This window comes from Microbacterium sp. ZW3a, from assembly GCF_057167165.1.
Genome location: NZ_CM169903.1, coordinates 565,485 through 623,155, shown reverse-complemented (window position 1 = coordinate 623,155; position 57,671 = coordinate 565,485). Strand labels below are relative to the sequence as shown.

At 69.8% G+C, this 57,671-nt stretch carries 45 protein-coding genes, 1 tRNA gene and 3 pseudogenes (2 of these 49 cut by a window edge); 23 read left to right on the top strand and 26 right to left on the bottom strand.

All coding sequences use genetic code 11. From position 1 onward, the window contains the following. Both nirB and ACU6WY_RS02950 read right to left on the bottom strand, forming a co-directional pair. On the bottom strand, nt 1-2,253 hold the 5' portion of the coding sequence (gene nirB, locus ACU6WY_RS02955; RefSeq protein WP_483820973.1) for a nitrite reductase large subunit NirB. 327 nt of this gene lie to the left of the window's left edge; 2,253 of the gene's 2,580 nt are visible here — the first part of the coding sequence; the start codon lies at nt 2,251-2,253; its stop codon lies beyond the left edge, outside the window. A 198-nt stretch (nt 2,254-2,451) separates the two neighbouring features. Further along, nucleotides 2,452-2,889 carry a nitroreductase family deazaflavin-dependent oxidoreductase gene (locus tag ACU6WY_RS02950; protein WP_483820972.1) on the bottom strand — a complete coding sequence of 146 codons (438 nt, stop codon included), beginning with the start codon at nt 2,887-2,889 and terminating at the stop codon, nt 2,452-2,454. A 64-nt stretch (nt 2,890-2,953) separates the two neighbouring features. Here ACU6WY_RS02950 and ACU6WY_RS02945 point away from each other — a divergent pair. Next, nucleotides 2,954-4,398, top strand: a pseudogene (locus ACU6WY_RS02945) (NCS2 family permease). A gap of 230 nt (nt 4,399-4,628) precedes the next feature. On the opposite strand, the gene sucD reads toward ACU6WY_RS02945, so the two are convergent. From sucD to ACU6WY_RS02910, 7 genes and pseudogenes are all read right to left on the bottom strand, one after another. Next, complete coding sequence (gene sucD, locus ACU6WY_RS02940; protein ID WP_292901435.1) at nt 4,629-5,531, bottom strand: succinate--CoA ligase subunit alpha; 903 nt, start codon at nt 5,529-5,531, stop codon at nt 4,629-4,631. 30 nt (nt 5,532-5,561) lie between these two features. Next, entirely contained in the window at nt 5,562-6,725 is a 1,164-nt protein-coding gene (gene sucC, locus ACU6WY_RS02935; RefSeq protein WP_483820971.1) for an ADP-forming succinate--CoA ligase subunit beta, read from the bottom strand. 144 nt (nt 6,726-6,869) lie between these two features. Next, nucleotides 6,870-7,172: a putative quinol monooxygenase gene (locus ACU6WY_RS02930; RefSeq protein ID WP_483820970.1), complete on the bottom strand. Its 303-nt coding sequence runs from the start codon at nt 7,170-7,172 to the stop codon at nt 6,870-6,872. Beyond that, nucleotides 7,169-7,651, bottom strand: a complete 483-nt coding sequence (locus tag ACU6WY_RS02925; protein WP_483820969.1) for a nucleoside deaminase — start codon at nt 7,649-7,651, stop codon at nt 7,169-7,171. The genes ACU6WY_RS02930 and ACU6WY_RS02925 overlap by 4 nt, the downstream gene beginning before the upstream one ends. 62 nt (nt 7,652-7,713) lie before the next feature. Continuing rightward, nucleotides 7,714-8,337 (bottom strand): GyrI-like domain-containing protein, encoded by a 624-nt coding sequence (locus ACU6WY_RS02920; protein ID WP_483820968.1) that lies wholly within the window; start codon nt 8,335-8,337, stop codon nt 7,714-7,716. 44 nt (nt 8,338-8,381) lie between these two features. Continuing rightward, nucleotides 8,382-9,314: an alpha/beta hydrolase gene (locus ACU6WY_RS02915; protein ID WP_483820967.1), complete on the bottom strand. Its 933-nt coding sequence runs from the start codon at nt 9,312-9,314 to the stop codon at nt 8,382-8,384. A 67-nt stretch (nt 9,315-9,381) separates the two neighbouring features. Beyond that, nucleotides 9,382-9,807, bottom strand: a pseudogene (locus ACU6WY_RS02910) (molybdopterin-dependent oxidoreductase); the annotation flags it as partial. A gap of 142 nt (nt 9,808-9,949) precedes the next feature. Here ACU6WY_RS02910 and ACU6WY_RS02905 point away from each other — a divergent pair. The 10 genes from ACU6WY_RS02905 to ACU6WY_RS02860 all read left to right on the top strand — a co-directional run bounded on the left by ACU6WY_RS02905 (nt 9,950) and on the right by ACU6WY_RS02860 (nt 23,618). Next, a complete protein-coding gene (locus tag ACU6WY_RS02905; protein WP_483820966.1) occupies nt 9,950-10,237 on the top strand; it encodes a DUF1653 domain-containing protein in 288 nt (95 codons plus the stop codon). Nucleotides 10,238-10,437: 200 nt separating this feature from the next. Beyond that, nucleotides 10,438-12,846 (top strand): P-loop ATPase, Sll1717 family, encoded by a 2,409-nt coding sequence (locus ACU6WY_RS02900; protein WP_483820965.1) that lies wholly within the window; start codon nt 10,438-10,440, stop codon nt 12,844-12,846. Between the two features lie 249 nt (nt 12,847-13,095). After that, the gene (locus ACU6WY_RS02895) at nt 13,096-14,535 is read left to right on the top strand and encodes an MFS transporter (protein WP_483820964.1); all 1,440 of its coding nucleotides are present in this window, start codon (nt 13,096-13,098) and stop codon (nt 14,533-14,535) included. A gap of 5 nt (nt 14,536-14,540) precedes the next feature. Beyond that, on the top strand, nt 14,541-16,625 hold the full coding sequence (locus ACU6WY_RS02890) for a molybdopterin oxidoreductase family protein (protein WP_483820963.1): 2,085 nt from the start codon (nt 14,541-14,543) through the stop codon (nt 16,623-16,625). Next, a complete protein-coding gene (locus ACU6WY_RS02885) occupies nt 16,618-18,189 on the top strand; it encodes an FAD-dependent oxidoreductase (protein ID WP_483820962.1) in 1,572 nt (523 codons plus the stop codon). Before ACU6WY_RS02890 ends, ACU6WY_RS02885 begins: the two co-directional genes overlap by 8 nt. A 59-nt stretch (nt 18,190-18,248) precedes the next feature. Continuing rightward, entirely contained in the window at nt 18,249-18,881 is a 633-nt protein-coding gene (locus ACU6WY_RS02880; protein ID WP_483820961.1) for a LysE family translocator, read from the top strand. A 258-nt stretch (nt 18,882-19,139) separates the two neighbouring features. Then, a complete protein-coding gene (locus ACU6WY_RS02875) occupies nt 19,140-19,808 on the top strand; it encodes a TetR/AcrR family transcriptional regulator (RefSeq protein ID WP_483820960.1) in 669 nt (222 codons plus the stop codon). Between the two features lie 142 nt (nt 19,809-19,950). Next, the gene (locus ACU6WY_RS02870) at nt 19,951-21,192 is read left to right on the top strand and encodes an acyl-CoA dehydrogenase family protein (RefSeq protein ID WP_483820959.1); all 1,242 of its coding nucleotides are present in this window, start codon (nt 19,951-19,953) and stop codon (nt 21,190-21,192) included. A 197-nt stretch (nt 21,193-21,389) separates the two neighbouring features. Next, nucleotides 21,390-22,571, top strand: coding sequence for an AI-2E family transporter (locus ACU6WY_RS02865; RefSeq protein WP_483820958.1), 1,182 nt, complete (start codon nt 21,390-21,392; stop codon nt 22,569-22,571). Nucleotides 22,572-22,574: 3 nt separating this feature from the next. Further along, nucleotides 22,575-23,618, top strand: a complete 1,044-nt coding sequence (locus ACU6WY_RS02860) for an ATP-dependent DNA ligase (RefSeq protein WP_483820957.1) — start codon at nt 22,575-22,577, stop codon at nt 23,616-23,618. Between the two features lie 109 nt (nt 23,619-23,727). Here ACU6WY_RS02860 and ligD (ACU6WY_RS02855) read toward each other — a convergent pair whose 3' ends face one another. Then, on the bottom strand, nt 23,728-24,753 hold the full coding sequence (ligD, locus tag ACU6WY_RS02855; RefSeq protein ID WP_483820956.1) for a non-homologous end-joining DNA ligase: 1,026 nt from the start codon (nt 24,751-24,753) through the stop codon (nt 23,728-23,730). Between the two features lie 123 nt (nt 24,754-24,876). On the opposite strand from ligD (ACU6WY_RS02855), the gene ACU6WY_RS02850 reads away from it, so the two are divergent. Further along, complete coding sequence (locus ACU6WY_RS02850; RefSeq protein WP_483820955.1) at nt 24,877-25,503, top strand: DUF1684 domain-containing protein; 627 nt, start codon at nt 24,877-24,879, stop codon at nt 25,501-25,503. A 394-nt stretch (nt 25,504-25,897) separates the two neighbouring features. On the opposite strand, the gene ACU6WY_RS02845 is transcribed toward ACU6WY_RS02850, so the two are convergent. From ACU6WY_RS02845 to ACU6WY_RS02835, 3 genes are all read right to left on the bottom strand, one after another. Beyond that, entirely contained in the window at nt 25,898-26,950 is a 1,053-nt protein-coding gene (locus ACU6WY_RS02845) for an SseB family protein (RefSeq protein WP_483820954.1), read from the bottom strand. 49 nt (nt 26,951-26,999) lie between these two features. Beyond that, nucleotides 27,000-29,435 (bottom strand): ATP-dependent helicase, encoded by a 2,436-nt coding sequence (locus ACU6WY_RS02840; protein ID WP_483820953.1) that lies wholly within the window; start codon nt 29,433-29,435, stop codon nt 27,000-27,002. A gap of 91 nt (nt 29,436-29,526) precedes the next feature. Beyond that, nucleotides 29,527-33,219 carry a lamin tail domain-containing protein gene (locus ACU6WY_RS02835; RefSeq protein WP_483820952.1) on the bottom strand — a complete coding sequence of 1,231 codons (3,693 nt, stop codon included), beginning with the start codon at nt 33,217-33,219 and terminating at the stop codon, nt 29,527-29,529. A gap of 115 nt (nt 33,220-33,334) precedes the next feature. Here ACU6WY_RS02835 and ACU6WY_RS02830 point away from each other — a divergent pair, with 115 nt between their 5' ends. Further along, entirely contained in the window at nt 33,335-33,742 is a 408-nt protein-coding gene (locus ACU6WY_RS02830; RefSeq protein WP_483820951.1) for a YccF domain-containing protein, read from the top strand. A gap of 4 nt (nt 33,743-33,746) precedes the next feature. Here ACU6WY_RS02830 and ACU6WY_RS02825 read toward each other — a convergent pair whose 3' ends face one another. Continuing rightward, a complete protein-coding gene (locus ACU6WY_RS02825; RefSeq protein WP_483820950.1) occupies nt 33,747-34,676 on the bottom strand; it encodes a hypothetical protein in 930 nt (309 codons plus the stop codon). An 81-nt stretch (nt 34,677-34,757) separates the two neighbouring features. After that, nucleotides 34,758-35,126 (bottom strand): VOC family protein, encoded by a 369-nt coding sequence (locus ACU6WY_RS02820; protein ID WP_483820949.1) that lies wholly within the window; start codon nt 35,124-35,126, stop codon nt 34,758-34,760. A gap of 54 nt (nt 35,127-35,180) precedes the next feature. Here ACU6WY_RS02820 and ACU6WY_RS02815 point away from each other — a divergent pair, with 54 nt between their 5' ends. Genes ACU6WY_RS02815 through ACU6WY_RS02800 form a run of 4 tightly spaced genes read left to right on the top strand, consistent with a single transcriptional unit; the run spans nt 35,181 to nt 38,497 of the window. Then, complete coding sequence (locus ACU6WY_RS02815; RefSeq protein WP_483820948.1) at nt 35,181-35,618, top strand: MarR family winged helix-turn-helix transcriptional regulator; 438 nt, start codon at nt 35,181-35,183, stop codon at nt 35,616-35,618. 26 nt (nt 35,619-35,644) lie between these two features. Then, entirely contained in the window at nt 35,645-36,553 is a 909-nt protein-coding gene (locus tag ACU6WY_RS02810) for a DMT family transporter (RefSeq protein WP_483820947.1), read from the top strand. A 7-nt stretch (nt 36,554-36,560) separates the two neighbouring features. After that, nucleotides 36,561-37,280: a GntR family transcriptional regulator gene (locus tag ACU6WY_RS02805; protein ID WP_483820946.1), complete on the top strand. Its 720-nt coding sequence runs from the start codon at nt 36,561-36,563 to the stop codon at nt 37,278-37,280. Nucleotides 37,281-37,327: 47 nt separating this feature from the next. Then, entirely contained in the window at nt 37,328-38,497 is a 1,170-nt protein-coding gene (locus ACU6WY_RS02800) for a Mur ligase family protein (RefSeq protein WP_483820945.1), read from the top strand. 18 nt (nt 38,498-38,515) lie between these two features. Here ACU6WY_RS02800 and ACU6WY_RS02795 read toward each other — a convergent pair whose 3' ends face one another. Continuing rightward, a complete protein-coding gene (locus ACU6WY_RS02795; RefSeq protein WP_292901379.1) occupies nt 38,516-38,692 on the bottom strand; it encodes a hypothetical protein in 177 nt (58 codons plus the stop codon). Nucleotides 38,693-38,877: 185 nt separating this feature from the next. Here ACU6WY_RS02795 and ACU6WY_RS02790 point away from each other — a divergent pair. Beyond that, a tRNA-Met gene (locus ACU6WY_RS02790) sits at nt 38,878-38,953 on the top strand. Between the two features lie 108 nt (nt 38,954-39,061). On the opposite strand, the gene ykgO is transcribed toward ACU6WY_RS02790, so the two are convergent. Next, on the bottom strand, nt 39,062-39,184 hold the full coding sequence (gene ykgO, locus ACU6WY_RS02785; RefSeq protein ID WP_077050572.1) for a type B 50S ribosomal protein L36: 123 nt from the start codon (nt 39,182-39,184) through the stop codon (nt 39,062-39,064). A gap of 78 nt (nt 39,185-39,262) precedes the next feature. Between ykgO and ACU6WY_RS02780 the strand changes: the two genes are divergently transcribed. The 3 genes and pseudogenes from ACU6WY_RS02780 to ACU6WY_RS02770 all read left to right on the top strand — a co-directional run bounded on the left by ACU6WY_RS02780 (nt 39,263) and on the right by ACU6WY_RS02770 (nt 41,348). Continuing rightward, on the top strand, nt 39,263-40,264 hold the full coding sequence (locus ACU6WY_RS02780) for a GTP-binding protein (protein ID WP_483820944.1): 1,002 nt from the start codon (nt 39,263-39,265) through the stop codon (nt 40,262-40,264). Between the two features lie 51 nt (nt 40,265-40,315). Beyond that, nucleotides 40,316-40,519 carry a hypothetical protein gene (locus ACU6WY_RS02775; protein WP_483820943.1) on the top strand — a complete coding sequence of 68 codons (204 nt, stop codon included), beginning with the start codon at nt 40,316-40,318 and terminating at the stop codon, nt 40,517-40,519. An 11-nt stretch (nt 40,520-40,530) separates the two neighbouring features. Then, a pseudogene (locus ACU6WY_RS02770) lies at nt 40,531-41,348 on the top strand (DUF72 domain-containing protein). Between the two features lie 84 nt (nt 41,349-41,432). On the opposite strand, the gene ACU6WY_RS02765 reads toward ACU6WY_RS02770, so the two are convergent. Genes ACU6WY_RS02765 through ACU6WY_RS02750 form a run of 4 tightly spaced genes read right to left on the bottom strand, consistent with a single transcriptional unit; the run spans nt 41,433 to nt 45,501 of the window. After that, nucleotides 41,433-42,512, bottom strand: a complete 1,080-nt coding sequence (locus tag ACU6WY_RS02765) for an ABC transporter permease (protein ID WP_483820942.1) — start codon at nt 42,510-42,512, stop codon at nt 41,433-41,435. Beyond that, nucleotides 42,509-43,486 carry an ABC transporter ATP-binding protein gene (locus tag ACU6WY_RS02760; RefSeq protein WP_483820941.1) on the bottom strand — a complete coding sequence of 326 codons (978 nt, stop codon included), beginning with the start codon at nt 43,484-43,486 and terminating at the stop codon, nt 42,509-42,511. The genes ACU6WY_RS02765 and ACU6WY_RS02760 overlap by 4 nt, the downstream gene beginning before the upstream one ends. A 44-nt stretch (nt 43,487-43,530) precedes the next feature. Further along, nucleotides 43,531-44,457, bottom strand: a complete 927-nt coding sequence (locus tag ACU6WY_RS02755; protein WP_483820940.1) for an NAD(P)/FAD-dependent oxidoreductase — start codon at nt 44,455-44,457, stop codon at nt 43,531-43,533. 51 nt (nt 44,458-44,508) lie between these two features. Next, a complete protein-coding gene (locus tag ACU6WY_RS02750) occupies nt 44,509-45,501 on the bottom strand; it encodes a glycerophosphodiester phosphodiesterase family protein (RefSeq protein WP_483820939.1) in 993 nt (330 codons plus the stop codon). Nucleotides 45,502-45,645: 144 nt separating this feature from the next. On the opposite strand from ACU6WY_RS02750, the gene ACU6WY_RS02745 reads away from it, so the two are divergent. Next, nucleotides 45,646-46,524, top strand: a complete 879-nt coding sequence (locus ACU6WY_RS02745) for a Bax inhibitor-1/YccA family protein (protein ID WP_292901360.1) — start codon at nt 45,646-45,648, stop codon at nt 46,522-46,524. A gap of 217 nt (nt 46,525-46,741) precedes the next feature. Then, nucleotides 46,742-47,965: a non-homologous end-joining DNA ligase gene (gene ligD / locus ACU6WY_RS02740; protein WP_483820938.1), complete on the top strand. Its 1,224-nt coding sequence runs from the start codon at nt 46,742-46,744 to the stop codon at nt 47,963-47,965. A 119-nt stretch (nt 47,966-48,084) separates the two neighbouring features. Here ligD (ACU6WY_RS02740) and ACU6WY_RS02735 read toward each other — a convergent pair whose 3' ends face one another. From ACU6WY_RS02735 to ACU6WY_RS02715, 5 genes are all read right to left on the bottom strand, one after another. Further along, nucleotides 48,085-49,440, bottom strand: coding sequence for a glycosyltransferase (locus ACU6WY_RS02735; protein WP_483820937.1), 1,356 nt, complete (start codon nt 49,438-49,440; stop codon nt 48,085-48,087). 75 nt (nt 49,441-49,515) lie between these two features. Further along, entirely contained in the window at nt 49,516-51,096 is a 1,581-nt protein-coding gene (guaA, locus tag ACU6WY_RS02730; RefSeq protein WP_483820936.1) for a glutamine-hydrolyzing GMP synthase, read from the bottom strand. Continuing rightward, nucleotides 51,093-51,614: a DUF3817 domain-containing protein gene (locus ACU6WY_RS02725; protein ID WP_483820935.1), complete on the bottom strand. Its 522-nt coding sequence runs from the start codon at nt 51,612-51,614 to the stop codon at nt 51,093-51,095. Before ACU6WY_RS02725 ends, guaA begins: the two co-directional genes overlap by 4 nt. A gap of 95 nt (nt 51,615-51,709) precedes the next feature. Further along, on the bottom strand, nt 51,710-56,773 hold the full coding sequence (locus ACU6WY_RS02720; protein ID WP_483820934.1) for a metallophosphoesterase: 5,064 nt from the start codon (nt 56,771-56,773) through the stop codon (nt 51,710-51,712). A gap of 2 nt (nt 56,774-56,775) precedes the next feature. Then, on the bottom strand, nt 56,776-57,671 hold the final stretch of the coding sequence (locus tag ACU6WY_RS02715) for a purple acid phosphatase family protein (RefSeq protein ID WP_483820933.1). 1,177 nt of this gene lie beyond the right edge of the window; only the last 896 of its 2,073 coding nucleotides appear in the window; its start codon lies off the right edge, out of view; the stop codon is at nt 56,776-56,778.

The window sequence follows — 57,671 nt, the reverse complement described above, 5'->3', positions numbered from 1 at the left end:
TCGGTCGGCGGTGCGGATGTAGAACATCAGGAAGCGATCGATCGCCCGGAGCAGCCCGTCGTCGTCGAGGCCCTCGGCGAACAGCACCGCGTGCCGCGGGGTGAAGCCACCGTTGCCGCCGACGTAGAGGTTCCACCCGGCTTCGGTCGCGATCACGCCGATGTCCTTGCCGCGGGCCTCGGCACACTCCCGCGCGCAGCCCGAGACGCCGAACTTCAGTTTGTGGGGTGACCGCAGGCCGCGATAGCGCAACTCCAGGTGCACGGCCATGCCGACCGAGTCCTGAACGCCGTAGCGGCACCAGGTCGACCCGACGCACGATTTCACCGTGCGCAGCGATTTGCCGTACGCGTGCCCCGACTCGAACCCCGCATCGACGAGGCGCCGCCAGATGTCCGGCAGCTGGTCGAGGCGGGCGCCGAAGAGATCGATGCGCTGTCCGCCGGTGATCTTCGTGTACAAACCGAAATCACGAGCGACCTCGCCGATCACGACGAGCCCCTCCGGGGTGATCTCGCCGCCCGGGATCCGCGGGACGACGCTATAGCTCCCGTCGCGTTGGATGTTGGCCATGACGTGGTCGTTGGTGTCCTGCATCGTCGCGAGCTCGCCCTCGAGCACGTGCTCCGAGTACAGACTCGCCAGGATGCTCGCGAGCGCGGGCTTGCAGATGTCGCACCCTCGGCCGCGGCCGAAGCGTTCCGAGATCGCGGTGAAGGTGCGCAGACCCGAAATGCGCACAGCATCGAAGAGCTGCGCGCGGGTGAACGTGAAGTGCTCGCACAGCCCGTTCGAGACCTCCTTACCGGAGGCCGCGAGCTCGGTCGCGACGAGCTTCTTCACCAGCGTGAAGCAGGAGCCGCACGCGGCCCCCGCCTTCGTGCAGGCCTTGACCTCGGTGGCATCCAGACACTCGAGTTCGGTCACGGCGGCACGCACGGTGCCGGCGGTGACCCCGTTGCAGGAGCAGACGATGGCATCCGCGGGCAGATCGCCCTGCGGTGCCGGGGCGAGACCCTCCGGCATGAGGTACGCGGCGGGGTCGCCGCCGAGGGCGCGACCCACCAGCGGACGCAGCGAGGTGTACGCCGAGGCGTCGCCGACCAGGATGCCACCGAGCAGCGTCTGCGCGTCGTCGCTGAGCACGAGCTTCTTGTACACCCCCGCTACCGGGTCGGCGTACACGACGTCGAGGGCGTCCGGCGTCTCGGCGAAGGCGTCACCGAAACTCGCGACGTCGACCCCCGAGAGCTTGAGCTTCGCGGACGTGTCGAATCCGGAGAAGGCCGCTTCGCCGCCGAGAAGCCGCGTCGCGGCGACCTCGGCCATCGCGTAGCCGGGTGCGACGAGGCCGATGCACTGCCCCTCGAAGCTCGCCACCTCGCCGATCGCGAGGATCGACGGGTCGGAGGTGTCGCAGCCCTCGTCGATCACGACGCCACCGCGGGGGTCGACCCGCAACTCCGCGCAGCGGGCCAGCTCATCGCGGGGTCGGACACCGACCGTGAACACGACGATGTCGACGGCCTCCCACGTGCCGTCACGCAGCTCCAGACCGTACACGGCGCCGGAGGCATCGGCATCCACCCGGGTCGTCACCGACGATGTGCGCACCTCGATGCCGCGCGCCTCGATGAGCCGTTGGAGCGCCTTCGCTCCGCCGAGGTCGAGCTGCGCCGACATGAGCCGCTCGTTCGACTGCAGCACGAACGGTGCGACGCCCTCGGACTGCAGCGCTCCCGCGGCCTCGAGGCCGAGCAGACCACCGCCGACGACGGCGCCCCGGAGCGGGCGGCCGAGCTGCGCGGAGCGCTGGGCGATCCAGTCGCGCATCGCCGCGACATCGTCGAGCGTGCGGTAGACGAAGCAGCCGGGGTGGTCGAAGCCGTCGAGCGCGAGCCGCGCGGCGAACGATCCCGTCGCGAGCACGAGACGGTCGTACGGGTGGACGGCACCGGATGCCACGGTGACGGTGCGCGCGGCACGGTCGATCTCCGTCACCCGCGCACCGGTCTCGACCCGCACCCGCTCGTGATCGAGCACGGTGGGGTCGAGCGCAAGGTCGTCGGGCGTCTTCCCGCCGAAGAACCCCGTGAGGCCGACGCGATCGTAGGGTCCGCGCGGCTCGTCGCCGAGCACGGTCACCGACCAACGGGCGTCGGTGTCGCGGCCGACGAGGCTCTCGACGAAGCGGTGGGCGACCATGCCCGCGCCGACCACCACGACGGAGCCGGATGACGCGGGGTGGAGCATGTCGTCACCGTACGCGGCGGACTTTGCGCGCCGGTCAGCGTCACGTTTCGTTCCGGTTGCGGGGTGCGAGGGGGCCATGCCCCGACGTTAGGCAGCGGAGGTTTCCCCGGGAGTCCCAGCCGCGTTACCCCCCGGGAACGTTTCTCTCACCGCGAGCCTCGGCCCGTGTGAGGTTTACCGGTGCCGTCGCGCGAGTGGTTACGCCACGGGCTCGAGCACGAAGATCTCGATACGGCGCTCGGTCTTGCGCTGGTACTCCTCGTAGTCGGGCCACACCGCGACGGCGCGGGCCCACCACTCGTCGCGCTCGGCGCCCTCGGCCTGGTGCGCGTCGTACTCGCGCTTGTCGTCGCCGTCCTGCAGCGCGACGCGCGGGTTCTTCACGAGGTTGTAGAACCAGGCCGGGTGCTCGGGAGCCCCACCCTTGGATGCCACGACGAGGTAGCGACCGTCGTGCTCGACGCGCATGAGAGCCGTCTTGCGCAGGCCCCCCGTTTTTGCTCCGACGGTGGTGAGGACGATGATGGGAACGCCCCGCAGTTCCGCGGCCTCCTGGCCACCCGTGGCCTCGAAGGTCTCGGCCTGCGTACGGGCCCATTCGCTGGTACTGGGCAGATACTCTCCTGAGAGCGACATGTCCCCCACGATAGGCCCGCTCACCCCTCCCCGGCACCGCCCTTCCCCATTTTCTGGAGCCCCTATGAGCACGCCCGCTCCCGAGACCACCACCGCACCGAAGAACGCGCTCGACCGCTTCTTCGAGATCACCGCCCGCGGCTCGTCCGTCGGCGCGGAGGTCCGCGGCGGCGTGGTGACGTTCGTGACGATGGCCTACATCGTCATCCTGAACCCGATCATCCTGTCGGGGACCCCGACGTCGTCGGCAACGCGCTCGGCTTCCCGCAGGTCGCCGCGGTCACCGCGCTCACCGCGGGCGTCATGACGATGCTGTTCGGCCTGGTCACCCGCCTGCCGTTCGCGTTCGCCGCGGGCCTCGGTATCAACTCGTTCCTCGCGGTCGGCATCGTCGGGGGCGTCACGTGGCCCGAGGCGATGGGCCTCGTCGTCATCAACGGCCTCATCATCGTGCTGTTGGCGGTCACCGGCCTTCGCCGCATGATCTTCGAGGCCGTGCCCATGGCGCTCAAGACCGCGATCACCGTCGGCATCGGCCTCTTCATCGCCTTCATCGGCTTCGTCGACAGCGGGCTCGTCACCGCGACCGGGCTGTCGTCTCCCCCGGTGGGCCTGGGTGTTCAGGGCTCGATCGCGACGATCCCGACGGCGCTGTTCGTGCTCACGCTGCTCATCACCGCCGTCCTCATGGTGCGCAAGGTCAAGGCGGCTCTGCTCATCGGCCTCCTCAGCGGCACCGTCATCGCGGTCATCGTCGAGGCCGTGGCCCGCCTCGGCGCCCGTTCCGCCGAGAACCCCGGCGGGTGGGGCCTCAGCGTCCCGACCGTGCCGTCGCAGTGGGTCGGTCTCCCCGACCTGTCGCTCGTCGGCCAGGTCGACCTGTTCGGCTCGTTCGAACGTATCGGCGTGCTCGCCGCGCTGATGCTGGTCTTCACGCTCGTCTTCACCAACTTCTTCGACGCCATGGGCACGATGACCGGCCTCTCCCGCGAGGCGGGCCTCGCCGCCCCCGACGGCACCTTCCCGCGCCTGCGCTCGGCGCTGGTGATCGAGGGCATCGGCGCCGTCGCCGGCGGCGCGACCTCGTCGTCGTCGAACACCGTGTTCATCGAGTCGGGCTCGGGCATCGGTGAGGGCGCCCGCACGGGCCTCGCGAACGTCGTGACCGGGGCGCTGTTCCTGCTGGCGATGTTCTTCACGCCACTGACCAGCATCGTGCCCACCGAGATCGCCGCCGCCGCGCTGGTGATCGTCGGCGCGCTCATGATGGGCCAGATCCGTCACGTCGACCTCAGCGACCTGTCGGTGCTGATCCCGGTGTTCCTGACGGTGACGGTCATGCCGCTCACCTACTCGATCGCCAACGGCATCGGCGCGGGCTTCGTCAGCTGGGTCGTCATCCAGGCGCTGTCCGGTCGCGCGCGCCGCGTGAGCCCCCTGCTGTGGATCGTCGCCGCCGGCTTCGTCGTGTTCTTCGCCCGCGGCCCCGTGGAGTCGCTGCTCAGCTGAGCCTCGCGCTGCCCAGGGGCCCGGATGCCACGGCATCCGGGCCCCTTCGCGTTGCGGGCGCTCGCGACGTGAGTGTCCAAGACACGCCGCGTGCGCCGGGCTCGATACGGCGTGTCCTGGACAGTCGACGCGGGAACCGCCGCCCGCGCTGCCGCAACAGCGTGAGTGTCCACCCCACGAAACGGAAAGGGCCCGGATGCCATGGCATCCGGGCCCTCGAACGAGAGCGCTTAGAGGCTCTCGATGATCTCGCGCATCAGGGCGGCGGTCTCGGACGGCGTCTTGCCGACCTTCACGCCGGCGGCCTCGAGGGCCTCCTTCTTCGCCTGGGCGGTGCCCGCCGAGCCGGACACGATGGCGCCGGCGTGGCCCATGGTCTTGCCCTCGGGAGCGGTGAAGCCCGCGACGTACCCGACGACCGGCTTGGTGACGTTGGCCTCGATGAACGCGGCTGCGCGCTCTTCGGCGTCGCCACCGATCTCGCCGATCATGACGATCGCCTTGGTCTCGGGGTCAGCCTCGAACGCGGCGAGCGCATCGATGTGCGTGGTGCCGATGACCGGGTCGCCACCGATGCCAATGGCGGTCGAGAAGCCGAGGTCGCGCAGCTCGAACATCATCTGGTAGGTCAGGGTGCCCGACTTCGACACGAGGCCGATGGGTCCCTTGCCGGTGATGTTCGCGGGCGTGATGCCCACGAGCGCCTCGCCGGGCGTGATGATGCCGGGGCAGTTCGGGCCGATGATGCGGGTCTTCTCGCCCTTCGACTTCGCGTACGCCCACGCCTCGGCGGTGTCGCCGACGGGCACGCCCTCGGTGATCACGACGAGCAGCGGGATCTCGGCGTCGATGGCCTCGACCATCGCATCCTTCGTGAAGGCGGGGGGCACGAACGCGATCGACACGTCGGCGCCGGTCTCGCGCATGGCCTCTTCGACCGAGGCGTAGACGGGAAGCTCGACGTCGTTGCCGGCGGCATCCTTGTGCGAGACCGTGGTGCCGGCCTTGCGGGCGTTCACGCCACCGACGACCTGGGTGCCGGCCTTGAGCATGAGCGCGGTGTGCTTGGTGCCTTCGCCGCCGGTGATGCCCTGGACGATGACCTTGGAGTCCTTGTTGAGGTAGATCGACATAGTCCTAGTTCCTTGTTCCGATGTCGCGGCTCAGGCGTGGGCCAGTTCGGCGGCCTTGTCGGCGCCCTCGTCCATACCGGCGGCGAGGGTGACGAGCGGGTGGTTGGCGGCGGCGAGGATCTCGCGGCCCTCCTCGACCTGGTTGCCGTCGAGGCGCACGACGAGGGGCTTGGTGGCAGTGTCACCGAGGATCTCGAGGGCCTTCACGATGCCCTCGGCCACGGCGACGCACGAGGTGATGCCACCGAAGACGTTGACGAAGACGCTCTTGACCTGCTCGTCGCCGAGGATGACGTCGAGACCGGCGGCCATGACGGTCGCCGAGGCGCCGCCACCGATGTCGAGGAAGTTGGCGGGCTTGACGCCACCGTGCTTCTCGCCGGCGTAGGCGACGACGTCGAGGGTCGACATGACCAGGCCCGCGCCGTTGCCGATGATGCCAACCTGGCCGTCGAGCTTGACGTAGTTCAGGTCGTGCTGCTTGGCCTTGGCCTCGAGCGGGTCGGCCGCGTCTTTGTCTTCGAGCGCCTCGTGGTCGGGGTGGCGGAAGCCAGCGTTCTCGTCGAGCGAGACCTTGCCGTCGAGGGCGATGATGTCGCCGTCTTCGCCCTGGATGAGCGGGTTCACCTCGACGAGGGTGGCGTCCTCGCCCTTGTAGACGTTGAAGAGCTTGACAAAGACGTCGGCGACCTTGGGGGCCAGCTCGTCGTCGAACTTCGCGGCCTTGGCGATCTCGAGAGCCTTTTCGGGCGTGATGCCCTCGATCGGGTCGACCTCGATGCGGGCGAGGGCCTCGGGCCGCTCGACGGCGAGCTCTTCGATCTCCATGCCGCCCTCGACGCTGGACAGCGACAGGTAGGAGCGGTTGGCGCGGTCCAGCAGCACCGAGAAGTAGAACTCCTTGGCGATGCGGGCGCCCGCGGCGACCATGACGCGCTTGACGACGTGGCCCTTGATGTCGAGACCGAGGATGGCCTGCGCCGCCTCGAAGGCCTCGTCGGGGTTCTTGGCGACCTTCACGCCGCCGGCCTTGCCGCGGCCTCCGGTCTTGACCTGAGCCTTGACGACGACGACACCACCGAGCTTCTCCGCGGCTGCCTTCGCCTCCTCAGGGGTGTCGGCGATGATGCCGGCGAGCACCGGCACCTCGTACTTCTCGAACAGATCACGTGCCTGGTACTCGTACAGATCCACGGACAATCCTTCGCTGGGCGATCGGTGGTGGGAGGAGGCGAATCTCTCGATATCAAGAGATCTCACCGAGGGTCCACCCTACTAGACGGGGCTGAACGGCCCGGACGCGTCTGGCTCCGGTCATGCCGTGCTGGATGCACCGGCCTACAGAACCGAGGCGGAGTGGCTCAACGCGAGCGGTTGCCGCAGATAGGCGTCCTCATCGGGGAACGTCACCGCGTCGGTGCGCCAGCCCTCCCCCGCGTACGCGACGAGCGCCGCTTCGTTGACCCACTCACTGACGTACTGCACGCGGCGCGGATCGGCGAGGTCGACGAGCACCGCGTGACGGACCAGCCCCTCGTACCGGTCGGGGAACGACGAGACGAGATCGCGCAGGCGAGTGAGGAACTCCTCCTCTAGTCCGTCGCGCACGTGCGCCTCGGAAACGCGGACGATCACGCTCACCCCCAGAACCCGCGGTGCGGCTCGGCGGCCTCGTCTTCGAGGTGCGGACCCGACACAACCACCCGCTGACTCCCACGGGCGAACACTTCGCGCGACGGCAGGTCGAGTTCGCGGCCGTCCTCGCCCGACTCCGCGAGGGCGATGAGCCCGGTGCCCGACAGGGCGTAGACCATGCGTCCGATCCCCGCCCAGAACATCGCGCCCGCACACATCGCACAGGGCTCGCACGACGTATAGAGAGTGGATGCCGACAACTCGGTGGCATCCAGTTCGCGCCCGGCGAGGCGCACGAGGTTCGTCTCGGCGTGGGCCGTCACGTCGCGGTCGGTGAGCACCGTGTTCTCGGCCTCGAGCACCCGACCGTCGGCCGTCACGAGGATCGCGCCGAAAGGGTGGTTTCCTCGCTCGCGCGCGCTGACCGAGAGCGCGATCGCGCGGCGCAGGTGGGCGAGTTCGGTCGCGTCGAGGTCGTCTGTCATGTGTCGATGATCGCAGGGTGCCCCGCGTGGCACCGCTCCGAACGGGGTCGCCGGGCCGCTGTCTACGCGCGTTTGGTGACGGGTTGACGTAGAAGAGTGCGGAGCTTGTCGGGGGCGACTTTGCGGACGTCGCTGAAGTAGATCTCGTGGTGCTTCCCGCTCAGGCTGAGCCCCTGACCGGGGATGAACTCATCGTGCATCTTTTCCAGCACGTCTGCTTCATCGTCGAAGGAACCGATGTGCAGCGTCTGCACGCACACCTCCTCGGCGAGAGTCTCGATCCGAACGTCGTCCACCCGATCAACCGGTCCTTTGGCTTTGACGACGTCAACGGCTGCGTGGAACATCGTCTCGTCGATCCACTCGGGAACCATGAGCATCATGGTCCAGTCCCACTGCGATTTGTCTCTGGCCACGGTGAAGGCATCCATGTCCTCCGCCCACCACAGGCCTTCAAGCGGGGGCACCACGTAGTCGCGGCCGAGGTCGCGTTTGCTCGCGAACTTCAGCTTGTACGCCACGGGGTAAAGCGCCTGCAGAGCCTGCGTGTAGGCGGGTGAGGTGTTGGGGTCGCCGTGCCCGTCGATCATGAGGTACCGCATCTCGGGGATCTCAAGGACCCTGAACTCGCCGACCCTGGCCTGATAACTGTCGAGTGCCTTCTTAAAATCGATCTTCTCCGTCATGTTGCACCTTCACTCTCCGCGCGCCACGATCGCACCCATGCCGTTCACCGCCGTGGCTCATGTCCGGTGCCGGCGGGCTGATCGGCAGCGCCCGCGACGACGGCGTCGAGGTCGCTGACCGCGTCCGCGAGGTCCTCCGCGAACCGCAGCGCGATGTCGGAGTGCGTCGCCGTCGGCAGCTCGCGGAGGAGCGACCCCTCGGGCAGCGCGGCCTCGTACATGCGACGCAGGGCGTCGAGCTGCAGGCGGAGGTCGTCGGCGCTCCGGAACTGTGCCTGCAGGGGGTCGATCGCCCCGGCTTGGAGCACGATCGTCGGCGCGGCGAAGGGGCCGGTGCCGAGCTCGTCGAGGATCTCGGTGAAGTTCGCCCCCTCTCGTGGTCCGGTCCGCAGGTCGTCGGCGCGGTGACGTTCGCGAACGTGCCGGCGGATCTCGGGCGGAAGATCGGCGGTGACCGCGTCTCTCCACCGACGAGCGGCGGCACGGTGCTCGTCGGTGACGACGACGGTCGACGAGGCGTTGACCGCGATTCGAAGCTGATCGGGCATCGCCTCGTTCCACGCGCCGTGAACGGGGTCGAGCAGAACCATGCCGGCAACGCGACCGGGATACAACTGAGCGAAGCGCTGCGCATAGGCGCCGCCGAGGGAGTGACCTACCAGGACGACGGAACCCTCCACCCTCAGCGCACGGAGGAGACCCTCGAGTTCTTCGGCGACGGCGGCCGCGGTCCGCGGAAGGGCGACGGAGGAACTCCACCCCGTGCCGCCCCGGTCGTAGATGACGCCGGCTCGGGATCGCGCGATGCGGTCGTAGGCGCGCCACAGATCGAGGCCGACATCGCCCGACCCGGGGAGGAAGACCACGCAGGGGCCGGGCCCTTCCCGCATGTCCACCCACAGACGGCGCCCGTCCACCTCGACGAACCGGCCGAGCGGCGGCGGTGCCGCGGTTTCGATGAGCGCCTCGGGGTCCACGCTTTCACCGTAGTGAACGTGCACCGGCGGGTCCTGCGATCTTTAGCCGAAGGCGGTGGCACAGCTAGCCCGAGCTGTAGAAGCCGTGGGTGAGCGGGCCCTTCTCCTGCAAGAGGCGCTCGCTGCGCTCGACGATGCGCGACATCGCGGTGTCCCAGTCGGTTTCGACCAGCTCGCCGTTCTCGCGGATCAGCGGGCGGGTGAGTCGGTCGGGGTTCGCCATGCCCTGCCAGCTGCCGAACAACCCCTTGGGGCCGAGGTGCCCGTGGTTGACGATGTCGGCCGCGTGGCCGCGGACGCCGACCATCCGCCCGTCCTTGATCGCGATGTCGGTGGCGCAGCCGTTGCTGCAGAGGACGCGGGCCGACTGCACCCAGCGATCGCCGTCCTCGGTGAGTCCGTCGGCGAGCTTCAGGTCGACGCGGACCGGCCACCGCTCCCATCGCGCGAACGGAGTGCGCGTGCCCCAGATGTGCTCGATGCGATCAACCATGATCGTTCCCTCCCTGCGGTCCGCGCGAGAACGTACGGCGGAGGATCGCGATCACCGAGAGCCTCGACAGGGGGTCTGCGCAGTGCCAAGGTTCGCCCGGCTGCCAGACTCGGTGAGGTTCACGTTGAGTGAGGAAGAGGGCGTGGTGGAGATCGAACCCGGCATCTACGAGCACTTCAAAGGCCAGCGATACGAGGTGTTCGGAATCGCGAAGCACTCGGAGACCGAGGAGGTCTTCGTGTCGTACCGCAAGCTCTACGGCGACTACTCGTACTGGGTGCGACCGGTGGAGATGTTCCTGGGGGAGGTTGAGCGGGACGGGTACGCGGGGCCGCGGTTTCGGCGGGTTGAGCAAGCGGTGATGGGCCCCAACACGTGGAGTCGTCGTGCAGACACCGAAGCCGTAGGTCCGGGCACACGCGAGCCGTGATCGCGGGACGAGTTCCTCACCCTCCCGCGACGCAGTTCCCGTCCCCTGCCGGATTGAGTGGCGCGTTTCAAACCCGTACAAACCACGGGTGGCCGGTGGCGAGCCGACGCAATCGCCCGCGCAAGGACATGTATGCCGGTAGGCAACTTCGGGGCAAAATGTGAGGACGCTGCGCCCTCGAGGGACGCTAATCTTCCAAGATGCTCGACGAGACTTCGACGTCCTGGTTTTTCGCCTACGGCGGCCGACCGCCGCTCCGATCCGACACCATGCGCGGCGCAGCAGAGCGAGTGACACGTGGTGGCGGCAAGGCCCAAACGTGGGAGAAATTGCGTATCCAGGGGAAAATCCTCATTGACGAGATTACTACCCGAATTGACGCAAATGACGGCCTAATAGCCGAAATTAGCGATCTGAACTCGAACGTTCTATTCGAGGCGGGATACGCGATCGCACGCGGTAAACACGTATGGTTCGCCTTCGACGAGACGGACGGAGATGCAGCAAAGAATTGGAAGGAGCTGGGGATCCTCGCGACCGTGGGGCGCGTGGACTACTCTGGAAGTTCGGATTCTTTGGCCAGCCAATGCCTGACGGACGACCCGCTACGCACTGAGAGTAGTCCCATACTCGGAAGACTCCTCGCTGGCGCCCAGGCTCGACGCCCAGACGCTATATTCGCCCCAGCTTTGCCGTCAAGAATTCAGCCCGCTGTCACTCTCGAAGCGTTCCTTGAACGCCAGTCCAGTATTCGATTACTCGGGGCCGGAGATGACCTGGGTATGGCACCCCTCGACTTTTACGTCAAAGAGATATACAGGTCCTCCGCCGCAATCTTCCACCTGCTGGCGGACCGCCGTGTCCGCGCTCGGGAACACAACGCCCGGGCAAGCTTGATGGCTGGGATCGCCCACGGCTTCGAATTGCCGGTCTTGATGGTGGTCGAGGAGGGGTTCGAGTCGCCTCTCGATTACCGCGACATGCTCCTCACCTATGGACGGACGTCCGAGCTGGTCGACCATGTGCGCGCCTGGCTAGATACCCTACCGAAACAAACCGGCAATAACAAGCGCTTAGGGCGTCTCGCGCTCGATATAGAGCTACCCATTCACAGCTTCGGCCAGTTCGTTGCCGAATACGAGCGTGAGCAGTTGAACGAGTACTTCGTGGAAACTAGCGAGTTTCGAACCATTCTCGCGGGCGATGCCAAGGTCTTCGTCGGACGAAAAGGGACGGGGAAGACCGCGACGATGAGTCAAGCAGTCGAAGAGCTAAGACGCGATCGCCGCAACCTGGTCGTGCCTGTGAAGCCGTCTGCTTACGAACTCGCAGCCCTCATAGGCCTTGTGGAGAATCTCGGCGGCGCTGGACACGCCGAATACTTGATGGTCAGTCTCTGGAGTTACCTCCTGCATACCGAAATCGCTGTGCGTGCCGTGAAGCACGCAAGCGAGAAGCCAGCAGGAACCGGCACTGGCTCCGAGCTGCAGGCGCTCGTGGCCGAACTCGCTGAACTGGGCACGGATACCGAAGACGACCTATCGACGAGACTTGAGCATGCACTCGAGCGACTCGCAGCCGATTCTCCGCGAGAGGGAGAGAGCGAGCAGGCCTATGTTGCTCGCATGCTCCGGCTGAGCCGTCTCGGTCAGCTTCGCAGGCTCGTATTGTCCGTCATTAAGGACTTCAATCGAGTGGCGGTCTTGATCGACAATCTCGACAAGACTTGGGAGAAGGGGAGCAACTATGCAGTGATGGCAAAATTCATCCTCGCTCTATTGAGCTCCATCGGCCGCATCGAAGCCGACTTCAGTAAGCCGCCGGCCGGGCTTTCACCAGCCAAAGTGACGCTAAGCATATTTCTACGAACAGACATCTACGACGCAATCTCGCGATTTGCTCGAGAACCCGACAAGGTGGGCATCCTTAGCGTCCGTTGGCAAGATCCCGAATTGCTCGTGCGGGTATTGGAAGAGCGCTATGTGGCTAATCGAGCACTTCCTGCGAAGGCGCCTTCTTTTGACATGTGGGCTGAGATATTCGACGAGGAGGTTCGAGGCCTGCCAACCCGTGACTACTTCTTGTGGCGCACCTTGTCACGACCTCGCGACTTCATCTATTTCGCAAACGCTGCATTAACAACGGCGATCAACAGGAAGCATGCGAAGATTTCAGCAGCTGACGTCGCGTTTGCTGAAAAGCAGTACTCCAGATTTGCTATTGAAGCTCTGCTCGTCGAGAGCGACGCCGAAGATTTCGACCTGGAGGAATTCCTGTACGAATTCGCTGGTTTGGACAGCACGATTGCAGAGGATGAACTAGATGACCTTCTCGAAAGCGCAGAGCAACCTGAGGCTGTAAAGCGATGGCTCGTGCGCACATCGTTCATCGGCGTTGAAGTGCGCCCGGGAGAATTTATTCACGTTGAGGGAGAAACTGACGCCCGCAGGCAAGTGAAGGTCGCACAGCGCTTCGCGGCACGCCAGGGCGACAAGGTTCGTTATCGAGTCCATCCAGCGTTCAGACCCTTCCTCGAGGTCCGGGACGATGATCTTCACAATGGAGATGTGCGGGATGTCACATTCGACGCTCCCACAGCCGACGGCTGACCTCCGAAGATGACGAGACCACTGCCGCACGATTTTGACGCCGCAGTCGGCCGACGTCCGTTCGAATGTCAGACTTTCTCGACGTCACTGAGCTCCGACACGGCGATGCCCCCCCTGGCCCATGTAACGCCCACGTAAACTCCCCCTCTCCCCCGCCCCCTCCCCCGGTGAGCACATCGTTACCCCGCCGCCCCATCCGACGCCATCCCGGGTAACGCCTCCTGCCTACGCTGGCGACACGTCCCGCCCATGCGGGGCGCTGCACCTCCCCCGCTTCGCCCACCGGAGGATTCCGTGACCGTCACCGACCCGCGTCCCGAAACCGCGACGCCGCCCGCGGCCGCAACCGCGTCAGACGCTGCAAGCCTGAAACACCGCCCCGGCCGCTGGATCGACAACTGGAACCCCGAGAACCCCGCGCAGTGGAACACCGTGGGCAAGACCATCGCCGCCCGTAACCTGCGGTGGTCGATCTTCGCCGAGTTCCTCGGGTTCGTCGTCTGGCAGCTGTGGTCGGTCGTCGTCGTCTCGCTCCCCGCCGCCGGCTTCCAGCTCTCGACCGGTGAGATCTTCTGGCTCATCTCCATGCCGAGCCTCGTCGGCGCGACGCTGCGCATCCCCTACACCTTCATGGTTCCGCGCTTCGGCGGCCGCAACTGGACGATCGTTTCGGCCGGGCTCCTCCTCATCCCGAGCATTGGGCTCGCCATCGCGGTATCGAACCCCGCAACGCCGTTCGGCGTCCTCCTCCTCATCGCCGCCCTCGCCGGCTTCGGCGGTGGCAACTTCGCCAGCTCCATGGCGAACATCACGTTCTTCTACCCGGCCGCGCAGAAGGGCTGGGCGCTCGGACTCAACGCCGCCGGCGGCAACCTCGGCGCCTCGGTCGCGCAGTTCGTCGTGCCGATCGTGATCACCGTCGGCGCCGCAGCGACGCTCAACCTGCCGCTCGCGGGCCTCATCTGGGTGCCGCTGATCATCGTCGCCATGGTCGGCGCCTACCTGCGCATGGACAATCTCTCCACCGCGAAGGCCGACATCGCGGCATCCCTCGCCGCTCTCAAAGAGCCGCACCTGTGGATCCTCTCCGTCCTCTACATCGGCACCTTCGGCTCGTTCATCGGCTTCGCGGGCGTCTTCCCGAAGCTGCTGGCCGACACGTTCCCCGACTTCAAGGGAATCGCGATCGGCACGGCCACCGTCACTCTCGCCTTCCTCGGCGCCCTCGTCGGGTCGCTCGCCCGCCCCTACGGCGGCAAGCTCGCTGACCGCTTCGGCGGCACCGTCATCACCATCGGCGCGTTCACGGCGATGGGTCTCGGCATCCTGAGCGTGATCCTCACCCTGCCGCTGCAGAACTTCGCGATCTTCCTCCTCTGCTTCCTAGTGCTGTTCGCCGCCGCGGGGGTCGGCAACGGCTCGACGTACCGCATGATCCCGACGGTGTTCGCCCTCCGCGCGAAGGACGGCGTCGGCGCGCAGCGCAAGGCAGCCGCCGCTCTCGGCCTCATCTCGGCGATCGGCGCGTACGGCGGCTTCTTCATCCCGCAGCTGCTCGGCCTGTCGAAGACGTCGTTCGGCTCGTACACCCCCGCCCTCACCTGGTTCATCGGCGCCTACGTCGTCTTCCTCGCGATCACCGCGGGCGTCTACCTCACCATGTCGAAGAAGACCGGCACCCGCATCTGATGTCCATGAGCTCCGCCGACACCCACTGCCCGTACTGCGCGCTGCAGTGCGCCATGACTGTCACCCACGAAGGTGCGACGACGGTCACGGGCCGCGACTTCCCCACCAACCGGGGAGGGCTGTGCGCCAAGGGCTGGACGTCGGCGGAGCTCTTGGCATCCCCCCAAAGACTCCGGATGCCACTGCGCAAAGGCTCCGACGGAACCTTCGCCGAAGTCACGTGGGACGAGGCTCTGGATGCCGTCGCCGCGTCGTTCCGCGAGACCAAGGCGACCCACGGCCCCGACGCCAACGCGATCTTCGGGGGCGGAGGCCTGACGAACGAGAAGGCCTACCAGCTCGGCAAGTTCGCTCGCGTCGCGCTCGGCACCTCGCGCATCGACTACAACGGCCGGTTCTGCATGTCGTCGGCGGCGGCGGCATCCAACCGGGCCTTCGGGATGGATCGGGGCCTCCCCTTTCCGGTGACCGACCTCGACGACGCCGACACGATCCTGCTTCTCGGCTCGAACGTCGCAGCGACCATGCCGCCGTTCCTCGCGCACCTCGCCGGGGCCCGCGCGAAGGGCGGTCTGATCGTCGTCGACCCGCGCCGCTCAGCCACCGCGCGCCTCACCGAGGACGGCGCCGGCACCCACCTGCAGCCCGCGCCCGGCACCGACCTGCCCCTGCTGCTGGGCCTCACGCACCTCGCGATCGCCGAGGGCTTGGCCGACCGCGCCTATATAGATGAGCGCACGACCGGGTTCGACGCCGTGCGGCGCAGCGTCGCCCCGTGGTGGCCCGAGCGCACCTCCGCCACCACCGGCGTTCCGGTCGCGCAGTTGCGCGAGACCGTCCGGCGCCTCGCCGCGGCCGGGACGTACATCCTCACCGGGCGCGGTGTCGAGCAACATGTCGACGGCACCGCGACCGCGACCGCCGCGATCAACCTCGCCCTCGTGCTCGGCCTCGTCGGTCGTGAGGGCTCGGGCTACGGCACGCTCACCGGGCAGGGCAACGGCCAGGGCGGCCGCGAGCACGGACAGAAGGCCGACCAGCTGCCCGGCTATCGCTCGATCCGTGACCCCGAAGCCCGCCGGCACGTCGCCGCGGTGTGGGGCGTGGATGCCGACGACCTCCCGGATGCCGGCATCCCGGCGACCGCTCTGCTCGGGGAACTGGGCGGGCCGGTGAAGACGCTGCTGGTCGCGGGGTCGAACGTCGTGGTGTCGGCGCCCGATGTCGAGGCCGTGCGGGCGCGGCTGGACGCCCTCGACACCCTCATCGTGTGCGACTTCTTCCTCTCGGAGACCGCCGCGATGGCGCACATCGTGCTTCCGGTGCTGCAGTGGGCCGAAGAGGAGGGCACGATGACCTCCCTCGAAGGCCGCGTCATCCGCCGCCGCCGGGCGCTGCCCGGACCCGAGGGTGCCCGCAGCGAGCTGTGGATCCTGTCCGAGATCGCGCGGCGCCTGGGCGCGGCATCCACCTGGTCGACCGACCCGGCCGACGTGTTCGACGAGCTCGCCCGCGCGTCGGAGGGCGGCATCGCCGACTACTCGGGACTGTCACACGCGCTGCTCGATACCGGCGTCGAGGCCTACTGGCCGTACCGCGACCGCAGTACCCCGCGACCCTTCATCAACCGCTTCGCGCACGCCGACGGCCGCGCGCGTCTCGTGCCGGTGGATGCCACTCCCCCGGCGCCCACCGACGGCGGCGGCGAGCTGACCCTCATCACCGGCCGCTACCTGCAGCAGTACCAGTCGGGCACGCAGACCCGACGGGTTGCCGAGCTCAATGGGGCTCGCCCCGAAGCGCGCCTGGAGATTCATCCGGCCACGGCGGCGGGGCTCGGCATCCGGGAGGGCACCCTCGTGGCGGTATCGAACGAGCGCGGGACGGTGCGGGCACGGGCGAGTGTGACGACCGACATCCGTCACGACACCGTCTTTCTGCCGTTCCACTACGCCGGCGACGAGTGCGCGAATAAGCTCACCGACAGCGTCGTCGACCCGACCTCGGCGATGCCGGAGTTCAAGCGCACGCGCGTGCGGATCGCCGCCGCCGTCGACGCCCCACCGATCGAGGAGGTCGCGCGTGTCTGAACGTGTGGTGCTGGTGGGGTACGGCCCCGTAGGAGCCCGGCTGATCGACGGCCTGCTCCCCGCGGTGCGCGACGGTCGTCTCGACCTGACCGTCGTCGGTGCCGAAGCCGACGACGTCTACAACCGTGTGCTGCTCGCCGAGTACGCCGTCGGCCGCGCCGATCGCGAACGCCTCGACCTTGCCGACCGCCGGGTCGCCAAAGAGGCCGGCGTGCGATTCCTCCTCGGCACGACCGTGGTCGGCGTCGACCGCGACACCCGCATCGTGCGCACCCACGACGGCGAAGAGATGCCGTACGACCGGCTCGTCCTCGCGACCGGGGCCCGCGCGAACGTCCCGACCCTCGCGGGAATGGAGCGCGCGCGGCGTGACCGCGCGGCGCGACCCGGGGCACCTCTCGAGCTCGACAGGGGGTCGATTCCCCTCCCCCGCGGCGTCGTGGCGCTGCGCGACCTTGCCGACGCGGAGCGCGTGCGCGCCGCCGTCGAGGCGGGCCAGCGGATCGTCGTTCTCGGCGCCGGAGTGCTCGGTATGGAGTTGGCCCTGGCCGCCGCCGAAGCGGGCGCCGACGTGGTCGTGGCCTACCACTCCGCAGCCCCCATGAACCGCACGCTCGACGAGAACGGGGGGCGCGTGCTCGCCGCCGCGGCGCGGGCCGCGGGCGTCGAGATGGTGCATCACGCGCGCACCGAGAGCCTCGTGCAGCGGTACGACGATCACGGCCGCGCCTGGTTCGACGGCCTCATCTGCGCCGACGGGAAGGTGCTCTCGGGCGATCTGCTCGTGCTCTCGTGCGGCGTTTCGGCGCGCACCGAGGTGGCGTCGCTGGCCGGACTAGCGACCTCCGCCGGGGTGTTGGTCGACGCGACCTCGCGCTCGTGGACCGACCCGCACGTGTACGCGATCGGCGACTGCGCGCACGTCGCCGATCCCTCCGACGCCGACACCCACGGTCGCGTCGCCGGTGGTCCGAGCGGACTGATCGGACCCGGCTGGCGACAGGCCGACCAACTCGCGGCGCTGCTGTCGGGCGACGGCGTCGCTCCCCCGGCATCCGAACGCCCCGGCGTCGTCATGCTCAAGGCCGACGGCATCGACGTCGTGGCCGGGGGTGCCGTCGACGCCGATCCCTTCGCCCCCGCCCACACACCCGGATGCCACGCCCCCCAGGTCACGCTCTGGGCCGACCCCGCGCGCGGGGCCTACGTCAAACTCGTCACGGTCGACGGGGTGCTCACCGGCTTCGTCGCGGTGGGGATGCCGCGCACCGGCGCCGAGCTGACGCTGCTGTTCGAGCGCGGATCGGAGCTGCCCGCCGACCGGTCGAGTCTGCTGCGCCTGGATGCCCCCGACCTCGGCGCCGCGATCGTCGGCGATCCCTTCGCCGCGGACGCCACCGTCTGCTGGTGCAACGGCGTCAGCGCCGGGGCGATCCGCGAGGCCGTCGCCGCCGGAGAGCCGACGGTCGCCTGCGTCAAGGCGGCCACGCGCGCCGGAACGGGTTGCGGCGGCTGTGTGGGGCGCATCACCGAGCTGCTCGCGCGGGAGGGCGTGCCCGCGTAGCGGCGACCACCCCGCACCCCCGTGATGCCCGCGAAACGCAGCGGATATACGCTTCGGACATGCCTCCGATCGAGAACCTCGTGGCGTTCGTCGCCGCGTCGGTCGTCATCATCGTCATCCCGGGTCCGAGCGTGCTGTTCGTCATCGGCCGGTCGATCGCCCTCGGCCGCCGGGCGGGCGTGCTCAGTGTCGTGGGAAACACGCTCGGGACCGCCCCCGCGGTGATCGCGGTGGCCTTCGGCGTCGGCGCGATCGTCGCGTCGTCGATCGTGGCCTTCACCGTGCTGAAGATCGCCGGCGCGATCTACCTCGTGTGGCTCGGCATCCAGGCCATTCGCCACAGGAACGCCCATGTGACGGGGGCGATGGCGCGGCCCACCTCGTCGTGGACGCTCCTGCGGCAGGGCTTCGTCGTGGGTCTCACCAATCCCAAGACCATCGCGTTCTTCGTGGCCGTGCTGCCACAGTTCGTTGCCCCGCAGGCGGGGGCGGTGTGGCTGCAGATGCTGCTGCTCGGGCTGACGTTCCTGGTGCTCGGCCTCATCGGCGACAGCACCTGGGCTCTCGCCGCCGGGACGGCGCGCGCCTGGTTCGCCCGGTCACCGAAGCGCATCTCGGCGCTCTCGGGCACGGGCGGCGTCATGATGATCGGCCTGGGCGGCGCGCTCGCGCTCAGCGGCGCGAAGAGCTGAGGCGCCTGCTGCGCGCTCGGCGCTGAAGGGCCGGGTCGCTGTGGCCGGTGCCGCCGCGCGACCGCACAACTCCTGCACATCGCGCCCCCTCCGCGCGACGGCGGCCTCCGCAACGCCGCCCTGCAGGAGTTGTGCCCGCTGCCTCCTCGGCATCCGCGCGCGGCACCGAGTGGCATCCGCTCATCTGCCTGGTTCGTCTCGCCGTTCCGCGGAAGACTCCACTCCACGACCACGAACCGGCGCGGATAGGCTCGGCTCGTGACCGACGCCCCCGCCCCTCCCGGCCGCACCGCCGTTGTGGCCGCCGCGATCGCGCTGTTCGCCGAGCGCGGGTACGACCAAACCTCGGTCGAGCAGATCGCCCAGGCTGCGGGAGTGTCGCGGTCGACCTTCTTCCGGCAGTTCGGCGGCAAAGAAGATGTGGTCTTCGCCGACCACGAGGTGCTGCTCGACGAGACCCGCACGTTCCTGGCGCAGCCGCACGACGACCCGTGGGCCGCGGTGTGCGACGCGTCGATGCGGGTGTTCCGCCACTTCTCGGCCGACCCCGAGCTGGCTCGCCGCCGCTACGCGATCGTGCGCGAGGTGCCGGTGTTGCGCGATCGCGAGATCGTCACGGTGTTCCGGTACGAGCGACTCTTCGACGAGTACCTCCGCGAGGCGCTCCCCGGCCTCGACCCCCTGGATGCCGTCGGCTTCGCCGCCCTCGTCACCGCCGTACACAACCACGTGCTGCGCCGCCTCATGCGGGGCGGGCGGGTGCCGGCATCCACTCTTCGGCGTGCTCTCGACGACGTGCTGCGCCGGTACGGCGTGCACCCCGACGGCGATGACGCCGCGGGCGACGACCTCATCGTCGCGGCGTTCCCCCGCCGGATGCCGGCGGCCGAGGTCACGCGGCGCCTGCGCGCGAGTCTGCCGCAGTAGCCCGGCGCCCGACTCCCCCCGAGTGTCCAAGACACGCCGTTCGCCGCTCCGGCCATGCGGCGTGTCTTGGACACTCGGCCTTCAAGGGGAGAAGATGCGGAGACCGTGACACTGGGTGCCACCATGGGCGATACTGGGAACCATGAGCACCGATGCCCAGCCCCGCACGCTCCCCGGCGAGCGCGTCGCGCACTACGACCTCCTCGGCCGACGCGACACCGACTACTACGGCGTGTTCGTCGACATCCCCGACACCGACCGTGCCGCGTGGAATCGCGCGAAGGCGTTCATCGACGAAGTCGGCACCCGCATGCAGGCCGAGTGGGATGCCGCGACCTACCCCGTCGAGCTGGTGGCACGCATGGGCGAGCTTGAGCTGTTCACCGACGGCATCGAGCACCCCGCCCTTCCGGCGTCCTCTCCCCTGGCCGCGGGCCTGGTCAACATGGAGGTCTCGCGCGGTGACGGCTCCCTCGCCACCGCCCTCGCGGTGCAGGGCGGCCTGGCCCTCCGCACCCTCGCGATGTACGGCTCGCCCGAGCAGCAGGCGCGGTGGCTGAAACCCCTCGCCGCCGGCACGGTGCTCGGCGCGTTCGCCCTCACCGAGCCCGACCACGGCTCCGACTCCGTCTCCCTCGAGACCACGGCGACCCGCACCGACGACGGCTGGGTGCTGTCGGGCACGAAGAAGTGGATCGGCAACGGCGCCTCGGGCGGCATCACGTTCGTCTGGGCGCGAGTGGATGCCGAGGGCGACGACGACCACGACAAGGTGCGCTGCTTCTTGGTCGAACAGGACACCCCGGGATACACGGGCACCGTCATCACCGGCAAGGTGTCGCTGCGTGGCATCCATCAGGCCCACATCGCACTCGACGACGTACGGCTGCCGGCCGACGCCGTGCTCCCCGGTAGCCACACCTTCAAGGATGCGTCGACCGTGCTGTACGCCACACGCTCGGGCGTCGCGTGGTCGGCGCTGGGGCACGCGACCGCCTGCTACGAGGCGGCGCGGACATATGCCGCCGAGCGCATGCAGTTCGGAAAGCCCCTCGCGAAGTTCCAAATGGTGCAGGAACGCCTCGCGCAGATGCTCGACGAACTCACCGCGATGCAGCTCTACTGCCGGCGCCTCGCCGACCTCGAGACCTCCGGCGGCCTGCGCCCCACGCAGGCGTCGCTGGCGAAGTACCACAACACCCGTGCCGCGCGCCGGGTGGCGGCCATCGCTCGCGACCTGCTCGGGGGCAACGGCATCCTGCTCGAAAACGGCGTCATGCAGCACATGGCCGACATCGAGGCGATTCACACGTACGAGGGCACCGAGAGCGTGCAGGCACTGCTTCTCGGCCGCGACATCACCGGCATGAGCGCGTTCGTCTGATCCCGGATGCCGTGACCCGGCGCGGGCGTGGCGCTGGGGGCGGCCGAGGGGCGGGATGCCACGGCCCGGCGCGGGCGTGACACTGGGGGCAGCCGCGGGGCGAGGGTGCGGGATGCCACGGGCTCGGGCCCTAATCCGCCTCGGGGATGCGCGCAACCCGCGCGCGCGATGTCGGGAGTCCCCGGTACCGTCGTCGCATGAGCCTGTTCTCCCGCCGCCCCGCGCATCGAGACGCCGTGGCGTCGGCGATCACCCAGACCGAGCAGTCGCCGCCGCACAGCCTGTGGTCCGACGGGTTCGGCAAGCTGGCCGTCCGCGCCGTGCAGATCATCGTCGTGGTGCTGCTCGTCGGCGGGCTCATCTGGGGCATTCAGCAGGTGACGCTCGTCATCATCCCGCTGATCCTGGCGCTGATCTTCGCGTCGGCGTTCGGCCCGGTGACCATGTGGATGCGCCATAAGGGCGTGCCGGCTGTCATCGCGACGCTGTTGACGCTGCTCGCCGTGGTCGCCGTGCTGGGTGGCTTGGGGTGGCTCGTCGTCAACGCCGTCATCGACCAGTGGGACTACCTGGTCTCCCAGGCGGTCGAGGGCTTCCAGCAGGCGCAGGACTGGTATCACACGCTGCCGTTCGCGATCTCGTCCGATCAGGTCAACTCCGCCCTGCAGGGCATCGGCGACTTCGTCACGAGCGCGCAGTTCGGCACGGGAGCGCTCGCCGGCGTCAGCGCCGTCGCCTCGTTCGTCACCGGATTCGTGCTCATGGTCGTCATCCTGTTCTTCTTCCTGAAGGACGGCCCGAGCATGTGGGAATTCGTCCTGCGTCCCTTCCGTGGGAGCGACTACGACCGCGCCCGCCGTATCGGCGACAAGACGGTGACGGTGCTCGGTTCCTACGTTCGCGGCACGGCTTCGGTGGCGGCGGTCGATGCGATCGGGATCGGCGTGGGTCTCGCGATCCTCCAGGTGCCCCTCGCCCTCCCGCTCGCGGTGCTCGTCTTCCTGCTGGCGTTCATCCCCATCGTGGGTGCGGTGGTCGCCGGCATCCTGGCCGCTCTCGTGGCCCTCGTGACGAACGGATGGGTCGTTGCCCTCATCGTCGTCGGCATCGTCGTGCTCGTGAACCAGCTCGAGGGCAACTTCCTCCAGCCCGTACTCATGGGCCGGTCGATGCAGCTGCACTCGTTCGTCGTGCTGGTGGTCCTCGCCGGTGGCACCGCGATCGGTGGCATCCTGGGCACTCTTCTCGCCGTGCCACTCACCGCGGTGGCGTGGGGCATCGTCTCGGTGTGGAACGGCCCCGATGAGCCCGCGAGGTGGGCGCGCCGCAAGAAGCGGTCGGCCCCCGTGCCGCTCTCCGGACACGAGAGCACCGACTGATCCATGGCGTACGACATCCCCGCGCCGATGCTGGCGAAATCCGTTCCCGCGGTCCCCGAGCCCGGAAAGGTCGAGGGTGGGCTGTCGTACGAGCCGAAGTGGGACGGCTTCCGGGCGCTGGTGTCGTTCGATGGCACCGACGTCGAGATCGGCAGTCGCGGCGCGAAGCCGCTCACGCGCTACTTTCCCGAGCTCGTCGAGGCCTTCGCGCGGCTCCTCCCCGAACCGTGCCTGATCGACGGTGAGGTGGTCGTCGCGCGCGGCGACGCCGGGGCACAGCGCCTCGACTGGGAGGCCTTGTCGCAGCGCATCCACCCCGCGGCATCCCGGGTGACACTCCTGTCGGAGCAGACCCCGGCCATGTTCATCGCGTTCGACCTGCTCGCCCGCGGCGACCGCGATCTGCAGGGCGAGCCCTTCGCCGAACGTCGAGCGCAACTGGTCGATCTGCTCGCCTCGGTGCCGCACCCCGTGCACGTCACGCGCACCACCGACGACCCCGATCTCGCGCGCCGCTGGCTGGCCGAGTTCGAGGGCGCGGGGCTTGACGGCGTCGTCGCCAAGCCGCTCGCGCAGCCCTACGCCCCGGGCAGACGCACCATGTTCAAGATCAAGCACGCGCGCACCGCCGACGTGCTGGCGCTCGGCTATCGCATCCACAAGTCGGGGCAGGGGGTCGGCTCCCTCCTCGTCGGCCTCTACGACGACGAGGGGCAGCTGCACGGCGTCGGCGGGGTGTCAGCCTGGACCGACAAGCGCCGCCTCGAACTCATCGACGAACTCGCCCCACTGGTCGAGAGGGATGCCGACGGAGACGCAGTCGTCGGCGAGACCGACCGCTCGAGGTTCTCGGCGTCCAAAGATGTCTCGTTCGTGCGGCTGCGTCCCGAGCGGGTGCTCGAGGTGCGGTACGACCAGCTCGAGGGCATGAGGTTCCGGCACACCGTGCAGTTCGAGCGCTGGCGGCCCGACCGCGACGCGCGCTCCTGCACGTTCGAGCAGCTCGAGACCGTCGGCGCCTACGACCTGGGCGACGTCCTGGACTGACGGCGGGCGGGCCGGCTCCGCCGCCCCGCCGCACGGCGCACCGCCCCTTGCCGGGCCGCAGCGTCACAGCCCCGCCGCCACTCCCCCGCCGAGGCCTCCCCGCGCCGTGCTACTCCGCCGTGTTCTTCGCCCGCGACGGCTGCACGCGCGGCGGCTCCCCCGGCATCTTGGGGAACTCGGGCGGGAACGGCAGCTCCCCGAGGCCGTCGTCGAGGTCACGCTGCCACCACTCCAGCAGCGTGTCGATGCGTCCGGGCGCGGCGGCGAACTCCGCCCACGGGTCGCCGAGGGAGGCCAGACGCTCCGGCACACTGCGAACGGTGAACGCGAGCGGGTCGACGTCGTGGAGTTCCTCCCACGTGACCGGGGTCGACACGGTCGCGGTCGGAAGCGCTCGCGGCGAGTACGCCCCCGCCATGGTGCGGTCGCGGTTGGCCTGGTTGAAGTCGACGAAGATGCGCTGACCGCGCTCTTCCTTCCACCAGTTGGTCGTCACGGCATCCGGCATCCGTCGTTCCAACTCACGCCCGGCGGCGATCACCGCGTGCCGCACGTCGAGGAACTCATGCGTCGGCTCGATGGGGCAGAACACGTGCAGCCCGCGGTTGCCGCTCGTCTTGATCCAGGGCTCGAGGCCCGCCTCACGGAGCACGTCGCGTAGGGCGTGCGCGGCGGTCACGGCCTCGGCGAACCCCGTGCCCGGCTGCGGGTCGAGGTCGATGCGCAACTCGACGGGATGATCGGGGTCGCTCGCGAGCGACGCCCACGGGTGGAAGACCACCGTGTTCATCTGCGCGGCCCAGACCGCCGACCCGATCTCGGTGAGGACGAGCTGTGGATGCCGCCGCCCGCTGTTGTACGTCACGGTCACCGCCTCGACGAACGAGGGTGCCCCCTTCGGCGGGTTCTTCGAGAAGAAGCTCTCGCCGCCGACCCCGTCGGGGAACCGCTCGAGCGACACCGGCCGGTTGCCGTTCGCCGCGAGGAACGGCCCGGCCACGGCGATGAAGTACTCGGCCAGCTCACGCTTGGTGATCCCCACCTCGGGCCACAGCACGCGGTCGGGGTTAGACACGCCGATCTCACGATCGCCGTCGGGGCCGGGCACGGTCAGCGTGATGCGCGGGGATGCCATGGGGCGACGTTACCGCCGGAGGCCTACTGTGTCTGCCCGTTGCGGTGCGGGGCCTCGGTGGCATCTCATCCGCGGCGGCGCCAGCCCCGGCCCGCGGCCGGCGGCCGTGTCTAGGCTCGACTCATGACCACCGCCGCAGCCCGCACCGCCCTCGACATCGCCGACTGGCGCCGCCGCGTGTTCGCCCTCTACGACGCGGTCCGTCAGGCCGATGACCCCGAAGACGCGCACGAGCTCTGGCGCATCGAGCGCGACGCGCTGTTCGCTGATCACCCGGCCACTCCCCTGCTGCCCGAACAGCGTGCGGTGTTCGAGGGGCTGCCCCTCGCGCCGTACGACGCGGCGTGGCGGTTCGAGGTGCCCCTGCTCGATGCGGACGAGGCGTCGTTCGTCGCGACCACCGGCACCGACGGCGAAGTCGGCTTCGAGCGCATCGGCCGCGTCGAACTTCCCGACACCGGCTCCCTCGACGTGTGGCGACTCACGTCGTACGGGGGCGGCCTGTTCATTCCCGTGCGCGACGCGTCGGCCGGACGCCCCGGCGGCACCTACGGCGGCGGCCGCTACCTGCTCGACACGATCAAGGGCGCCGACCTCGGCCCGGGCTCCGCACCCGACTCGCTCGTGCTCGACTTCAACTTCGCCTACAACCCGTCGTGCGCCTACGACCCCGCGTGGGCGTGCCCCCTGGCCCCGGCCGGCAACGTGCTGCCGGTCGCGGTTCCGGTCGGCGAGCTGTACGGGGTGTAGTTCGGGGGCACCCCGGCGCCGCCGCCACCGCACGGCCGCAGACGCGCCGCTGCGCCCCCACCGCACGGCTGCGCGTGCGAAACTCCGGAGAAATCCGCCGTACTGGCTACGGAACAGCGCGACAGCCCTGCTCGATACCGAAAACTCCGGAGTTTGGCACACAGAACCACAGAGACCGCGGGCCACTTTCGGAGCCGCGCCCCACGCCCGACGCGTCGCCCCGGGACCAGCGGGGCGCGCCGAACTCCGGAGAAACCCGTCGATCCAACCTCAAACAGCCCCGAATGCGCGACCCGGGGCCGAAAACTCCGGAGTTCGGCACACGAAACGACACGCTGAGCGACCCGCCACACCGACCCCAGCCGGCTCATTCGCCGGCCGAGTCCGCCGCCGCCTACTCGGCGAGCGCGATCAGCCCCGCCAGCTCGTCGCGCGACACGCGGATCCACGGGCCCGCGGGGTCGACGAGCAGGCCGGTGATCCCGGCGTCGCCGGCGAGCGCCTTCGCGAGCTGCTCCTTCTTCAACGGCACGGGCTGGTCGCCGCGGCCGAGCGCGAGCAGCTCGAGCGGGTGCGAGAACACCTCGAGGAAGCGCTCACCCGTGGCCGACCGCGACTCGGCGACGCCGACGGGCCCGCCATCTTCGGTGCGGTTGACGGCGATCCACAGCGGAACGTCGGCGAGGATCGCCTCGACGATCGTGGATGCCGTGGTCTCACTGCGCTTCTCGGTGAGGGCGGTCTTGATGCGGAGTTCGGGGTCGGCCTCGGAGACCATGCGCTCCAGCAGAGCGGAGGGCATCACCGCGCGCTTGTCGCCCGACGCCTGGTCGAGCACGATGCCGACGTAGGGGCCGCCGAGCACGTGCCGCAGAAGCGCCATGACCGGCTGGCCCATGGCCGAGGTGTCGCGGTCGCCGTCGGCCTCCACACTCTTCGTCAGCGCCTGCCCACTGCTGTAGGCGAGCACGAGCTGCTCGGTGCCGCGCGTCGCGATCGCGAGAGGGAGGTCTTTGCCCTCGGCCATGAGCGCGCGGGCGTCGCCCTTGACTCGCAGGAAGACGTGCCCCTGCAGCAGCTGGCGCGCGATGTTCAGCAGCTGCTCGGGCTGAGGCTGGCCTTCGATCTCGGCGAGGGCAATGGCCAAGAGGGCGTTGTCGCGCAGGCCGGGGATCGACTCGAGGCCTTCGGGCGCCTCCATCGGGCCGGGCTGCCGAACCGAGGGACGTGCCGCCACCGGCGGGGTGGATGCCGCGGGTTCCGCGGCAGGACCGGCCCCGACGCCGCGGAACGACGAGGTCGAGATGGTGACGTTCGGCACGGGCGCGTTGGCGTCATCCGGCCCCGCAGGGTCGACGGGCTGCTCGCCCGGCTCGATCATGCCCTCGGGGCGCTCGGTCGATACGTCATCGGAATCGGACTTCTTGCGGCGCGAGAAAAGTGCCATTGTTCGACCCTATCCGGGCGCGGTGTTCCTTCGGCGTGTCGCCCGTGGCTCACAGCTTGGCGATGGGCGCGATCTTCACGAGGAGCTTCTTGGCCCCGACGGTGTCGAAGCGCACGTGGGCGACGCGCTTCGCGCCCTCGCCCGTGATGGCATCCACGCGTCCTTCGCCGAAGTCGTCGTGACGGATGCGGTCGCCAGCGGCCAGCTCCAGGTCGCCGTTGTCGCGCACCTTGGCGGGGATGCGGTTGGGGAACTTGCTCGGGTCGGCGGGCGCGCGCTGGGGGAGCGGCACGAGGTCGTCGCCGTACCGGTTGCCCCCACTGCTCTGCCCGGGCCGGCGACCGCGCGCGTTGAGCGCTCGCGACTGGGTGCCTCCCCGCCCATTGACGTCGCCGGGCGACTGGCGCCAGTCGATGAGATCGGCCGGGATCTCTTGCAGGAACCGGCTCGGCATGGCGACGGTGACCTCGCCGAACTGGGCACGGGTCATGGCGAGCGACACGTGCAGGCGCTTGCGCGCGCGCGTGATGCCCACGTAGAACAGGCGTCGCTCCTCTTGCGGCCCGCCGGGTTCGCCTGCCGAGATGCGGTGCGGCAGCAGGTCTTCCTCGACGCCGGTGAGGAACACCGCGTCGTACTCGAGACCCTTGGCGGTGTGCAGCGTCATGAGAGACACCGATCCCGACGCGTCGTCGAGGTCGTCGGCGTCGGCCACGAGGGTGACCTCGGTGAGGAAGTCGATGACCGTGCCGTCGGGGTTGTTGCGCGCGAACTCGCGCGTGACGGCGACGAGTTCGTCGAGGTTCTCGAGGCGCGCCTCGTCTTGCGGGTCGCGGCTGGCGCGAAGGGCGTCAAAGTAGCCGCTCTTGTTCAGCAGCAGGGTGAGCCCTTCGCTGACGGAGGTCGAGGGGGCGAGCTCTCCGGATGCCGGGAGCATCAGCGCCGTCGCCTCGCTCAGCACGGCGTCGAGGTGATCGATCGCCTTCTGCAGCTTCGGGCCGACGCCCAGCTGCGGCGAGTTGGCGAGCGCGTCACGGAAGGTGATGCCGTGGTCGGTGGCGTAGCGCGCGATCGCGGTCTCGGTGACATCGCCGATGCCGCGCCGCGGCCGATTCAGGATGCGGCGGAGCGCCATCTCGTCGGCGGGGTTCGCGACGGCGACGAGGTAGGCGAGGGCGTCCTTGATCTCGGCGCGCTCGTAGAACTTGGTGCCGCCCATGATCTTGTAGGGCACCGCCGAACGAATGAAGATCTCTTCCAGCGCACGCGACTGCGAGTTGGTGCGGTAGAAGACCGCCATCTGGGCGTAGTCGACGCCCTTCCGGTGCAGCGCCTCGATTTCGTCGGCGACGAACTGCGCCTCGTCGTGCTGCGAGTAGCCGGTAAAGCCGATGATCGGGTCGCCCGCGCCGACGTCGGTCCACAGCTTCTTGTCTTTGCGGTCGAAGTTGTTCGCGATCACGGCGTTGGCGGCCGACAGGATGTTCTGCGTCGACCGGTAGTTCTGCTCGAGCAGCACGACCTTGGCACCCGGGTAGTCGCGCTCGAACTCGCTGATGTTGCGAATGTCGGCCCCGCGGAACGCGTAGATCGACTGGTCGGAGTCACCGACCACGGTGAGCGACCCCGCGCTCTCGGCGGCCGGTTCGGCCTCGAAGATCATCATGCCGCCGCCCGCCGACATCGGCTCGGCGTCGCTCCCGGGAGCGCGAGTCAGCTCGTGGATGAGCGCGTACTGCGCGTGGTTGGTGTCTTGGTACTCGTCGACCAGGATGTGGCGGAACCGCTTGCGGTAGACGTCGGCCACCTTCGGGAACGCCCGGAACAGGTAGACCGTCTGGGCGATGAGGTCGTCGAAGTCGAACGCGTTCGCGCGCTGCAGCTCGCGCTGATACGCCGAGAAGATCTCGATGAACACGCGCTCGGCCGGGTCGCTCGTGTTGGCCTGCCGCGCATACGACTCGGCATCCGCCAGCTCGTTCTTGAGCTTCGAGATGCGGCTCTGGGTGCCCGCGGGGGTAAGGCCGAACGCGTCGCCCTCGTGCTCTTTGACCAGGCGCTTGATCAGGGCGCGCGAGTCACCGGAGTCGTAGATCGTGAAGGCCTTCGTGAAGCCGAACTGCTCGGCCTCGCGTCGCAGGATACGGACGCAGGCGGAGTGGAAGGTCGAGATCCACATGCCGTCGGCGCGCTGACCGATGAGCTGGTGCACGCGCTCGCGCATCTCGCCGGCGGCCTTGTTGGTGAACGTGATCGCCAGGATCTGGCTCGGGTACGCCTCCTGCGTGCGCAGGAGCGAAGCGATGCGTCGCGTCAGCACGCTGGTCTTGCCCGAGCCGGCGCCCGCGACGATGAGAAGCGCCTGGCCGCGATAGATGACGGCCTCGCGTTGCGGCCCGTTCAGCCCCTCGAGGAGGTCGGCGTCGGGTCGGGCGTGCGAGGGCGCGGGAGCGCCGACGATGAGGGGCAGGGAGGCGTCGGTCATGGCGCCCCAAGTCTAGGCGGGGCCTCTGACACGGTGGGTCACTCGGCCGTGCGGCGCCGCCCGCGGGGGACGGCGCCGCAGGGATCGAGGATCAGCCGACCGTGCGACGACGGCGCGCGATCATCACCACGAGGCCGGCCAGCAGCAGGATGCCACCGGCCACCACGGCGCCGGTCGCGATCGTTCCACCGGTCGACGCCAGAGCCGAACCGGGAGCCGTCGCAGACGACGCGCTGATCTCCACCGGAGCCCATCCGACCAGCGTGCCGTCGAGGGCATACACCGCGATGCGGTGGGAACCCGTGACGCCGGCCGGGAGAGTGACCGCGACGCGCCCCTGGGCGTCGACTGTGGGCTCGGCCAGAAGCGTCGGGGTCGAGTACAGCCAGACCTGCACGCGCTGGCCGGCGCGATCGGCATCCACCACGACGGAGATCGGCGAGCCAGCGACCGCGGAGCCGGGGGCGCGGACGGGGCCGCGGTTGGCACCGGTCAACTGGTCACCGGGCAGCGGCTGAACGGTGCCGCCTGCCGTCGGCGTCGGCGATGCAGTCGGCGTCGGGCTCGAGATCGGCGTCGGGCTCGCAGTCGGCGTCGGCGTCGCAGTCGGCGTCGGCGTCGCAGTCGGCGTCGGCGTAGCGGTCGGCGTCGGCGTAGCGGTCGGCGTCGGCGTCGGCGTAGGCGTCGGCGTAGGCGTCGGGTCAACGGGCCCGGCGACCGTCGGCAGCCCACCCACTCGCAGCGCGCCCACGGAGAGCCCGTCGGTGAACCACCAGGCCGGCCGCGTGGACGCGCCGCCGAGAGCCACCGGCAGCGTGGCGAAGCCCTCGTTGTTGGTGTCGGGCAGCCCCGTCGGCCGCGAGATGCGGACGACATCCGGCGTGACCGTGCCGTTGAGGGTCACCTGGGCGCCGTCGCCGTGGCATCCGTCATCGCACATGGCCCACAGCACGCCGAGCGCGCTATCCCAGTCCAGCGCCATGGCCGCCGGGAGCCCGGAGGCGATCTCGGCGACGAGCGCGTGTGTTCCGTCGGCGTTCAACGCGAAGGCGTACACGTGCCCGTTGTCTTCCACGGCGGTGAAGAAGAGCCCTGCGCCGTGGCCGGGGTAGCGGGCCGGGTCGTAGAGGGCACCCGTGTTCTGGTCGATCAGTGTCGTCCGCAGGTCGGTGTCGGCGATCCACTCGACCGCCTCCAGCCCGACGTTCGCCGCCACGGCGGGGAGAGAGGCGGTGAGGTCCCACTCCTGGTTCGCGACGACGTCCGGCCCGGGTGCGGTCGGGTCGACCTTCAGCACCGTGTTGCGGTTCACGCCCTTCGCGCTGTTGTCGCGCTCGGTGGCCAGGTAGACGAAGCCGTCTCCGGCGACGGTGATGCCCTCGGCATCGGGCCCCGCGGCACCGGCGTTGCTCGCGTCCTTCGGGAAACGCGCACGCTTGCCGTTCTCCCAGCCGGTGACCGGGGTGGCCGAGCCGTCCGCGACGATCCGGAGCTTCCAGAACGTGCCCGTGCCGTTGTCGACGGCCCACAAGAACGTCCCGTCAGCCGTGATCTCACTGTCGAGGCCCGAGCTGTCCGACAGGAACGTGGGGGCCGTATCGACCACGCGGGCCTCCGACACACCCGGCCACGCGACCGCGGGGGCCTCGCACACGTTGGCCGCGCCCTTGGTCGAGGTGAAGGTGGGGCCGAACACGCCCGTGGAGTCGGGGCACCGACCCCAGGTGGCCGCCGCGTGGGCGGTCCACGTCGTGGAATCGAGGAGCGTCTCGCCCTCGAACAGGCGCACGGAGTCCGCGCCGCCGAGCCCGAAGCCGAGGTCGACACGCTCCACCACGAGGTGGCCGCGCGCGGGAAGGGTGGAGCCGGCGGGCAGCGTGTAGACGTGCGTGTCGTCGTCGTCCTTGAGCACCAGACCCGTGGCATCCACGGGCGAACCGGTCGGGTTCACCAACTCGATCCAGTCGTCCGGCGATCCGCCGTCGGACTCGACCTCGTTGATGCGCACCGGGTTTCCGCAGGCGTTCGACGCGTTCTTCGTCGACAGAGCGACATCGCGCAGCTCACCGACGCCGTCGGCGCAGCGCGCGTAGACGCCCTGAGCGTGAGCGGTCCACGAGTACTCCGCGACGGTGATGCCCGAGGCCGAGCGGATCGTGGCGGTATCGGCGCCGCCGAGACCGAACGAGAAGTGGATGCCACCGTCGAACACGAATCGCCCGCCTGGGGCCACGACCGTGCCGGCCGCCACGGGGGTGACGTCTGCGGCGTGACCGATCGGATCGTTGTCGAGCAGGATCCAGCCCGAGATGTCGAGAGGTGCAGACCCCCGGTTCACGATCTCGACCCAGTCCGTGGCGTCGCCGTTGGACTCGACCTCGTTGATCACGACGTCGGGCAGCACGCAGTCGTTGGCCGCACCGGGCGTGGGACGCGCCAGCACGAAGTCTCCGAGCCCATCGGGGCAACGGGCGAGCGTCGCCGCCGCCGTGTCCCCCTCGATCGCCGCGTGCCCCTGCCAGGGCAGCGTGTCGTCGACGAGCGTTCCGGCTGCGTCGAAGAGGCGGATGCGGTCGGCGCTGCCGATCCCGATCGGGTCGCGGAAGGCCGCGCGCACCCCGCCCACCAGGCCCTCGGTCGCCTCGTCCACGACGAGGAAGCCTCCGGCGGGCAGCGTCGTGCCGGGGAGGAACGTCCAGCGGTGGTCGTCGGAGTTGTCACGGAGCTCGTATCCGGTGAGGTCGAACGCGGTGGACCCCGGGTTGTAGAGCTCGACCCAGTCGGCCGGCTGCGAGTCGACCTCGTTCAGACGGACGCTCCCGGGGACGGAGGGGGCGGCGCAGACGTTCGCCGCACCGAGAGTGACGACGGTCGCCGGTGCCCACGCGCCGGTGCCGTCGGGGCAGCGAGCCCACGTGGCCAGCGGCGCGGTGTTGACGTACGCGTAGGAGTCGACGACTGCACCGGCGTTGTCGAAGAGCACGACCTCGTCGCCCTTGCCGAGACCGAACGGGAAGTCCGTGCCGTTGACGAGCACGAGGAAGGCCCCCGGCGCCAGAACCGTTCCGGCGGCAATCGTGCCGACCTCGCTGCGCTTGTCGTCACTCACCTTCCAGCCGCCGATGTCGACCGGAGAGGCACCGGCGTTGAAGAGCTCGATGCTGTCCGAGGGCACGCCCGAGACGGCGTCGTAGACGATCTCGTTGACGACGACGCCGGCGCCGGGCGCGGTGGTCGGGGTGGGGGTCGGCGTGGGCGAGGGTGTCGCGCTGGGAGTCGGAGTCGGGGTGGGGGTCGATCCGCCGAAGACGTTGCCCGTGCCCTTCGTGGGCTCCGCCGTGACGGTCCAGTCCGGCGAGCCGCCCGGCTGGAACCCGTACGTGGTCGCCGCGTGCGCCGTCCAGGAGCGCGAGTCCACGAGCTGACCGTTCGAGTCGAACAGGCGCGCGGAGTCCTTGCCGCCGAGCCCGAACCCGAAGTTGCCGACGCCGCCCTTCTCGTCGATGACGTACACGCCCCCGGCGGGGATCGTCGCGTCGGGACCGAAGACGAACGCGTGCGTGTCGTCGTCATCCTTGAAGGTGAACCCGGCCAACGACACCGACGACGACGACGTGTTGACGAATTCCACCCAGTCGCCGGGGGTTCCCCCGCTGGATTCGACTTCGTTGATCCGGACGCCCGCAGGCTCGGCTGCCACGGACGGGAACGGCAGAGCGACGACGGTGGCGGCGCACACGGCGCTCGCTGCCGCGGCCGCGAGGGCACGACGCAGGGTCGACATGACACTCCTCGGGAAATCGGGTCCCGCCACTGGACCACGCGCGGGTGACCACGGTCGGCCGTGCCGGTTTCCTAGGGGTGAACAGTCGTGGAGCCGAACGCGAGAGAATCGACGTATGCGCCTCATCCTCAACGTCCTCTGGCTCGTGCTGTCGGGTTTCTGGCTGTTCCTCAGCTACCTGGCGGTGGGTGTCGTGCTGTGCATCCTGATCGTCACCATTCCGTGGGGCATCGCCTCGTTCCGCATCGGCCTGTACGCCCTATGGCCCTTCGGCCGCGAGATCGTGGCGAAGCCGACCGCGGGCGTGGGGTCGTTCCTCGGCAACGTCGTCTGGGTGATCCTCGCCGGGTGGTGGCTCGCCCTCGAGCACATCATCACCGGGCTCGTGCTGTGCATCACGATCATCGGCATCCCGCTCGGAATCGCGAACTTCAAGCTCGTGCCGGTGTCGCTCATGCCGCTCGGTAAAGAGGTGCGCGACATCCGACGCGGCGGCCCGTTCGACCGCACGCTCACCGGCTGACGCGTCAGCGGGCGGATCGTCGCGCAGGAAGGGCGAGCAGGATGCCGATCACCGCGACGATCGTTCCGATCACCGCGGCGGTGATCACGAGCTCGACGGGGAGACCCTCGTCGCGCGGACCCGTCATACGCGCGAGATCCCAGGGCAGCACGCCGATCTGGTCGTTCCAGGTGCGCAACGCTCCCCCCGTGCCGACGACGGCGATGCCCGCGGAGGGGAGGGCGAACGCTGCCCCCATGCCCGCCAGGGCGACCCCCGACGCACGGCGTGCGCCGAGCTGCGCGGCCAGCGACCAGCCCGCGACGACGAAGACCCAGACGATGAGGGCGAACGAGACCGCGAGATAGAGCACGCGGACGGCGACCAGCGGCCAGAACTCGTCCCAGATTCCGTCGGGGCCCGAGAGCGCGACCGCGAGAAGCGACACGACGCAGCGCAGCACGATCGCTCCGCCCACCGCGGCGATGATCGGCCACGGCGAGCGCCCGCCGAGCAGCACGCGCACCGCGAACGCGAAGACGAGCCAGCCGGCGACCGCCACCGCGACGCTCCAGAGCGCTTGGGGTGGCGCCTGAGTGATGCGCGTCGCAACGAGCAGACCGCCGGGCACGATGATCATGAGCCAGCGATCCAGGGGCAGCACGCCGAGACTCGACTCGCGCGCGCGCCAGGGCCGCGTCGAGGCGATCCAGGTTGCTCGCGCCGCCGCGGCGCCGGGACGGCGCACCAGGCGCGTCCGCGCGGCCAGCATCCCGATCACGACCCAGGTCACCCCGAGGGCGAGCAGGATGCGCGCCGACCACTCGGTGAGCGCGTCGACCTGCCGGGGCGCGCGCGTGAACGGATCGACCAGCAGTGCCAGCACCACGCCGATCACGACCAGGCCCGCGGCGAGGGCGGCGGCCAGGATGCCTCGCCTCGCCGTCGTTGCCATGCGCCTACGTTACCGGCGACACCTGGCCGTGCCGGACTGCCCCCCCATCGAGCGTGGCGGCCCGGCACCCCGCGGCCGCGTTCACACCCGGTCGTGGAGCGTCACGTGATAGCCATCGGGGTCAGCGAACGTGAAGGTGCGACCGAAGGGGCCGTCGATCGGGGGCATGACAATGCGGGCCCCGTCGGCGACGAGCGCGTCGTGAATCGCCTGGACGTCGGTGGCGTGCAGCCAGAGCGCGACGCCGACACCGGGCTGTTCGGCGGCGTCGAGGTCGGTCCCGGGGGCGAGGGTGCGCAGAGCGAACGCGATCGGCGCGGTATCGAAGACGACGGCGTGCGGCGGGCCCGCCGGCGAGCGCACGAGTCCGAGGTGCTTCTCGTAGAACGCACGCGCGGCATCGAGGTCGCGCACCTGGAGGGAGATGAAGTCGGGTCCGGTGACGGGCATGAGAGCTCCTTGTGTGTCAGTTATCTGACATGAAGCGTATGTCAGAATACTGACATGACGCAAGAGGGCATCGACTTGGACTCGTCGCTCGGGTACCTCCTCAAGGAGGCTTCCAGCGCCCTGCGCGCGGCAATGGAGGAGGTGCTGCGCCCCCTGGGCATGACGATCACGCACTACTCGTGCCTCGAGCTGCTGGCGCAGCGTCCGGGCTCCTCGAACTCCGACCTGGCGCGGGGCGCTTTCGTCACCCGGCAGTCGATGAACGTCCTCCTCCAGTCGCTGGAGCGTGACGGCGTCGTCGAACGAGCCGACACCGCCCCCGCAGGCAAAGCACTCCCCGCCCGCTTGACCGCGAAGGGGCGGAGCAGCCTGGCAGGGGCCAGCGCCGCAGTGCGCGGGGTCGAGCGGCGGATGCTGCGCGGAATGAGCGACGACGAACAGGCCGCCGCCCTGCACGCCCTGCGATCGATGGTGCGGTCGCTCCGCGAGTGATCCGCGGATTGTGTAACAATCCATCCATGCTTCCCGCTCTCGCGGTCCTTGCCGCAGCGTTGTGCTTCGCCACGACCGGCACAGCACAAGCACTCGCCGGCGTCGACGCCTCGCCGGTGGCCGTCGGGGCCGCGCGGATCGTCGTGGGCGGCGGCATCCTGGGCCTGATCGCCCTGATGCGCGCACGCCCCGACCGACCGCGTCCGCTCGCACCGAGCAGGTCGACGGCGCTGCTCATCGCCATCGGCGCCCTCGGCGTACTCGCGTATCAGCCCCTCTTCTTCCTCGGAACGCGCGAGAACGGCGTGGCCATCGGCACGGTCGTCGCGCTCGGTTCGGCGCCGATCGCGACGGGAATCGTGGATGCCATCCGCTCGCGCCGCCTGCCGTCGGGCCGGTGGATGCTCGCCACCGCCATCGCCCTGGCCGGCGTCGTGCTGGTGTCGGGCGTGACGGGTGGCTCGGTCGCCCTCGGCCCCGGGGGACTTCTCGCCTCGGCGGGCGCCGGAATGTCGTACGCCCTCTATACGGTGTGCGGCAAGGCGCTGATCGAAAGGGGGTGGAACTCCACGAGCGTCATGGGCACCGTGTTCGGTGTCGCCGCGATCGCGAGCCTCCCCGTGCTGTTCCTCGCCGGAACGTCGTGGCTCGTCACCCCGAACGGTATGGCGCTGGCCCTGTGGCTCGGGGTCGTGACCACGGCCGTGGCGTACCTGCTGTTCGGCTGGGGCCTCGCGCGCCTGTCGGCCGTCACGGTCTCGACCCTGACGCTCGCCGAACCCCTGGGCGCGACCCTCCTCGGCCTGTTCGTCCTGCACGAGCAGCTCACGGCCGTGGGCGCCGTCGGCCTCGCTCTCATCGCGGTGGGGCTCGCCGTGGTGTCGGCTCCGTCGCGTCGGCGCGAGGGGGCTCCGGATGCCACGGCCGCGGCGTGATCCGTCGATGCTCCCGCCGGCACTGCCCCCCGCGTCTCGCGGCGCGAGGTCAGCAACGCCCGGCCCGCGCGCGGCGGATGCGGCGAAACCGCGCCCCGGCGGCACGCCCGGTCCTCGCGCGGCCGACACGGTCGCCGACGCGGTGCGCGCCGGCATCCTGTCGGGCGATCTCGCACCCGGAACGCCCCTGCGCGAGGAGGAGCTGAGCGCCGCCCACGGGGTGTCCCGCCATACCGCCCGCACGGCTCTCGCACGCCTCACGGCCGAACGTCTCGTGACCGCGGAGCCGTACCGCGGCGTGCGCGTCGCGCTCCTCGACGATGCCGCGCTCCTCGCCCTGCAGCAGTTGCGCTGTGCCCTCGAGACCGAGGCGCTGCGGATCGTCCGCGACCGTGGCATCCATCCCCCCGATGTCGATGACGCGCTCGATGCCCTCGCCGCGGCCGAGGCCTCGGGAGACTGGCCCGCCACCCTCGAGGCGCACGCCCGCGTGCATCTCGCACTCGTGGATGCCGCCGAGTCACCGCGCATTGCCGAGGAGTACCGCCGCCTCGACTCCGAGATGCACCTCCTGCTCACGCAGGTGCGGCCCGCCTACGGCGCCGGCGAGCTCGACGCCGAGCACCGGGCCTACATCGAGGCGGCGCTCACCGATCCCGAACGGGCGGTGCGGGCACATCTCGATCATTCGACGCGGGCGATTCTGGAGGGGCGTCGCGCGCCGTGAGCGGCGGCGGTGGAATGATGGCGGTCAGTCAGACCTGGGGGGGCTCCATGACATTCCGTATCCAACCGCCGATCGGGCGGCCCATCATCTCCGCGGTGACCGGGACGAACGGAAAGACCAGCGTCGCCACCGCAACGCAGCAGCTGATGAGACGCATCGGCTGGCGGGTAGCGGGGTACGACTCGACCGGGGTGACGGAGGTCGACGGCACTCTTCGCGAGAGCAGGGTTCGCCGATCCCCCGACTACCTGCCCGAGCTGATCGACGCGCAGGCGCGGGCGGGTGCGCAGGCGCTCTCGATCGAGGCGTTCGTGGGCATTCTGGCCGACGGGTTGTTCGACCGGGTCTCTGTCGACACGGCCGTCTCGACGGGACTCGAGCGCGACCACATCGACGTGCACCGCAGCGTCGAGGGGTACTGGAACGCCAAACTCCGACTCTTCCGGGAGTACCTCCAGCCTGACGGGCTCGCGATCATCGCCGCCGACTCCGCGCAGGGAGACCTGGTTCGCGAGGCGGTGAACCGTCGAGGAATCCGGTTGATCGTCGTGGGCGACGGGGGTGATGTGTGCACCGAGCGCGTCAGCGAAGAGGCCGGGCGCCTCGTCGGAACGCTGCGCATCGAAGGCGCGGCGCACCGCATCTCGCTTCCCACCGTGCATGCGGTGGCGGTGACCAACCTGCTCCTCGCGGCGGCCGCCGTGATCGGGGCCGGCGGCGAACCCGCGGCCGTCGCCGACGCGCTCGCCCACGTCGAGCCTCCGCCCGGGCGGCTTCAGCTCATCGCCGAGAAAGACGGAGTGACGGCGATGGTCGACACCGCCCACAACCCCGGCGCCCTGAGGGTCGCGCTTCGCGCGGTCCGCTCACGCACCACAGGCCGGGTCATTCTCGTGTTCGGCGCCGGCGGCGAGCGGGATCGCGGCAAGCGCGCGCACATGGGGTCGATCGCCGCCGAACTCGCCGACGTCGTCGTGTTGACCGACGACAACCCGCGACGGGAACCGCCGGATCGCATTCGCGCCGAAGTCCGCGCGGGAATTCCGGATGCCATCGAAATACCGTCGAGAATGGATGCCATTCACGCGGCGCTCCAGATGGCGCAACCGGGCGACCTCGTGCTCGTCGCCGGGAAAGGCGACGAGACCACCCAAATCGTGGCCACCGGAAAGGTGCCGCACGACGATCGGGAGATCCTCAGGCGAGCGCTCTCCTAAAGAAGAGGCGCTCCCTGCTTAGATGACGTACCCACCGTCGGGGTCATACCCGCCGTCCGGGTCATACCCGCCATCCGGGTCGTATCCACCGTCCGGGTCATACCCGCCATCCGGGTCGTATCCACCGTCCGGGTCGTAACCACCGTCCGGATCGTAGCCACCGTCCGGGTCGTATTCGGATGCGTTGCTGGTCATGATGCCCCCTCATATCGCGACTGCACGTCACCGCTGATTCAACGCCCGTGGCGGCAGGCATCGCAAGAGCCCACGGAAAACTCGTTCGAACGCTCGACCCGCGGGTGACACGGAGAGAAATGAAGAGTTACTTCCCGCAACGTGGGGTGCGCTGCGACCGGCCCGCGGTTAGCGTGAGGGCACATCGCGGCGATCCGGGCGGTCCCGGGCCTCGGCTCATAACCGAAGGCGTGGCGGGTTCGACTCCCGCCGTCGCGTCCACGTCACGGCGCGCGAGACCCGTGTCCCGGCTGCTCACAAAAGGGCACGCGGCCTGCGGCGCAGCCATGCCCTGATCACGCGCGAGCCATTCCCGCACCGCTGCTCCCGTCACCCCTGCCGCCCCTTCCACCGCGGGTTCAGCTTGTTGATCACGAACACCCGCCCGCGTCGGCGCACCACCTGCGCACCGGGCTGGTTCTTGAGGGACTTTAGCGAGTTGCGGACCTTCATGGCATCCTTTTGTTGATAACGGTTCTCAATAACAAGGTAGGGTGTTGCACGGCCAGAGACAAACGAGGGGTGGATGCCATGGACACGACGATCGTCACGATGGGCGTGTGCGCGCCCGAACGCCGGGCCTACGCCGAGCGCACCGCCGCCACCCTCGGCCGACCGCTGCACCTGCTGCGCTCCCGCGACCTGCGCGCCGCGCACGCTCTCCCGGAGCCTCGGACCCGCGCGGTCGATGAGCCCGCGGTCGTCGACCTCGGCACCGATGTCGACCTCATCCACGCGATCGTCGCGCGGGGCGGCGTCCAGGTCGAGGCCGTGTGCGTGGTCGACGCCCGGCACATGATCGGCGACCTGCTCGACGACGCGCCACTGGTGGCATCCCCGTCTCCGGGGGACGCCCGCGGCGACGTTGGCGCTCGCGCGCGTCAGGCAGCTCTCGCGCTGGAGCTCGCGACGCGCATCGTGTGGGTGAACTGGGAACAGGTGCCCACGGCGGCACTCGCGGTGCAGATGGCCCTCGCGTCGCACCTCAACCCCGGCGCGACGCTCCGACTCTCGCGCGACCCGCGCGCCGATCTGCACGCCGCCGAGCCCCGGCCCGACGAGAGCGAGCTGCTCGAACGCGCGGGGTGGGTGCGCGCGCTCAACAACGAGCACGATCCGTACATGCGCGACAACCGCGTGCGCACGCTGCGGTACGACCAGGTGCGTCCCTTCCACCCTGCTCGTCTGCAGACGGCGCTCGATCGCCTGGACGACGGCGCGGCCGGACGCCTCGTGCGCTCGGCCGGATTCTGCCGCGTCGCCTCGCGTCCTGGCATCCTGGCCCGCTGGGAGCACGTCGGGTCGGCAATGTGGATCGAACCGATCGGCACCGATGACGGGCGTATGGGCCTCGGGCAAGAGATCGCGTTCACCGGCCTCGACCTCTCGGCGCCGAAGCTGCGGCACGTGCTCGACCTGGCTGCGCTGACCGACGACGAACTCGCCGCCGGCCCAGAGGCGTGGGCGCGGTTCGAGGATCCACTCCCCGCCTGGCCGGCCGCCGAGTCCGCGATCCCGGATGCCACCGACTGACACCTGTCAAGCCGCTCGCCGCGCCGCGACGAATGGGGCACCGTGGCCTGCATGAGCACCCCTGATCTCCCCACCCGCCACTCCGACGACGCGCACGCCGACAGCGGAGCGCCCACCGACGCCGTCACCGACGACGTTCGCGAAGACGCCGCCGAGTCGGAAGAGAACGTCGACCTCGACGACCACACCGGCGACGACGTCGACGCCGATCACCCCACCGGTCCGAACTTCCCCGCCAGCGAGGGACACGCCTGACCACGAGCACGATGATCGGCACCTCCGGGTGGCGGTATCCGCGCTGGCGAGGCGACTTCTACCCGCACGGACTCGTCCAGCGGAAAGAGCTGTCGTACCTCGCCGAGCGGATGCCGAGCGTGGAGCTCAACGGCTCCTTCTACTCGCTCCAGCGCCCCGAGAGCTATCAGCGCTGGCGCTCGGAGGTGCCGGAGGGCTTCGTCTTCGCGGTGAAGGGGTCGCGGTACGTCACGCACATGCTGCGGCTCCGGAACACCGACGCAGCCGTGGCGAACTTCTTCGCCTCGGGTGTCCTCGCGCTCGGCCCGACGCTCGGACCGATCCTGTGGCAGCTCCCCGAGCGGGTGGAGTTCGACCCCGATGTTCTCGGCGCTTTTCTTCGCCGCCTCCCGCGCACGACGGGTGAGGCGCTCGATCTCGCCCGCGCACACGATGCCCGACTCGACGGCCGGTCGTGGCTCGAGATCGAGGCCGACGTTCCCCTGCGCTACGCCCTCGAACCGCGGTCTTCGACATTCGGCGACCCGCGCGCCGCGGAGATCCTGCGCGAGCACGACGTCGCCCTGGTTGACGCGACACCGCCGGCCGCTGGCCCGCCTTCGACGCGGTGACCGCCGACCACGTGTACGTCCGGCTCCACGGCTCGACGGAGCTCTACGCCAGCGGCTACACCGAAGCCGAGCTCGACGCCTGGGCCGATCGCATCCGGGGCTGGCACTCCGAGACCGACCGACCAGGGCGTCCTCGCGAGGTGTTCGTCTACTTCGACAACGACGCGCGCGGGCGCGCCCCGCACGACGCGATCGCGCTGGCCGAACGACTGCGCTGACCGCGCGAGCCGCGACGACGAGCGCCCCGCACCGTCAGGCGCCCCGCCGCGCCATCGCCGCCGCGCCCTCCCCGCCCCGCGCGGTCAGGCGATGCGCGTGCCCGGGGGCAGTCGACGCGCCGGCGTCCGCGTCCGCGAGATGCCCCACGCGAGCAGTCCACCGGCCACGAGCAGCTGCGCGAACAGACCGACGAACCAGCTCGGCACCGTGCCGGCGACCCGGTCTTCCGGGGATTCATCGGAGAGCGATGTGCCGCCGCAGCTGTCGTACACGGGCTCGAGATCGGGCGGGAGTTGGGCGATGCGCACGCCATACGCGATCTGCGAGAACAGGTCGGTCGGGTTTCCGTACGGGTCATACGTCGGCGGGGTGGCGTCGGCCAGAATGACGAACGGGTTCGCCGCGAGCACCCACCAAACGCGGTCGAAACGGGGAACCTCACTCGTGTACGTCGAGGTGGTGCACCCGATCTCGCTCAGCGAGGGGCACTCGGCCGATCCCCCTTCGAGGTACGGGTCGCACCCGGTGGGCACCGAGTCCCAGTCGACGTCGCGCGTGGTGACCGTCTGCTCGGAGCGAAGCGCCGCGCCGCCGAGCCCGAACGCGATCAGCGTCCCCACCGTGAGCGCCGCCACGACCAGGTAGGTGCCGGCGACCGAGAAGATCGGACGTGCCACGACCGCGCTGAATCCCACACCGATCGCCGCAACGATCCCGACCTCGAGAACCAGGATGCCGAGCGACGAGGCGATCACCGCGGCATTCAGTTCACCGGCAATGGTCGCCACGACGAGGAACGGGAGGGCGACGACGAGGAACGCCAGCCCCGAGATCCACGCGGCGAGGAACTTGCCGAGGATGATCTCCGAGGTCGTGACCTGCGTCACCTGCACGGGCGCAAGCGTCGCGGCATCCCGGTCGCCGTTGACGGCGCTTCCGCTCAGGGTCGGTGAGACCAGCAGCACCAGGAGCAGCACCAGCATGATGACGAGCGAGAAGAACCACTGGTTGCCACCGGTGGTGAGCGCGAACGCCGCGAACGACAGCACCATCACGCCGAGGAGGATCACGGCGAAGATGCCGAGCAGCACGTACCAGCCGACCGAGCGCACCCGCTGGCGCAGCTCGATACCGATGATCGTGCGGAGGCGGTGGAGGCTCATGCGCGGCTCCCCTCGTCGGTCGTCGTATCGGCACGGTGGTCGCGCAGATCGAGGAAGGCGTGCTCGAGATCGCCCACGGCCGGGGCGAACTCCACCACGGGGACTCCGGCGCCGATGAGCGAGCGCAAGCCCGCGACCGCGCCCGCGTCGTCGGTGAACGGCACGAGCAGATCGCGACGGTCGGTGCCGACCTCGTCGACGCTCCGCCCGAGCGCTGCCGCGACGGCGGCGCGGTCGTCGTCGATCCCCCGCGACGCGTCGGTCAGCAGACGCACTCGCCAGGCCCTCGCGCGCGTGGCGGCGGCGGCCACGCGCTCCGCGCCGACGGTACGCCCGTCGACCATGAAGACCGCGTCGTCGACGACCTCTTCGAGTTCGGACAGCACGTGGCTCGAGATCAGGATCGTGCGGCCCTCGCCGGCGAGCCGGCGGAGCAACACGCGCAGCGCGATCCGCGCCTGCGGGTCGAGACCCGACGCCGGCTCGTCGAGCAGCAGCACCCGCGGGTCGTGCACGAGCGCTCGCGCCAACGCGAGGCGCTGCTTCTGTCCGCGCGAGAGCACCCGGGCCGGCGACCCGGCGAGCGCGGCGAGGTCGACGAGGTCGAGCAGCTCATCGGCGCGGGTCCGCGCTGCGGCGCGCGGCAGATCGTAGAGCTGGGCGGTGGCGACGAGAACCTCGCGCGCGGTGAGGCTGGGCCACGCGCCCAGGGAGTCTGGCATCCACCCCAGAAGCCGTCGCGCCGCCGCCGGGTCGGTGACCGGGTCGACCCCGCCGATGCGCATGTCGCCCGCATCGGGCTGCAGCAGCGACGCGAGCATGAGCAGCAGCGTCGTCTTGCCCGATCCGTTCGGGCCCACGAGCCCCGTCACTCGCCCCGGTGCAGCCCGGAAACTCACGTCTTGCACGGCTGCCACGGCGCCGAACGAGCGCCGAACCCCGGTCGCCTGGATCCCCACGTCCCCCACGTCCATACGACCCACCCTACGGGGGACCGCCGACATGTCCAGGGCGAAGGTCAGGATGCCGCGAGCGCGCGGCCGAGTGCGTCGCCCGAGGTCCAGGCCGTCCGCACGGCCGCCGATTCGCCCCACGCGTCGCCGCACATCGACAGCCCCGGCGTGCGCAGGAAGGGCTGGCCCATCGTGCGCGTCGGACGCGCGAACGTCCAGCGATGAGCGTGCGCCGAGGACGGCTCCTCCGCGACGCCGAGCACCCGACGCGTCGCGGCGATCACCGGTGCGATCGCGGCATCCGGGTCGTCGAGGTGACGACGCGCACGCTCGCCCGTGGTGTGCACGACCAGCACCGGAGCGCCGTCGCCGCGGCGGTCGCCGTCGTCGGCGATGAAGGCGATATCGGGGTCGTCGTTGACGAACGCCCCGTGCAGGTCGGCATCCCACCGCCGGTCGTCCCAGCGCAGCACGACGGCGATCACGGGCTCCCACTCCTGGGCACCGCCGGGAGTCTCGCCGACGAGGCGCGCGGCCTGGGGGCCGGGCATGGCCAGCACCACTTCACCGGCGTCCTCCCCGTCGACGCGGAACGGCGCCACGTGCGCGACGGCGCGCTCGGACACGACATCGAGTCCCACGGCCAGATCGAGGGCGAGGGAGCGGAAGCCTCGCGGAGCCGCCCACCGGAGCGGCCCCGTCTTGCGCGTCACCGACCCGTCGACGTCGATCGCCGAGAACGTGTCAGTCCAGCGCCGGGCGAGTCCGCGGCGCTCCCAGTCGGCGACCACGCGCCCGAACTCCCCGTCGTCGGCAACGACGTACGACGCACCCAGATCGACGGCCCGCCCCTCGATCGTGCGACTCGACAGCCGCCCGCCGGGGCCTCGGCCGCGATCGAGCACGCGCACCGACTTTCCGGCATCCCGCACCGCCCGCGCGCACGCGAGCCCCGAGATTCCGCCGCCGACCACCGTCACATGCACCGTCATGGATGCCATCCTCGCGCGCCGCCCCGCCGCACCGCTCGGGGTTGCGCCCGGTCACGTCCCGGCGAAGAACTCCACGCCCAGGTCGGAATGGTCGACGAACACCCCGTCGAGCTGCGCGTCGCGCAGCACCGACCACTCCTGCCGCCAGTCGCCGAACGCCGCCTTCCCCCCGGGCAGGCGAAACTCCGGGAGCAGAAAGGCGTTCTCGGGGCGGCAGGTCCAGGTGAACACGCGCAATCCTCGATCCCGTGCGTCGGCGACGAAGGGCGCCGGCCCCCGGGCGCGGCCGAGACGATCGGGGTCGAGAATCAGACGCTTATCGGGGCTGATGCCGTCGACCTGCTGGGCCAGATCGTCCAGCCCCGCGCGGGTCAGCATCGACGCGTACGACGCCGCGTCGGCCCCGTCCCGCGCGCGCAGGTCCCAGGGCGCCCCCTCGTGCTCGATCAACTGCACGAGAGGAACCCGGATGCCACGCTCCCGCAGCCGCGCGAGCACGAGGGGCTCGAACGACTCGATGACCAGGCCCTCGGCATCCCCCCACCCCGCCGCGCGCAACTCGGCGTCGACCAGCTCGGCCATGTCGAACCCGAGACGGGCGAACGCCGCCGCGTGCTTGATCTCGAGCACGACGCCGACCCCGCCCGCGCGCGCGAGGTCGAGCACATCGCGCAGCAGGAGCACCGGCTCGGTGTCGTCGTGGGCGGCACTCGCGGGTCTCAGTGCGGGGATCCGCTCTCGGCAGCGCAGCGAGACGAGTTCGGCCGCGGTGAAATCTTCGGTGAACCACCCCGTCAGGCGCTCGCCGTCGACCGTCTTGGTGGTGCGCCGGGAGGAGAATTCGGCGCGGGTCGCGACGTCGGTCGTCGTGCCGATCTCGTTCTCGTGCCGCACGACGAGCACGCCGTCTTTCGTCGGCACGACGTCGGGTTCGACGGCATCCACTCCGTCAGCGATGGCCCGCGCGTAGGACGACCGCGAATGCTCGGGCAGGTACCCGGGAGCACCGCGATGACCGATGATCAGGGGGCGGTTCAGGGGCACTCGCCCAGGCTATCCACGGGGCCGTTCGCGAGCGGATCGCTCATAGCAGAATCCCAGTCGGCACAAGGATTCTCGCGGCCTCCTCGGCTAGTGTTGTCTGACAGCACGGTGCTGTGATCACCAGTTTTTGGAGTGTGAGTCCCTGTGGCCCTCAACAACCCGGCCTTCAACACCCCGGCGTTCCAGGACCCTCGTGCCGGCGCCCAGACCCGTTACAGCCCTCCCCCGGCGAACACCGCAGCCGCGGCGGCTGAGACCGCCAACATCGAGGGCATGTACGCAGCCCCGTCGGCGGGCGCGGTGCAGACCGACCGCATGACGGTCGAAGACACCGTCTTCAAGACGATCGGCCTGTTCGCCATCCTCGTCGTCACCGCCGTCGTCGGCTGGATCTGGACGATGAGCACGGTCACGGTCGCCAACCCCAGCCCCAACGCCCTGCCGATGATCATCGGTGGCCTCGGCGGCTTCGTGCTTGCGATGGTCGCGATCTTCAAGAAGAAGCCGTCCGTCCCCGTCTTCATCGCTTACGCGGCCTTCGAGGGTCTCTTCGTCGGCGGTATCTCGTCGTTCTTCGAGTTCCTCTACCCGGGCATCGTGGTGCAGGCCACCCTCGCGACCCTCTCGGTCGTCGGTGTGACTCTCGCCCTCTTCGCGAGCGGCAAGATCCGCGCCTCCAAGCGCGCCACCAAGATCTTCATGATCGCGATGGTCGGCTACCTCGTGTTCAGCCTCGTGAACCTCGGCCTGATGCTCTTCAACGTGCCCCTCGCCGGTGGCGCGTTCGGCCTCCGCAGCTCCATCGAGATCTTCGGCATCCCGCTCGGTGTCATCATCGGCGTCTTCGTGGTCATCATGGCCGCTTACTCGCTGGTGCTCGACTTCGACCAGATCCAGCGCGGCGTCCGCAACGGCGCCCCGCGCGTCTACGGCTGGGTCGGCGCCTTCGGCATCATGGTCACCGTCGTGTGGCTGTACGTCGAGATCCTGCGCATCCTCGCGATCCTGCGCGGCAACAACTGACGCACCGTCTCGCACGAAGGGCCGTCCCGTTTCGGGGCGGCCCTTCGTCGTTGCCGCGCGCGTCCCGCGCCCCGCGCCCCACCACACGAGTGTCCAAGACACGCCGCTACGCGGAGTCGGCATCCGGCGTGTCTTGGACACTCAACGCGCGGGCGGCACCGACCCGGCGCCACGCAAGGGGCACCACCACCGGGCACGGCGGGGCTAGCCTCGCCGCATGAGCCCCACCAAGACGCCCCCGGTGACCCTCGACGTCGACGGTCACGCGGTCGTGGTCACGAGCCCCGACCGCGTGGTGTTCCCCGAGCCGGGCCTCACCAAGCTCGACCTGGTGCGCTACTACCTCGCCGTAGCCGACGGGGCGCTGCGCGGCGCCGCCGGACGCCCGATGGTGCTCAAGCGCTTCGCCAGAGGACTCGAGAAGGAGCCCTTCTTCCAGAAGCGCGTGCCCGAGAACCACCCCGACTTCATCGACACCGCCACCCTGCACTACGCCTCGGGGACCTCGGCCAAGGAGACGGTGATCCGGGATGCCGCGGGCCTGGTGTGGATCGTGAACCTCGGATGCCTCGACCTCAACCCGCACCCGGTGCGGGCCGACGACCTCGACCACCCCGACGAACTGCGCATCGACCTCGACCCGATGCCGGGCGTGGACTGGGCGCAGATCGTGGACACGGCCTTCGTCGCCCGCGACGTGCTGGACGACCACGGGCTCGTCGGATGGCCGAAGACGTCGGGCTCGCGGGGGCTGCACATCCTGGTGCGGCTCCGACCCGAGTGGGAGTACGCCGACGTGCGGCTCGCGGCCGAGACCCTCGCCCGCGAGGTCGAGCATCGCGCCCCGGGCCTCGCGACAGCCCGCTGGTGGAAGGAGGAGCGCGGCGAGAGCGTGTTCGTGGACTTCAATCAGAACGCGAAGGACCGCACCGTGGCATCCGCCTATTCGATCCGGCCCCTGCCGGACGCGCGGGTGTCGACGCCGCTGACGTGGGACGAGGTGCGCGAACGCCGCCCTGAGGAGTTCACGGTACTCACCGTGCCTGAGCGTCTCGCCGCGGTCGGCGACCCGCACGAGGGCATCGATGACGCTGCCGGTTCGCTCGCCGGCCTGCTCGACCTCGCCGCGCGAATGGGGCCGGCCGAGAAGCCGCCGCGCGGTTCCGACGGGTCGGGTCGTCGAGCCTCGGCGATGCCGCTCATCGAGGTCGCCCGGACGAAGACGAAACCCGAGGCCCTCGACGCCCTCGAGACCTGGAGGTCGCGGCATCCGGAGGCCGCCGCCGCCCTCCACCCCGCCGATGTGCTGATCGACGGCATGCGCGGATCGAGTTCGCTCTGGTACCGCGTGCGGGTGAACCTCCAGCACGTCCCGGATGCCACCCGCCCACCGCAGGAGCCCCTGATCGCCGACTACGACCCGTGGGCGGGCCGAGCCTGACCCTCGACCACGTCGAGTGTCCAAGACACGCCGTTCCGGCTGCCGGGCCAGCGGCGTGTCTTGGACACTCGACGGGGCACACCGGGGCGGGGCGCCGGCGGGGCGGGGGCGGCGCGGGACTAGCGGCGGGACGGGCGCGACAGCGCCTCGGCGCACGCCGCGGCGAGCGCCTGCATCGCGCGGGCGGGGCTCAGCGCCCGCGCCGACTCGCGCGCTTCGGCGCGCAATCGGGCACGCAGCCCGGCATCGCTGAGCACGAGCGCGAGGGTGTCGGCGAGCGCGTCCTCGTCGCCGTCGGGCACCAGGATGCCACCGCCCCCGGCGAGCATGTCGCGCGGGCCGTAGCGGATGTCGTAGGCCACCACGGGAACACCGTGCGCGAGTGCCTCGGCGAGGGCGAGACCCTGCCCCTCGAAGGCGGAGGTCGTGAGATACACCGCCGCGGAGTCGAGAACGGAGCCCGGATCGAGGGTCCGACCCGGGAGCGTCACGGCGTCGCCCAGGCCGAGGTCGGCGACGAGCGTCTCGAGCGCGGTGCGCTCGGCACCTTCGCCCCACAGTTCCAGACGCGCCCCGGGGCGCTCTGCCACGACCCGGGCAAAGGCGCGGACAGCGTGGTCCAGGCGTTTCCCGGGAGCCAGACGCCCGAGCACCACGACGGGCCCGTCCCCGGCCGGGGGCGCCTCGGCCGCGGCGGGCACCCCGTGGGGGGCGACCACATCGACGCGGTCGTCGCCGAAGCGCTCTCGCACGTCGTCGCGCTGCCACGGCGTCGGCCACAGCACCGCATCGAACCGCGGCGCCACTGCCAACCACCGCTGCCACAGGGCGTTGATCGGCGCGTCGGCGGTGAAGGGCTGCTCGAGGTGGATCGTGTGCACGGTGTGCACGATCCGCACGTCGGGGTCGTCCCACTCGACGATGAGCTCCCCGAGCTGCCGCGCCTCGCACACGACCACGACGGGCATGTCGCGCTCGGCCCGCAGCCCCGCGACGACGTGCGCGAGCCACGCGCGGTAGAGCGCCCCGAACCCGTCGATCACGCCGGCGCCGGCGCCCGTGGCATCCCGGATCACGATCGGCGCGGTCGCGAGGTGCCAGTGCGGGTCGATGACATTCGGCAGGTCGACCGCTCCCCCGGCGACGGCCCGGTACTCCAGCGTCGGGTCAGGCTCGCCCGGTCGCGCGGCCGCGCGCAGCCAGTCCGCCGCCCCGCCATCGGGGCCCACGGCCTCGTCGAACAGGTTGCGGAAGACATCGGATGCCGGCGCCGCCCCGCGCGCGACGAACTCCGCGCGGTGCGCGGCGTGCGCCTCGGCAGTTCCCGGGTCGACCGTCAGCAGCAACGCCGAGGCTCCGGCATCTGCCATCTGCTGCGCCCGCGCGAGCGTCGAGATCGTGTACCCGCCGTCGAGGTCGGGGATGAGCCGGCTCGACAGGATCAGGTACCACGCGTCGGGAAAGTTCACTCTCATCCCTGCTCTCGACTCGAGGATGACGCCTCGGAACCGGGTGACGGCACCGGCGCGGGAGCCGGTGTCAGAACCGGCTCACTCCCACTCGATGGTCCCCGGCGGCTTCGACGTCACGTCGAGCACCACGCGGTTGACCTCGCGCACCTCGTTGGTGATGCGGTTGCTGATCTTCGACAGCACGTCGTAGGGCAGGCGGGTCCAGTCGGCGGTCATGGCGTCTTCCGACGAGACCGGACGCAGCACGATCGGGTGACCGTAGGTGCGGCCGTCACCCTGCACACCAACCGAGCGGACGTCGGCCAGCAGCACGACGGGGCACTGCCAGATCTCGGCATCGAGGCCGGCCTTCGTCAGTTCGGCGCGGGCGATCGCGTCGGCATCACGCAGGATCTCGAGGCGGTCAGCGGTGACCTCGCCCACGATGCGGATGCCCAGACCGGGCCCCGGAAAGGGCTGGCGGCCGACGATGGCCTCGGGAAGACCCAGCTCGCGACCGATTGCGCGCACCTCGTCTTTGAAGAGGGTGCGCAGCGGCTCGACGAGTTCGAACTGCAGGTCTTCGGGGAGGCCGCCCACGTTGTGGTGGCTCTTGATGTTCGCGGTACCGGCGCCGCCGCCCGACTCGACGACGTCGGGGTACAGCGTGCCCTGCACGAGGAAGCGGATCGGCTCGCCGTCGGCCTTCGCCTCGGCGACGAGGTCGGCCTGCACCTTCTCGAACGCGCGGATGAACTCGCGGCCGATGATCTTGCGCTTCTCTTCGGGGTCGCTGACGCCGGCGAGGGCGTTCAGGAACGTCTCGCGCGCGTCGACGGTGATGAGGCGCACACCGGTCGAGGCGACGTAGTCGTTCTCGACCTGCTCGCGCTCGCCCTTGCGGAGGAGCCCGTGGTCGACGAACACCGCGACCAGCTGGTCGCCGACGGCCTCGTGCACGAGCGCGGTGGACACTGCCGAGTCGACCCCGCCCGACAGGGCCGAGAGCACGCGGCCCGTGCCGACCTGCTCGCGGATGCGCGCGACCTGCTCGGCGATGACGTTGCCGCTGTTCCAGTCGGCGGGGAGGCCTGCGGCCTTGTGCAGGAAGTTCTCGAGCACGTTCTGACCGTGATCGGAGTGCTTGACCTCGGGATGCCACTGCACCCCGTAGAAGCGACGGGTGTCGTTCGCGAACGCGGCGACGGGCGTGTGCGCGGTGCGGGCGAGCACGTCGAAGCCCTCGGGCGCGCGGGAGACCTGGTCGCCGTGGCTCATCCAGACGTTCTGCTCGGCGGGCTGACCCTGCAGCAGAGTGCCCTCGGTGACGATCGTGGCATCGGTCGCCCCGTACTCGCGGAGACCGGTGTTCGCCACCTCGCCGCCGAGCGCCTGGGCCATCACCTGGAAGCCGTAGCAGATGCCGAGCGTGGGCACGTCGAGGTCGAAGACCCCCTCGTCGAGCCGCGGGGCGCCCTCTTCGTAGACCGAGGAGGGACCGCCGGAGAGGATGATGCCGACCGGGTTCTTCGCCGCGATGTCGGCGGCCGAGGCCGTGTGCGGCACGATCTCGCTGTAGACGCCGGCTTCGCGCACGCGACGGGCGATCAGCTGGGCGTACTGGGCGCCGAAGTCGACGACGAGGACGGGACGCTGCGACGTTTCGGTCTGTTCGGTCACCGGGATCCTTCCGGGGCGGAGACGGGAGCGGAGGCCTCGTCGGCCTCGCGCTGGGCGAGATAGGTGCGTACGCCGTGGGCGGTGCGCACCTCGAGGAAGAAGGACAGGAAGGGCACGACGCCGCCGAGCGCGAGGAAGACGAACCGGCTGAACGGCCAGCGCATGAGGCTCCACACACGGAAACACGAGAACAGGTACACGACGTAGAACCAGCCGTGCGCCACGAGGATCGCGAGCGAGATGTTGAGGCCGTCGCCGGTGGACACGATGTCGCACCCACTGCCGCCGGGCACGAAGAGAGAGAACCACTGGCAGCCGGGACCGGGGATGGCGTCGGCGAACCACAGGAAGCCGCCAGACCCGCCCAGAAAGAGCTCTTTGTGGATGGGCGTGTACTTCAGGATCATCTCGGCGACCAGCAGCAAGAGGCCGACACCCGTGATGATCGAGCAGATCTGGTAGAACTTCAGGGCTCCGCGGATCGCCGGGAACGAGGCGAGCTTGGGGGCGCGGGGCATGGATGCCAGTCTAGTCGCGACCCGCGACATCCCTGCCGCAACGGCGTCGGGCCGCCCTCCCGGTGAGGGGAGGACGGCCCGACGGACGCGGCGGCTCAGCCCTGCGGGAGAGTCACCTGGATCAGGCCCGCGGGGAACCGGTCGCGCGCGGAGACGTACAGCAGGTCACGCTCGGCGTCGATGGACACCCCGTAGACCTTGTTGCCGAACTCGTGCGCCGAGAGCCGCGTGACCAGGCTCAGGTCGGCGGCAGAGAACACCGTCACCCCGGACTGATCGAAGGTCGTGCTCTGGTTGCCGACGACCACCGTGCCGCTCGTTCCGTCCACGGCGATCGACCGGAAGTCGGCGCTCGCGACCTGCTGGCGCTGCACCAGCGAGTAGTCCGACCCCTTGTAGACCCGGATACCCTCGGTCGACCCGTCGGCGTCGCTGTTGCTGATGTACAGCAGGTCGGCGACGGCGTCGTAGGCCACACCGTGCGTGCGCCAGGCGCCGCCGTCGGTCGGACCCGCAACGGTCTGCTTCAGCTCGCCCGTCACGGCGTCCGCGACGTCGAAGCCGCCGCCGCGGGTGGCGCCGTAGACGAGTCCGCGTCCGAAGTCGACGTCCATGCCGCGCACCCCGCCGCTGAACGCGAACGGACCGCGCACCTTGGCGCCGGACTCGGCATCCATGACCACCCAGTTCGAGCTGAACGCGACGTACAGCAGACCGTTCTTCGCGTCGAACGCGATGTCACGCAGACCGTCCTGCACCGGGTCGGTGGTCGGGGCGGTCAGGGTGCGCACGACCGTGTCAGTCGCGGGATCGATCACGTGCACGCGTGCCGGCCGCATCTCGTCGGCGACGAACACGGTGCCGGTCGCGGGGTCGACCGCCGACCCGACCGGGCGGATCTCGGCCGCATCGGCCGCACCCTCGGTCGGAATGGCGCCCAGCGCACGGGCGACCCAGGGCTCAGCCGGCGCGGCGGGAAGCTCGGCCGGGAGCGTCACGCGGATGAACCCGGTCGGGAAGCGGTCGCGTGCCGACACGTACAGCGCGTGGCTCTTCGGGTCGATCGAGACCCCGTAGACCTTGTTGCCGTAGGTGTGGGCCGACAGCCGCTCGACGAGTCCGAGGTCGGCCGCCCGGTAGACCGAGACGCCCGAGTTCTCGAACGTGGTCGACTGGTGCCCGACCACGACGGCGCCGGTGGCGGAGTCGACATCGATCGAGCGGAAGTCCGCGCCGTCGATGGCGAGCGTGTCGACCAGGGTGTAGTCCGTGCCGTTGTAGACGCGGATGCCCTGGGTCGACCCCGAGGTGTCGCTGTTGCTGACGTAGATGAGGTTGTTCTTCTCGTCGTACGCGACACCGTGGGTGCGCCACGCTCCGCCGTCGGCGGGCCCCTCGACCACGGTGATGAGCTCGCCCGTCACCGCGTTGCGCACATCGAAGCCCGTGCCGCGAAGGCCACCGAAGACGCGTCCGCCGGCGAAGTCGACGTCCATGCCGCGCACCCCACCGCTGAAGGCGAAGGGGCCTGCGACCTTGTTCCCGGTTTCGGCGTCCATGACCACCCAGTTGCTGCCGAACGCAACCGTGAGGTTGCCCGTGGCCGGGTCGAATGCGATGTCGCGCAGCCCGTCCTCGACCGGGTCGGTCGTGGGCGCCGTGAGGGTGCGCACGATCGTGTCGGTCTTCGGGTTGACGACGTGCACCCGCGCGGGGCGCATCTCGTCGGCCACGTAGACGAAGCCGGTGGCGGGGTCGACCGCCGAGCCGACGGGGCGGATCTCCGCGGCATCCGGTGCACCCTCGGTCGGGAAGACCGTCAGAGCCTTCGGCTCGTACGGGGTGCCGGGAACCTCGGGGTCCGTCGGGTCGGTCGGGTCGGTCGGGTCCGTCGGGTCCGTCGGGTCGGTCGGGTCCGTCGGATCCGTGGGATCCGTCGGGTCCGTCGTCACGCGAGCGCTGACGGTGACCGCCTTGGGCTCCAGCTCTTCCCCGGGCGGGTTGAGGCGGAAGTCGCGGTTGGCGACGAAGACGCGCTGGTCTTCCTCGTCGATCGCGATGCCGTAGCCGTCCTTACCGAACTGCGGGCCCACCTGGTCGGCGTACTTCTCACCGGTGGCCAGCGAGTGCACCGAGAACCCACCGCGGTCGGACGAGGTGCCGGTGTAGCCGACGTAGAGCAGACCGCGCTCGCTGTCGATGTCGACCTGACGCGCGCCGGGGCGCACCTCACCCTCCCAGACCTGGGCGAACCCGTTCTTCGCGTCGAAGACCTGGAGGTCGGGGGTACCCGCGACTCCCTGGAACTTCGTCGACGCGACCATGCCCGTGGCCGGGTCGGCGGCGACGTAGTAGGCATCCGCCGTTCCGCGCACGACTCCGAGCGAGACACCGGTCGAGGCCCGGAAGACCTCGATCCCCCGCGCGGGAACCGCGACGTAGACGTAGTCGTTCACCGGGTCGACGTCGATCGAGCGCTGCGACTCGATGATCGGGTAGGGCCCGCGCACGACCTGTCCGAACGTGTCGTCGGCGATCGAGACCACGACCCAGTTGCGGTTCTGCTGCCCGACGTAGAGCAGGCTCCGTTCCTCGTCGATGCCCAGGTCACGGATGTTCTCCGGCAGGGTCATCTCGCGCCGCACGGTGTCGGTGTCGGGGTCGATCTCGAAGATCTTGCGACCGTTCTGGTCACCCAGGTACAGCACGTCCCGGCCCTGGTGGTAAGCGACACCGGCCGGCAACGCCGCCGTGTGCGCCCCACCGACGCTGTTCGGCATCACCGAGTCCAGGAACCCGGCCGTCTCGAACACGAAGGGCTCGGGCTCGGGCTCGACGATGCGCGTGCTCTCCGTGATCGCGAAGGGAACGAGTTCCTCTCCGGGCGGGTTGAGACGGAAGTCGCGGTTGGCGACGAAGACACGCTGGTCTTCCTCGTCGATCGCGATGCCGTAGCCGTCCTTACCGAACTGCGGGCCCACCTTGTCGACCAGGAGGTCACCCCCGGCCAGCGAGTGCACCGAGAACCCACCGCGGTCGGCAGCGGTACCGGTGTAGCCGACGTAGAGCAGACCGCGCTCGCTGTCGATGTCGACCTGACGCGCGCCGGGGCGCACCTCGCGCTCCCAGACCTGGGAGAACCCGTTCTTCGCGTCGAAGACCTGGATGTCCGGAGTACCCGCGACACCCTGGAACTTCGTCGAGGCGAGCATGCCCGTGGCCGGGTCGGCTGCGACGTAGTACGCATCCGCCGTCCCCCGGATCACCCCGAGCGAGACGCCCGTGGAGGCACGGAACACCTCCACGCCGCGCGCCGGGACAGCCACGTAGACGTAGTCGTTCACCGGGTCGACGTCGATAGAGCGCTGCGACTCGATGATCGGGTACGGCCCGCGCACAACCTGTCCGAACGTGTCGTCCGCGATCGAGACGACCACCCAGTTGCGGTTCTGCTGACCCACGTAGAGAAGCTGTCGCTCCTCGTCGATCCCCAGGTCACGGATGTTCTCGGGGAGCGTCATCTCCCGTCGCACCGTGTCGGTGTCGGGGTCGATCTCGAAGATCTTGCGACCGTTCTGGTCACCCAGGTACAGCACGTCCCGACCCTGGTGATAGGCCACACCGGCCGGAAGGGCAGCCGTGTGCTCACCTCCGACGCTGTTCGGCATCACGGCGTCGAGAAGGGCCGTCTGCTCGTACTCGAAGTCGCCCACGGGGACCTCGGGGTCGGTCGGATCCGTCGGGCCCGGGTCGGGGTTCGGCTCGCAGCCCAGGCACGGCGCCGGGGTCCCGGGGTCGATGACCTGCGGCTCGACACCGTCGACGACGAGTTTGGTGTCGCCGTCCTTGGTGATGGTGAAGCCGTCGAAGAACTTGCCATCGGCCGTGCGCGACTCGAAGCGGAGCGTGCCACCGTTGACGTCGATCATCTGGTAGGTCTGCAGACCCGTCTCCAGACGACGCAGGTGAGCCGCGTTCTCGTTCCAGTGCCGCGGCCCGGCCTCGTAGAACTTCGATCCGACGCTCGACGAGACATACACCGGACCCGTCGAGCTCAGCTCGGGGTCGGCTCCGGCCGGCAGGTTCTTCTCGTTGGCGAGAAGGTTTCCGCGGCCGTAGGCGTGGTCGTGTCCGTTGAGCACGAGATCGACATTGTGCTGCTCGAGGATCGGACCCCACTGCTGACGGATGCCGAGGTTGTTGCGGCCTTCGTCGAGCGAGTACACGGGGTGGTGGAAGTACACCACGGTCCACCGCTGGTCGTTCTCGGTCAGCACCTTGTCGAGCCACTCGCCCTGCACGCGCAGCCCCTCGGCATCCGAGATGTTGCTGTTGAGCGAGATGAAGCGCACACCCTCGTGGTCGGTGTAGTACACCGTGCCGGCGAGCTTGTCGTAGACCCCGCCCTCGCCCTTCGGACCGTTGTCGGGGTAGGTGTACATGCTCGTGAACTGCGACGAGAGAACCCCGTCGTACTCGTGGTTGCCCGGCGTCGTCAGCAGCTGCTGCGTGCCCAGACCGTACGAGAAGGCTTCGTAGAGCTCACCCCACTGCTGGTCGGAGTGCGCGTCGTTGACGAGGTCGCCCACCTGCACGACGAGGTCGGCGTTCGGGCGATCGCGGAAGGCGTTGCGCACCACACGCGAGGCGTCCCCGAGGATGCCGTTCTGCACGTCTCCGAAGTAGACGAACGAGAACCGGTCGTCGTCGGAGGCGGCCGCGGTGTCGAAGTCCTGCCACTCACTGAAGTTCGTGCCGTCGCCGACGCGATACATGTACGAGACACCGGGCTGCAGGCCGCTCAGGGTGGCCGTGTGCACGACGTTCGTGTACCCGAGATCGGCGGCCTGCTCGACACGACTCTGCGCGTCGACCGAGAGCACGTTCGCCGGGTACGGGGCCGGGGTGAAGCTGCGGTACTCCACGACACCCTGCGCGACGCCGGTGGACGAGCGCCACTTCACGACCTGCTGGGTCGTGGGATCGGCCGCGGGCAGCAGCGTGATGCGATCGGGGACGATCGACGGGGCGTAACGCTGGGCGGCGGGGACGGATGCCGCGGACGCGGGCGCCGCGGTGGCGATGACGCCGCCGGTCGCGATCACACCCAAGGCGACACCGGCAGCAAGGACGCGACCGGCTGTACGGATGCGAGCCATGATCAGGAGGCCTTTCGGTTGCGAAGGACGGAGCGGAGGATGAGGACGGCACCGCCCGCGGCGAGGACGCCGCCGAGAACCATCAGGGAGACCGGAAGTGCAGCACCCGTCGCCGGAAGCGATGCGGCACCGACGGCCGGCTGGGTCACGACGATCCCGATGGACGCGGTGCGCTTCGAGTCGAGACCCGTCAGCACGATCGAGTGCTCACCGGGCTCGGTGCCGGCCGGGATCGTGACGGTCGCGTTGAGCGCGCCCGTGGCATCGGCGGTCACCAGCGACAGGGTCACCGGCGTCGAGTGGAGCTCGACGGCGACCCGCTCGCCGGGCACGAAGCCGGTACCCGAAACGGACAGGGCTCCGCCCGGGGCCACGGTGTTGTCGCCGACCATGATCTTGGCGTCACCACCGGGAGCGGGAGTGGGCGTGGGGCTCGTGGTCGGTTCCGAGGTGGGCCCGGTGGTCGGGGTCGGACCGGTCGTGGGCTCCGTGGTCGGCGTCGGGGTCGGCTCCGTCGTCGCGGTCGGCGTCGGCGTCGGCTCGGTCGTCGGGGTCGGCGTGGGCGTGGGCTCCGCGGTCGGCGTCGGCGTCGGCGTCGGCGTCGGCTCCGGGGTCGGCGTCGGAGTCGGGGTCGGGGTCGGCTCCGGGTCGGGCGTGCTCGGAGCAGCGACGCCGTCACGGGTGGATCCGGGACCACCGGCCCACGCGGCGTCGTCGTCGGTCACGAGCTTCGTGCCGTTGGCATCCTTCTTGATCGTGAACGCATCGAAGAGAGCGCCGTCGACCGTGCGCGCCTCCACGTGCATGCGCCCGTCGGAGGTGACGTCCACCGTCTGGAAGAGCTGCACGTCGCGACCCGTCACCCGAAGGTTCGCGTTGTTCGCGGTCCAGTTGTTGG

Excerpts from the sequence above, each read along its gene's own strand:
- ACU6WY_RS02925 (WP_483820969.1), bottom strand. The coding sequence starts at position 7,651 with ATGACAGACGACCTCGACGCGACCGAACTCGCCCACCTGCGCCGCGCG.
- ACU6WY_RS02870 (WP_483820959.1), top strand. The coding sequence starts at position 19,951 with ATGAGCACCGATGCCCAGCCCCGCACGCTCCCCGGCGAGCGCGTCGCG.
- ACU6WY_RS02775 (WP_483820943.1), top strand. The coding sequence starts at position 40,316 with ATGAGCACCCCTGATCTCCCCACCCGCCACTCCGACGACGCGCACGCC.
- ACU6WY_RS02735 (WP_483820937.1), bottom strand. The coding sequence starts at position 49,440 with ATGAGAGTGAACTTTCCCGACGCGTGGTACCTGATCCTGTCGAGCCGG.
- ACU6WY_RS02860 (WP_483820957.1), top strand. The coding sequence starts at position 22,575 with ATGGCGTACGACATCCCCGCGCCGATGCTGGCGAAATCCGTTCCCGCG.
- ACU6WY_RS02920 (WP_483820968.1), bottom strand. The coding sequence starts at position 8,337 with ATGACGGAGAAGATCGATTTTAAGAAGGCACTCGACAGTTATCAGGCC.
- ligD (WP_483820938.1), top strand. The coding sequence starts at position 46,742 with ATGAGCCCCACCAAGACGCCCCCGGTGACCCTCGACGTCGACGGTCAC.
- ACU6WY_RS02865 (WP_483820958.1), top strand. The coding sequence starts at position 21,390 with ATGAGCCTGTTCTCCCGCCGCCCCGCGCATCGAGACGCCGTGGCGTCG.
- ligD (WP_483820956.1), bottom strand. The coding sequence starts at position 24,753 with ATGGCATCCCCGCGCATCACGCTGACCGTGCCCGGCCCCGACGGCGAT.
- ACU6WY_RS02900 (WP_483820965.1), top strand. The coding sequence starts at position 10,438 with ATGCTCGACGAGACTTCGACGTCCTGGTTTTTCGCCTACGGCGGCCGA.
- ACU6WY_RS02895 (WP_483820964.1), top strand. The coding sequence starts at position 13,096 with ATGCGGGGCGCTGCACCTCCCCCGCTTCGCCCACCGGAGGATTCCGTG.
- ACU6WY_RS02765 (WP_483820942.1), bottom strand. The coding sequence starts at position 42,512 with ATGAGCCTCCACCGCCTCCGCACGATCATCGGTATCGAGCTGCGCCAG.
- ykgO (WP_077050572.1), bottom strand. The coding sequence starts at position 39,184 with ATGAAGGTCCGCAACTCGCTAAAGTCCCTCAAGAACCAGCCCGGTGCG.
- ACU6WY_RS02725 (WP_483820935.1), bottom strand. The coding sequence starts at position 51,614 with ATGCCCCGCGCCCCCAAGCTCGCCTCGTTCCCGGCGATCCGCGGAGCC.
- ACU6WY_RS02850 (WP_483820955.1), top strand. The coding sequence starts at position 24,877 with ATGACCACCGCCGCAGCCCGCACCGCCCTCGACATCGCCGACTGGCGC.
- ACU6WY_RS02840 (WP_483820953.1), bottom strand. The coding sequence starts at position 29,435 with ATGACCGACGCCTCCCTGCCCCTCATCGTCGGCGCTCCCGCGCCCTCG.
- ACU6WY_RS02845 (WP_483820954.1), bottom strand. The coding sequence starts at position 26,950 with ATGGCACTTTTCTCGCGCCGCAAGAAGTCCGATTCCGATGACGTATCG.
- ACU6WY_RS02760 (WP_483820941.1), bottom strand. The coding sequence starts at position 43,486 with ATGGACGTGGGGGACGTGGGGATCCAGGCGACCGGGGTTCGGCGCTCG.
- ACU6WY_RS02780 (WP_483820944.1), top strand. The coding sequence starts at position 39,263 with ATGGACACGACGATCGTCACGATGGGCGTGTGCGCGCCCGAACGCCGG.
- ACU6WY_RS02950 (WP_483820972.1), bottom strand. The coding sequence starts at position 2,889 with ATGTCGCTCTCAGGAGAGTATCTGCCCAGTACCAGCGAATGGGCCCGT.
- ACU6WY_RS02720 (WP_483820934.1), bottom strand. The coding sequence starts at position 56,773 with ATGGCTCGCATCCGTACAGCCGGTCGCGTCCTTGCTGCCGGTGTCGCC.
- ACU6WY_RS02810 (WP_483820947.1), top strand. The coding sequence starts at position 35,645 with ATGCTTCCCGCTCTCGCGGTCCTTGCCGCAGCGTTGTGCTTCGCCACG.
- ACU6WY_RS02795 (WP_292901379.1), bottom strand. The coding sequence starts at position 38,692 with ATGACCAGCAACGCATCCGAATACGACCCGGACGGTGGCTACGATCCG.
- ACU6WY_RS02755 (WP_483820940.1), bottom strand. The coding sequence starts at position 44,457 with ATGACGGTGCATGTGACGGTGGTCGGCGGCGGAATCTCGGGGCTCGCG.
- sucD (WP_292901435.1), bottom strand. The coding sequence starts at position 5,531 with ATGTCGATCTACCTCAACAAGGACTCCAAGGTCATCGTCCAGGGCATC.
- ACU6WY_RS02880 (WP_483820961.1), top strand. The coding sequence starts at position 18,249 with ATGCCTCCGATCGAGAACCTCGTGGCGTTCGTCGCCGCGTCGGTCGTC.
- ACU6WY_RS02890 (WP_483820963.1), top strand. The coding sequence starts at position 14,541 with ATGAGCTCCGCCGACACCCACTGCCCGTACTGCGCGCTGCAGTGCGCC.
- ACU6WY_RS02815 (WP_483820948.1), top strand. The coding sequence starts at position 35,181 with ATGACGCAAGAGGGCATCGACTTGGACTCGTCGCTCGGGTACCTCCTC.
- ACU6WY_RS02805 (WP_483820946.1), top strand. The coding sequence starts at position 36,561 with ATGCTCCCGCCGGCACTGCCCCCCGCGTCTCGCGGCGCGAGGTCAGCA.
- ACU6WY_RS02820 (WP_483820949.1), bottom strand. The coding sequence starts at position 35,126 with ATGCCCGTCACCGGACCCGACTTCATCTCCCTCCAGGTGCGCGACCTC.
- ACU6WY_RS02830 (WP_483820951.1), top strand. The coding sequence starts at position 33,335 with ATGCGCCTCATCCTCAACGTCCTCTGGCTCGTGCTGTCGGGTTTCTGG.
- ACU6WY_RS02835 (WP_483820952.1), bottom strand. The coding sequence starts at position 33,219 with ATGTCGACCCTGCGTCGTGCCCTCGCGGCCGCGGCAGCGAGCGCCGTG.
- ACU6WY_RS02800 (WP_483820945.1), top strand. The coding sequence starts at position 37,328 with ATGACATTCCGTATCCAACCGCCGATCGGGCGGCCCATCATCTCCGCG.
- ACU6WY_RS02825 (WP_483820950.1), bottom strand. The coding sequence starts at position 34,676 with ATGGCAACGACGGCGAGGCGAGGCATCCTGGCCGCCGCCCTCGCCGCG.